55 protein-coding genes and 2 pseudogenes (1 of these 57 cut by a window edge) are annotated in these 57,671 nt (G+C 40.6%); 21 read left to right on the top strand and 36 right to left on the bottom strand.

Annotated elements, in window-relative coordinates; genetic code table 11:
- From RMY63_RS00520 to RMY63_RS00530, 3 genes are all read right to left on the bottom strand, one after another.
- On the bottom strand, positions 1-610 hold a 610-nt coding region (locus RMY63_RS00520), incomplete at its 3' end, for a hypothetical protein (protein WP_322726809.1).
- Positions 611-1,243: 633 nt separating this feature from the next.
- Positions 1,244-1,933: a Uma2 family endonuclease gene (locus tag RMY63_RS00525; RefSeq protein ID WP_322726810.1), complete on the bottom strand. Its 690-nt coding sequence runs from the start codon at positions 1,931-1,933 to the stop codon at positions 1,244-1,246.
- 520 nt (positions 1,934-2,453) lie between these two features.
- On the bottom strand, positions 2,454-3,122 hold the full coding sequence (locus RMY63_RS00530) for a TetR/AcrR family transcriptional regulator (RefSeq protein WP_322726811.1): 669 nt from the start codon (positions 3,120-3,122) through the stop codon (positions 2,454-2,456).
- Positions 3,123-3,452: 330 nt separating this feature from the next.
- Here RMY63_RS00530 and RMY63_RS00535 point away from each other — a divergent pair, with 330 nt between their 5' ends.
- The 3 genes and pseudogenes from RMY63_RS00535 to RMY63_RS00545 form a co-directional block, all read left to right on the top strand.
- Complete coding sequence (locus RMY63_RS00535) at positions 3,453-4,406, top strand: Rieske 2Fe-2S domain-containing protein (RefSeq protein WP_322727035.1); 954 nt, start codon at positions 3,453-3,455, stop codon at positions 4,404-4,406.
- Positions 4,407-4,476: 70 nt separating this feature from the next.
- Positions 4,477-4,713, top strand: coding sequence for a hypothetical protein (locus RMY63_RS00540; RefSeq protein ID WP_322726812.1), 237 nt, complete (start codon positions 4,477-4,479; stop codon positions 4,711-4,713).
- Positions 4,714-4,848: 135 nt separating this feature from the next.
- Positions 4,849-5,223, top strand: a pseudogene (locus tag RMY63_RS00545) (Uma2 family endonuclease); the annotation flags it as partial.
- A 116-nt stretch (positions 5,224-5,339) separates the two neighbouring features.
- Here the strand turns inward: RMY63_RS00545 and RMY63_RS00550 are convergent.
- From RMY63_RS00550 to RMY63_RS00560, 3 genes are all read right to left on the bottom strand, one after another.
- Complete coding sequence (locus tag RMY63_RS00550; RefSeq protein WP_322726813.1) at positions 5,340-6,575, bottom strand: DUF445 domain-containing protein; 1,236 nt, start codon at positions 6,573-6,575, stop codon at positions 5,340-5,342.
- Between the two features lie 213 nt (positions 6,576-6,788).
- Entirely contained in the window at positions 6,789-7,493 is a 705-nt protein-coding gene (ubiE, locus tag RMY63_RS00555) for a bifunctional demethylmenaquinone methyltransferase/2-methoxy-6-polyprenyl-1,4-benzoquinol methylase UbiE (protein WP_322726814.1), read from the bottom strand.
- Positions 7,494-7,577: 84 nt separating this feature from the next.
- Positions 7,578-8,531, bottom strand: coding sequence for a response regulator (locus tag RMY63_RS00560; RefSeq protein WP_322726815.1), 954 nt, complete (start codon positions 8,529-8,531; stop codon positions 7,578-7,580).
- Between the two features lie 307 nt (positions 8,532-8,838).
- Here RMY63_RS00560 and RMY63_RS00565 point away from each other — a divergent pair, with 307 nt between their 5' ends.
- Both RMY63_RS00565 and aqpZ read left to right on the top strand, forming a co-directional pair.
- Complete coding sequence (locus RMY63_RS00565) at positions 8,839-9,927, top strand: RuBisCO accumulation factor 1 (RefSeq protein WP_322726816.1); 1,089 nt, start codon at positions 8,839-8,841, stop codon at positions 9,925-9,927.
- A gap of 477 nt (positions 9,928-10,404) precedes the next feature.
- Positions 10,405-11,178 carry an aquaporin Z gene (gene aqpZ, locus RMY63_RS00570; RefSeq protein WP_322726817.1) on the top strand — a complete coding sequence of 258 codons (774 nt, stop codon included), beginning with the start codon at positions 10,405-10,407 and terminating at the stop codon, positions 11,176-11,178.
- A gap of 406 nt (positions 11,179-11,584) precedes the next feature.
- On the opposite strand, the gene RMY63_RS00575 is transcribed toward aqpZ, so the two are convergent.
- The gene (locus RMY63_RS00575; protein ID WP_322726818.1) at positions 11,585-12,751 is read right to left on the bottom strand and encodes an FAD-dependent monooxygenase; all 1,167 of its coding nucleotides are present in this window, start codon (positions 12,749-12,751) and stop codon (positions 11,585-11,587) included.
- A 109-nt stretch (positions 12,752-12,860) separates the two neighbouring features.
- Between RMY63_RS00575 and RMY63_RS00580 the strand changes: the two genes are divergently transcribed.
- Both RMY63_RS00580 and RMY63_RS00585 read left to right on the top strand, forming a co-directional pair.
- Positions 12,861-15,365: an ATP-dependent helicase gene (locus RMY63_RS00580; RefSeq protein ID WP_322726819.1), complete on the top strand. Its 2,505-nt coding sequence runs from the start codon at positions 12,861-12,863 to the stop codon at positions 15,363-15,365.
- Between the two features lie 243 nt (positions 15,366-15,608).
- Positions 15,609-16,349, top strand: a complete 741-nt coding sequence (locus RMY63_RS00585) for a chromophore lyase CpcT/CpeT (protein ID WP_322726820.1) — start codon at positions 15,609-15,611, stop codon at positions 16,347-16,349.
- 119 nt (positions 16,350-16,468) lie between these two features.
- Here RMY63_RS00585 and RMY63_RS00590 read toward each other — a convergent pair whose 3' ends face one another.
- From RMY63_RS00590 to RMY63_RS00665, 16 genes and pseudogenes are all read right to left on the bottom strand, one after another.
- Complete coding sequence (locus RMY63_RS00590) at positions 16,469-16,594, bottom strand: hypothetical protein (protein ID WP_322726821.1); 126 nt, start codon at positions 16,592-16,594, stop codon at positions 16,469-16,471.
- Between the two features lie 56 nt (positions 16,595-16,650).
- A complete protein-coding gene (locus tag RMY63_RS00595) occupies positions 16,651-18,915 on the bottom strand; it encodes a family 10 glycosylhydrolase (protein ID WP_322726822.1) in 2,265 nt (754 codons plus the stop codon).
- Positions 18,916-19,178: 263 nt separating this feature from the next.
- Complete coding sequence (locus tag RMY63_RS00600) at positions 19,179-19,445, bottom strand: Precorrin-3B methylase (RefSeq protein WP_322726823.1); 267 nt, start codon at positions 19,443-19,445, stop codon at positions 19,179-19,181.
- A 92-nt stretch (positions 19,446-19,537) separates the two neighbouring features.
- Positions 19,538-19,942: a DUF1304 domain-containing protein gene (locus RMY63_RS00605; protein ID WP_322726824.1), complete on the bottom strand. Its 405-nt coding sequence runs from the start codon at positions 19,940-19,942 to the stop codon at positions 19,538-19,540.
- 974 nt (positions 19,943-20,916) lie between these two features.
- Positions 20,917-21,327, bottom strand: a complete 411-nt coding sequence (locus RMY63_RS00610) for a peptidoglycan-binding domain-containing protein (protein WP_322726825.1) — start codon at positions 21,325-21,327, stop codon at positions 20,917-20,919.
- 342 nt (positions 21,328-21,669) lie between these two features.
- Positions 21,670-23,037, bottom strand: coding sequence for an NAD(P)/FAD-dependent oxidoreductase (locus tag RMY63_RS00615; protein WP_322726826.1), 1,368 nt, complete (start codon positions 23,035-23,037; stop codon positions 21,670-21,672).
- Between the two features lie 173 nt (positions 23,038-23,210).
- On the bottom strand, positions 23,211-23,507 hold the full coding sequence (locus RMY63_RS00620; protein WP_322726827.1) for a hypothetical protein: 297 nt from the start codon (positions 23,505-23,507) through the stop codon (positions 23,211-23,213).
- 245 nt (positions 23,508-23,752) lie between these two features.
- Positions 23,753-23,977 carry a hypothetical protein gene (locus tag RMY63_RS00625; protein ID WP_322726828.1) on the bottom strand — a complete coding sequence of 75 codons (225 nt, stop codon included), beginning with the start codon at positions 23,975-23,977 and terminating at the stop codon, positions 23,753-23,755.
- A gap of 110 nt (positions 23,978-24,087) precedes the next feature.
- A complete protein-coding gene (locus tag RMY63_RS00630; RefSeq protein WP_322726829.1) occupies positions 24,088-24,372 on the bottom strand; it encodes a chaplin in 285 nt (94 codons plus the stop codon).
- A gap of 405 nt (positions 24,373-24,777) precedes the next feature.
- Positions 24,778-24,930 (bottom strand): annotated as a pseudogene (locus tag RMY63_RS00635) (IS4 family transposase); the annotation flags it as partial.
- Positions 24,931-25,075: 145 nt separating this feature from the next.
- Complete coding sequence (locus tag RMY63_RS00640) at positions 25,076-25,321, bottom strand: hypothetical protein (protein WP_322726830.1); 246 nt, start codon at positions 25,319-25,321, stop codon at positions 25,076-25,078.
- A gap of 38 nt (positions 25,322-25,359) precedes the next feature.
- Complete coding sequence (locus tag RMY63_RS00645) at positions 25,360-26,025, bottom strand: heme-copper oxidase subunit III (RefSeq protein ID WP_322727036.1); 666 nt, start codon at positions 26,023-26,025, stop codon at positions 25,360-25,362.
- A gap of 68 nt (positions 26,026-26,093) precedes the next feature.
- The gene (gene ctaD / locus RMY63_RS00650) at positions 26,094-27,755 is read right to left on the bottom strand and encodes a cytochrome c oxidase subunit I (protein WP_322726831.1); all 1,662 of its coding nucleotides are present in this window, start codon (positions 27,753-27,755) and stop codon (positions 26,094-26,096) included.
- Complete coding sequence (locus RMY63_RS00655; RefSeq protein WP_322726832.1) at positions 27,745-28,668, bottom strand: cytochrome c oxidase subunit II; 924 nt, start codon at positions 28,666-28,668, stop codon at positions 27,745-27,747. Before RMY63_RS00655 ends, ctaD begins: the two co-directional genes overlap by 11 nt.
- 32 nt (positions 28,669-28,700) lie before the next feature.
- A complete protein-coding gene (locus RMY63_RS00660) occupies positions 28,701-29,306 on the bottom strand; it encodes a DUF2231 domain-containing protein (protein ID WP_322726833.1) in 606 nt (201 codons plus the stop codon).
- Positions 29,303-29,797, bottom strand: a complete 495-nt coding sequence (locus RMY63_RS00665) for a DUF2231 domain-containing protein (protein ID WP_322726834.1) — start codon at positions 29,795-29,797, stop codon at positions 29,303-29,305. Before RMY63_RS00665 ends, RMY63_RS00660 begins: the two co-directional genes overlap by 4 nt.
- A gap of 732 nt (positions 29,798-30,529) precedes the next feature.
- Here RMY63_RS00665 and RMY63_RS00670 point away from each other — a divergent pair.
- The 4 genes from RMY63_RS00670 to RMY63_RS00685 all read left to right on the top strand — a co-directional run bounded on the left by RMY63_RS00670 (position 30,530) and on the right by RMY63_RS00685 (position 34,121).
- On the top strand, positions 30,530-30,670 hold the full coding sequence (locus tag RMY63_RS00670; RefSeq protein ID WP_322726835.1) for a hypothetical protein: 141 nt from the start codon (positions 30,530-30,532) through the stop codon (positions 30,668-30,670).
- Between the two features lie 15 nt (positions 30,671-30,685).
- Positions 30,686-31,273: a cation diffusion facilitator family transporter gene (locus RMY63_RS00675; protein ID WP_322726836.1), complete on the top strand. Its 588-nt coding sequence runs from the start codon at positions 30,686-30,688 to the stop codon at positions 31,271-31,273.
- A gap of 66 nt (positions 31,274-31,339) precedes the next feature.
- On the top strand, positions 31,340-33,748 hold the full coding sequence (locus RMY63_RS00680) for a glycoside hydrolase family 15 protein (RefSeq protein WP_322726837.1): 2,409 nt from the start codon (positions 31,340-31,342) through the stop codon (positions 33,746-33,748).
- 160 nt (positions 33,749-33,908) lie between these two features.
- Positions 33,909-34,121, top strand: coding sequence for a lmo0937 family membrane protein (locus RMY63_RS00685; protein WP_322726838.1), 213 nt, complete (start codon positions 33,909-33,911; stop codon positions 34,119-34,121).
- 104 nt (positions 34,122-34,225) lie between these two features.
- Here the strand turns inward: RMY63_RS00685 and RMY63_RS00690 are convergent, their stop codons facing one another.
- Positions 34,226-34,807 carry a class I SAM-dependent methyltransferase gene (locus RMY63_RS00690; protein WP_322726839.1) on the bottom strand — a complete coding sequence of 194 codons (582 nt, stop codon included), beginning with the start codon at positions 34,805-34,807 and terminating at the stop codon, positions 34,226-34,228.
- Between the two features lie 79 nt (positions 34,808-34,886).
- Entirely contained in the window at positions 34,887-35,312 is a 426-nt protein-coding gene (locus tag RMY63_RS00695; RefSeq protein ID WP_322726840.1) for a hypothetical protein, read from the bottom strand.
- A gap of 400 nt (positions 35,313-35,712) precedes the next feature.
- On the opposite strand from RMY63_RS00695, the gene sppA reads away from it, so the two are divergent.
- Both sppA and aroH read left to right on the top strand, forming a co-directional pair.
- Positions 35,713-36,534 carry a signal peptide peptidase SppA gene (sppA, locus tag RMY63_RS00700; RefSeq protein WP_322726841.1) on the top strand — a complete coding sequence of 274 codons (822 nt, stop codon included), beginning with the start codon at positions 35,713-35,715 and terminating at the stop codon, positions 36,532-36,534.
- 97 nt (positions 36,535-36,631) lie between these two features.
- A complete protein-coding gene (aroH, locus tag RMY63_RS00705) occupies positions 36,632-37,045 on the top strand; it encodes a chorismate mutase (RefSeq protein ID WP_322726842.1) in 414 nt (137 codons plus the stop codon).
- A 16-nt stretch (positions 37,046-37,061) separates the two neighbouring features.
- On the opposite strand, the gene RMY63_RS00710 is transcribed toward aroH, so the two are convergent.
- The 4 genes from RMY63_RS00710 to RMY63_RS00725 all read right to left on the bottom strand — a co-directional run bounded on the left by RMY63_RS00710 (position 37,062) and on the right by RMY63_RS00725 (position 38,380).
- Positions 37,062-37,463 carry a type II toxin-antitoxin system VapC family toxin gene (locus RMY63_RS00710; RefSeq protein WP_322726843.1) on the bottom strand — a complete coding sequence of 134 codons (402 nt, stop codon included), beginning with the start codon at positions 37,461-37,463 and terminating at the stop codon, positions 37,062-37,064.
- A complete protein-coding gene (locus tag RMY63_RS00715) occupies positions 37,460-37,819 on the bottom strand; it encodes a CopG family transcriptional regulator (protein WP_322726844.1) in 360 nt (119 codons plus the stop codon). Before RMY63_RS00715 ends, RMY63_RS00710 begins: the two co-directional genes overlap by 4 nt.
- 198 nt (positions 37,820-38,017) lie before the next feature.
- The gene (locus RMY63_RS00720; protein WP_225892409.1) at positions 38,018-38,161 is read right to left on the bottom strand and encodes a type II toxin-antitoxin system HicA family toxin; all 144 of its coding nucleotides are present in this window, start codon (positions 38,159-38,161) and stop codon (positions 38,018-38,020) included.
- Positions 38,162-38,380 carry a type II toxin-antitoxin system HicB family antitoxin gene (locus RMY63_RS00725; protein ID WP_322726845.1) on the bottom strand — a complete coding sequence of 73 codons (219 nt, stop codon included), beginning with the start codon at positions 38,378-38,380 and terminating at the stop codon, positions 38,162-38,164.
- A 92-nt stretch (positions 38,381-38,472) separates the two neighbouring features.
- On the opposite strand from RMY63_RS00725, the gene RMY63_RS00730 reads away from it, so the two are divergent.
- Both RMY63_RS00730 and treS read left to right on the top strand, forming a co-directional pair.
- Complete coding sequence (locus tag RMY63_RS00730; protein ID WP_322726846.1) at positions 38,473-38,688, top strand: DUF4926 domain-containing protein; 216 nt, start codon at positions 38,473-38,475, stop codon at positions 38,686-38,688.
- Positions 38,689-39,296: 608 nt separating this feature from the next.
- Entirely contained in the window at positions 39,297-42,683 is a 3,387-nt protein-coding gene (gene treS, locus RMY63_RS00735; RefSeq protein WP_322726847.1) for a maltose alpha-D-glucosyltransferase, read from the top strand.
- A gap of 556 nt (positions 42,684-43,239) precedes the next feature.
- On the opposite strand, the gene RMY63_RS00740 is transcribed toward treS, so the two are convergent.
- From RMY63_RS00740 to RMY63_RS00755, 4 genes are all read right to left on the bottom strand, one after another.
- Positions 43,240-43,527 (bottom strand): type II toxin-antitoxin system VapC family toxin, encoded by a 288-nt coding sequence (locus RMY63_RS00740; protein ID WP_322726848.1) that lies wholly within the window; start codon positions 43,525-43,527, stop codon positions 43,240-43,242.
- Positions 43,514-43,774: a DUF2281 domain-containing protein gene (locus RMY63_RS00745; RefSeq protein ID WP_322726849.1), complete on the bottom strand. Its 261-nt coding sequence runs from the start codon at positions 43,772-43,774 to the stop codon at positions 43,514-43,516. Before RMY63_RS00745 ends, RMY63_RS00740 begins: the two co-directional genes overlap by 14 nt.
- Positions 43,775-43,890: 116 nt before the next feature.
- Positions 43,891-44,304, bottom strand: coding sequence for a PIN domain-containing protein (locus tag RMY63_RS00750; RefSeq protein ID WP_322726850.1), 414 nt, complete (start codon positions 44,302-44,304; stop codon positions 43,891-43,893).
- On the bottom strand, positions 44,294-44,530 hold the full coding sequence (locus RMY63_RS00755; RefSeq protein WP_322726851.1) for a hypothetical protein: 237 nt from the start codon (positions 44,528-44,530) through the stop codon (positions 44,294-44,296). Before RMY63_RS00755 ends, RMY63_RS00750 begins: the two co-directional genes overlap by 11 nt.
- Before the next feature lie 234 nt (positions 44,531-44,764).
- Here RMY63_RS00755 and RMY63_RS00760 point away from each other — a divergent pair, with 234 nt between their 5' ends.
- Complete coding sequence (locus RMY63_RS00760; protein WP_322726852.1) at positions 44,765-44,899, top strand: DUF2281 domain-containing protein; 135 nt, start codon at positions 44,765-44,767, stop codon at positions 44,897-44,899.
- 130 nt (positions 44,900-45,029) lie between these two features.
- Here RMY63_RS00760 and RMY63_RS00765 read toward each other — a convergent pair whose 3' ends face one another.
- Both RMY63_RS00765 and RMY63_RS00770 read right to left on the bottom strand, forming a co-directional pair.
- Positions 45,030-46,037, bottom strand: a complete 1,008-nt coding sequence (locus RMY63_RS00765) for a hypothetical protein (protein WP_322726853.1) — start codon at positions 46,035-46,037, stop codon at positions 45,030-45,032.
- A 638-nt stretch (positions 46,038-46,675) separates the two neighbouring features.
- A complete protein-coding gene (locus RMY63_RS00770) occupies positions 46,676-48,889 on the bottom strand; it encodes a phosphoketolase (protein ID WP_322726854.1) in 2,214 nt (737 codons plus the stop codon).
- 186 nt (positions 48,890-49,075) lie between these two features.
- On the opposite strand from RMY63_RS00770, the gene RMY63_RS00775 reads away from it, so the two are divergent.
- The 3 genes from RMY63_RS00775 to crtO all read left to right on the top strand — a co-directional run bounded on the left by RMY63_RS00775 (position 49,076) and on the right by crtO (position 53,546).
- A complete protein-coding gene (locus RMY63_RS00775) occupies positions 49,076-50,458 on the top strand; it encodes a cytochrome P450 (RefSeq protein WP_322726855.1) in 1,383 nt (460 codons plus the stop codon).
- 530 nt (positions 50,459-50,988) lie between these two features.
- Positions 50,989-51,747: a DUF2993 domain-containing protein gene (locus RMY63_RS00780; protein ID WP_322726856.1), complete on the top strand. Its 759-nt coding sequence runs from the start codon at positions 50,989-50,991 to the stop codon at positions 51,745-51,747.
- 104 nt (positions 51,748-51,851) lie between these two features.
- Positions 51,852-53,546, top strand: a complete 1,695-nt coding sequence (gene crtO / locus RMY63_RS00785; protein ID WP_322726857.1) for a beta-carotene ketolase CrtO — start codon at positions 51,852-51,854, stop codon at positions 53,544-53,546.
- Positions 53,547-53,975: 429 nt separating this feature from the next.
- On the opposite strand, the gene RMY63_RS00790 is transcribed toward crtO, so the two are convergent.
- Complete coding sequence (locus tag RMY63_RS00790) at positions 53,976-55,796, bottom strand: trypsin-like serine protease (RefSeq protein ID WP_322726858.1); 1,821 nt, start codon at positions 55,794-55,796, stop codon at positions 53,976-53,978.
- Between the two features lie 878 nt (positions 55,797-56,674).
- On the opposite strand from RMY63_RS00790, the gene RMY63_RS00795 reads away from it, so the two are divergent.
- Positions 56,675-57,418 (top strand): tetratricopeptide repeat protein, encoded by a 744-nt coding sequence (locus tag RMY63_RS00795; protein WP_322726859.1) that lies wholly within the window; start codon positions 56,675-56,677, stop codon positions 57,416-57,418.
- Positions 57,419-57,618: 200 nt separating this feature from the next.
- Positions 57,619-57,671, top strand: the 5' end (the start) of a protein-coding gene (locus RMY63_RS00800) for an NAD(P)-dependent oxidoreductase (protein ID WP_322726860.1). It continues 826 nt past the right edge of the window; the window shows 53 of its 879 coding nt (coding positions 1-53); its start codon is at positions 57,619-57,621; the stop codon falls past the right edge of the window.

Genomic DNA, 57,671 nt, shown 5'->3' on the forward strand with positions numbered 1-57,671 from the left:
CAGGACGATATAAAGCAAGGTGGTCGAGTTTACCGCTGTGATCGTAGTCGAAAGCGAAGGCAAGATCGGCTGGTGAACGGAGGTCGTAGCCGCCAATCCCGAACCCAGGATCACCCTGTTGATAGACAGGTGTGAAATTTCCACCGTTATTGCGTAAAATCCAGATTGTTCCAGTCCCAGGACGATATAAAGCAAGGTGGTCGAGTTTACCGCTGTGATCGTAGTCGAAAGCAAAGGCACGATCTGCACTAGACTTTAGGTCGTAGCCACCGATTCCACTCCCCGGATCTCCCTGTGCATAAACCGATGAAAAACTTCCTGCTGTGTTTTTAAGAATCCAGATTGTTCCAGTCCCAGGACGATATAAAGCAAGATGGTCGAGTTTACCGCTGTGATCGTAGTCGAAAGCAAAGGCACGATCTGCACTAGACTTTAGGTCGTAGCCACCGATTCCACTCCCTGGATCTCCTTGTGCATAAACTGCAAAGAACTTAAGCGTCTGCAATGTTAGAGATTGGGCAATCAAAGGTGCGCTTCCTACTGCTGTTACTCCAGTTACAAAACCGCCTGTGATTTTCACAAATTGGCGTCGAGAAAGTTTATCTAACATAGTAAGCTTCCTGTAAAATTAGCAAATTTCAAATTTCTATTGCTAAATTACGTCTAATGTGAATTAAAAACGCCTCTTCTGCCACAAGGGTTTCTAGATTCGCCCAAAATCATTGTTTTGGAACTACCTAGAAAATTACAAGGGTTTCAAGATTTAATTCACATTAAACGTAAATTCATAAATAACGTGAATCTATCAATTCATTTAACTTCTTGATAGATTCACTTCGGGGCTACCATGCTCCCGCGTGAACGCGTGAATTAGCGTGTAATATACAACACTAAAAATGTACAGAACAACATTTAAATGGATATTAGCAGTATGTATAAATTTACAATAGGAGTTAATGCTTAAGAAAATGTAAAGTTTTTAACCCATTAGTGACAAGTTAAAAGCGAGTAAATTTTGTCAATATGTCTAAGTATAGAAACAAATCTGTATAAGAATGTTAAACCAATTCGCAATTCGCAAGCCGGGGATTTAAACCCCTACAACTTTGTTAACAATCAAAAATTCACGCATTAAAGAGAGTTTCAGTCACGGCATTTCCAACCGGAGGCTGGAAACAAGGTTTTAAAGGAGTTTGGCTTAAGTTGACACTAATGAGCAATCCGCTTTACCCCTACTGCGCGGTCATTTACCTGAAAACTGCTGTAACTTTTGCACAAATTCTTGATGTTCAGTGGCAGCTAAACCTGCTTGTAACACAGATAACACCGTTGCCGTTTCTCCTGACAACAAGGCAGATACCGCTAACCACAACCCCGGAAACACCTGACTGCGAATAATTCCCTGCTCATCGTTTGGTAGCGAAACATACTCGTCCGCTTGCAGCCTAAACCAATCTAATTGATTATCTAATGTTCGCCAGACAATATACTCCTGTACTCCATTCCGTCGATAGGTGCGTTTTTTGTCATGTAAATCGATGGCTGCACTGCTTGCTGCCACTTCGATCACCAGTTCGGGTGCGCCTTGGATATAATCATCCTGACTAATTAATGCCTGTTTACCTGGAATGAATAGTACCGCGTCAGGCTGTGGTTCATTATCCGCATCTAAACGCACTGTCGGTTCAATTCCCAAAACAACGCCAGGGGTTGCAGTTTTATAGTTCCACAACCACCCGATCAGGTCTCCATGTGGTTCGCCATGACTTTTAATTCTCAGTGGCGATGCCATGATATACACAACTCCTTCAACCAATTCAGCTTTTCTTAAATGCGGCATTGCCTGATAGCGACGCTCAAATTCGTAGCGAGATAAGCGATCGCCATTTTCCAAAGGTAAAACTGAAATCACTTTTTTAGGAGTTGCAACCATCCTTTTGTCCTCTTTACCCAAATTGTCCAAACTGAATCAAAGTATTCTAATTTAGCAGTGCTGCATCCATTTTACTACCGCACATGAAAAAGCTCTTGTGCAGCGATTAGGGGTGCTTTCCACCACAAGGGACGTTAGTGTTGGCGTAATAACTAAAAGCAATTTTGACACCGTAAGCCTTTCTTAATTTTTGCCAAACGCTGCTATTGGCGTTGCTCTCCTTTGATATATAGCAAGGGACTGGGGACTGGGTGAAAAGTCTTTTGGTGTCTAAGTTTTATCGAAAAAGTAAAGGTTCAAAACCTCGCCCTTAGTGGGCGAAAAAATCCTTGTATCGCAAGGTAGGTTGAAACCCCACCCCTAGTGGGTGGCTTAGTTTAATTGCGAATTGCTCTCTTCGTAGCGGTAGCGTTCGCGCAGCATTTCGTAGAGAGGAACGAGCGTCATTGCGAATTGCGAATTGATTTCATCATCTCTTGATGTCCTAACCACCAAGGCTTGTGCTATAACTCCTAACTCCTCACTCCTCACTTTTAACTTTGATTGCTTGCACACCAGCCAAAATAAAATTAACTGCTGCTTGAGTATGCTGCTCAATCATTTCTGGACTCAGTAGTTGCAAGTCGGGTCTAGTATGCTTGATGTTTTCGTAAGCGTTGAAGTATAAATTACAAACCCCAATAATATGCAGGGTAGTGAAAAATGGATCGATCTGACGAAAACAACCTTCCGCCATCCCCCGCTCTAAAATCTTAATGAGATAGCTAAAATTTTCTTGCCAATTCCCCTGTTTGAAATACTTTCCCTGATTTTGGTTTGCTTCTTGGAACCAAAGCATCCCTCTGTGCGGGTGAGCAGCTTCATAGGCGATCGCTTCTTTGACTAGCAGTTTCAAAGCTTCCTCTGGTGGAAACTGATCCAGATTTAGCTGTCCAAACCCTTCATGCATCTCCACCACCGGACGTTGTAGAACCGCTTGATACAGTCCTTCCTTGCTCTGGAAGTAGTAGTAAATCATCGCTGTGGTGACACCTGCACCTCTAGCAATCGCCTCTATCCGCGCCCCTTGAAGTCCATTTCTGCCAAACTCCGCTTCCGCTGCATCGAGAATCTGCTTTTTCGTCGCCTCTGCATCGCGCACCTGACGCGGCTTTTTAGATGAAAATTTTGACTGCGTTGAACGACCCACATTGCTCCATCATCATAACGAAAATATATTAACTAAAAACTTGGTTAGTAGTTGACACAGAAGATGAAATTTATTAAATTAATAACTAACTAAAAAATTAGTTAACTGTATAGCTTGTCTATGCAGTAGCCGAAGTTAGCCGCTTAAATGCCCGATAGTATTAGTTCGTCTATTGCAGACAAGACTTTAGTTATCCCAATTTACATTAAAAAGAGTGATGTAGAACAGGCGACACCAGTTTGTCTACAACTTTTAAGTTTCAAGATTACGTTACCTTTTGCTAACGCATCTAGCGACTTTTCAAAAAATTATCAAGATTTTGGAGAAAAAATGGAACCAATTTTACCTGGTGCGCCTTGGTTAATTGCGCACAAATCTATATTGGGAGTGAATAAACCCAATAAAATCACATTAAATGGACAAGATTATGTTATCTGGCAAAACCAAAAAGGCGAAGTGTTTGCCCTTGATAACATCTGTCCGCACATGCAAGCGCCATTATCAGACGGCTGGGTTTGTCAAGAGAGAGATACTATTACTTGCCCTTTTCATGCACTAGAATTTGATGGACAAGGCAGGCTACAGCAAGGAGAAAAAAAAGACACTCAGCCAATTACTAAACCATTAGAGCTAATTATTAGCAATGATTGCATTTGGACGTATGCCGGATTTAAGCCAAGATTACCCATCCCAGATTTGCATCAGAAAATTGTCGATAAATACGAGTTTATCGGAGTAACTGGAGACAAAAGTATTCAGGGTGATTTTTTGACTAATCTGATGGTTAACTATGACTATAATCATCAGAATGGTACTCATAAAGAACTATTTAAAATTACATATTGTAATGTAAGTCATTTTGAAGAAAAAGGATACTCTGCGACAGTCAAACAAGAACTGACAAGAGCCAACAACACATTAGGAGAAATTCTCAAAAATCCTATTTTGGGAATCTTCCCTAAAACATTGACTAACACACTCGAATACGCTTTTCCTTCAACTACAGCTTTTTTTGCTAAAACCCCTATTGGTGATATTGCTCAAATCCATATTCTCTACCCGGAAACAGAAAAAATCACCAAGACGTTTATTTTGATGTATGCTAAAGTCGTCAATCCTTTGATGAAATTTCTGTTTAAAAATTCAGTTTTACAAGCAGCAGCTACAGTTATTGAACAGGATACAGGTGCAGTTGAAAGTTTGTATACTCGACAAAAACCAAAAATTAGATTGCCAAATGAAGAGATTATGTTTTACGCAGAAAAACTCTACCACAATTGGTAATTTAGATTTGCAAAGTATAACTGCGCTATACAATTAAATTGTAGCTAATTACTGCTGGAGGTAGTCAAATATGCGGCAGCTAAAATCCGCCGAGTCAATGCCTGGTAGCTATGGCTTGCCCGTCTTGGGGGAGACTTTAGAAATATTTCGGGATTTAGAACTGTATATATGGCGACGATTCCAGCAGTATGGTTCAGTTTTTAAGACGAGGGTCATGGGACGTAAACGTGCTTATTTAATTGGCCCTGATGCTAATCGGCTAGTGCTGGTGGAACAAGCAGAAAATATGTCATCGCGGATAGGCTAGTATTTCCTAGAATCAACATTTGGCAACAATATTTTATTACAAGATGGGGAAGAACATCGGTTAACTCGTCGGTTGATGTATCCAGCATTTCACGGAAAAGCGATCGCTCCAGTTCGTCAGCCTTCTAAAGTTAAGGGCACAGGTTTGGCTTTTGATTCTTCAACGGGTTTCAAACTTCCTAATGGTGCAAATCGCTCTCCAGATGCATCTTGGGTCAGCCGAGAGCGATTACAAGCACTGAATCCAGACCCCGACAAATTTCTTGCGATCGCTCCAGATTTGGCGGTAGAATTACGCTCTGCTTCAGACAGCTTAAAGACTGTGCAACAAAAAATGCAGGAGTACATTAACAACGGTGTGCGTTTAGGATGGCTGATTGATCCGCAAAACCAACAGGTGGAAATTTACCGTCCAGGACAGGATGTTGAGGTTTTGCAATCGCCTACTAGCTTATCAGGAGAGGATATATTACCTGGATTTGTGCTGGATTTAGCACAGATTTTGAGTTAGGCGATCGCTTTTTACTCACATTTCTTCTCAAAAGGCGATCGCTCAATTCTCCTCATTCATAGTTTGACGAAATTGCAACTATAATTTGATCAAATTTTACAAATAAAAACAAAAAATTAATATTGACTTAATATTAAAAATACTGTCTGGAATAACCCGACAATCAAACCTAAAACACCACCTAAAGTCACAATCGCCTGTAATTCATTTTTCACAATTCCTTCAATTGCAGCTTCTAAATCAGCTGGTGAAGTTGATTTCACCCGGTCAACTATCACTTCATCGATTGACAAAATTGGAATAGCCTGTGCCACAATTGCTTCTAAATCTTTTTCCAAATACTTCTCTAAAATTAGAGCCAATTCTTGACTCATAACTTCTAAAGAAGTACTGACAACTGGTGAAGTACTAAGACGATTCAGTAGCACTACAGCAATATTTTGCCAATCAACAGAATCAGTTAATCCTTGTAAAAAATCACTACCACTATTTTGCAGGTAATGGCGGACACTTTCGCGGGTGGTTTTTCGGAGTTGGCGAACCGTACCCATTGGCAAGTTTTGTAATGATAAATTTTGCAGTAATTTCCGAATGCGATCGCGCATCTGCAAATCTTGAGTCAATTCCTGCAAGCGAGTATTAGCAACCTCTTTTTCATCTAAACAAAAAGTTCGTAGCCGTGTCAGAGTATTACGTAAGCCAAACAAATTTGCTACTACCCAATAAGTTCCACTGGTTTTTTCGCGGAAGCCTTCATCGATAATTTGAATCGTGCGATCGGTTAAAAAATCAACTATCGTTTGGCGCAGCAGATCCGGCGGTAAAACTACTTGCAATAACCAATCAGCAAGTCGCGTAGCTTGTTCTTCACTTAGTTGAAATTCCAGCAATATCTGGTCAAAAATTTGATTGATCTGCGCTTCTAAAAAATCTTCACGCCGCGCTAAAACCTTAAGCAATCGTGGCAAAGACTCCCCTAGTAAATCCCGCAAAATTCCCGCTACAATTTTGGCACTTTTCTCGTTTTTATCTCCTTTTATTTGTTCAATTGCCAACCGCAACAACCAGAGAATTGCTGATTGTACGCGTTCTGTTTGCAGCAAACGCCGCGCCAGATTTTGCAATTCTTGTGGTGTCAATAGTGACCCCATGATTGTATTAGAAATGTTCTTAGCCAGACGTTCTTGATTGCGGGGGATCAATCCAGGGGTGAAGGGTACTCTTCGTCCAGCGATATAAATTGCTCGGTAAGGACGGAACAACATTTTGATGGCTATATCATTCGTGAAATAGCCAATAATTCCACCCAGTACCGGGGGAGACACATAAAGCCAAAGATGAGACCAGTCCAAGGGAAGAATTAAGAAAGTTAGGAGTTATGAGAGACGCGATTAATCGCGTCTGTACAAGAGTTAGGAGTTAAGAGTAGAGACGGAATTAATCGCGTCTGTACAAGAGTTAGGAGTTAAGAGTAGAGACGGAATTAATCGCGTCTGTACAAGAGTTAGGAGTTAGGAATGATAAATTTTAAATGAGAATTTATCACTACTGATAATTCATAACTTTTAACTAATAACTCCTAACTTACTAAGCACTAGCACTCCCATCATACCGTTCGCAATGGGGTAGTGTGTGGCAACTGCAAAACCAACTTGATGAGCTAACTCTATTTGCTCTTTACCGATGGGAAACCGATCTAAGCTGGGACTGATGTAAGCATATTCTTCTTTTAAGCCTAAATAATTGGCAACTGGTACCACGAAACCGTCCAGATACCACTGTTGAAAGGCACGTAGCTGAGGATTACTCGGTCGATGAAAGTCTAAAATTGCGACTTTAGCTCCGGGCTTCAAAACACGGTATAACTCTTGGAGACTCCGAGGAATATCTTTAACATTTCTTAAACCATAGCCCATTGTTGCGGCATCAAATTGGTTGTCGTCAAAGGGTAAATTGAGGACATCAGCTTCTACCCAGCTGATAGTAGGTTGGGGGTACTGCCAATGTGAGCGTTCTTTAGCTTTTTCTAGCAGGTTTGGAGAAAAATCTACACCATATACCTGTCCTGTTGCTCCGATACGCCGTGCCAAACGTAAAGCTAAATCACCACTACCGCAACACAAATCTAATGCAGTATCTCCTGGTTTAGCTGCACTCCATTTTACTGCCATTTCCTTCCAGATTCGATGCTGTCCCAGACTCAACCAATCGTTCAACTGGTCATAAACTGGAGCAATACGGTTAAAAATGGACTGAATTTCGTTAGTCATTGGTCAATAAGTCATTAGTGCTTGGTCATTAGTCATTAGTCATTTGTCAAGGATAAAGGACAAATGACAAAGGACAAATGACAACTACACAGTGGTTTGATGGCGACTACTAGTAAGAGCGATCGCCACTAGTTGTGCTGATAAATTAATTAGCACTAATTCATCTTCTCGCAAAGTGCAAGGTTGTTTCCACTGGAGCGACAATACACCCAAAAGTTGATGGCGGTAGCTAATTGGGATCACTAAATGTGCTTGCACACCCGTATTTTGGTAGTGAATCGCATCAACTAATTTAGTGTCTTTCAGTACATTTAAGGAAACTTGCATTTGTCCCGTGGCGATCGCTTCCCTAGTTAGTGGGTCTTGAGATAGCCAATTTTCTATTGTACCTGTATCGCTGTAAGTTCCTTGAGTTGCAACCAGAGTATTTCCATCTGTAAGTTGTAAAATACAGCCGTCTGCCCCAAAAGTTTCACTCACAGCCCTAGCAATGGGAGCAAGAGTTTCTTCTAAGCTAGAAGCGGCTTGAGTTAGCTGTACCAAAACACTCAGCAGCGCCATTTGAGCATGAGCACGGCGTAATTCTTCTGTCCGTTGCTTGAGCAAGTCGTAGGTTTCTGCTGCTCTTTGCACCACAGCCTTCAGTTCCCCTGGGTCCCAAGGCTTGGTAATATATTTGTAGACTTGTCCGGCATTAATCGCTTCTACCAAGTCTTCAATATCAGTAAATCCGGTAAGAATTATTCTCACTGTATCGGGAAACTGAGGTACAGTCTTGCTGAGAAACTCAGTTCCTTTCATTTCTGGCATCCGTTGATCGGAGATAATCACTGCTACCTCGCCTTCTGCTGCCAAAACTTGTAGGGCGTTTACCCCACTATCAGCTTTCAGAACATTAAAGTCGCGTCGAAATGTGCGATAAAGTAGATCGAGATTATCTGGCTCATCGTCAACTACCAGGATTTTCAGCTTTTTTGGTCGTTCGAGAGTCATAACTTGAGATTGGACTTTATCAATTTCGAGATTAGGTTTATCCATAAGATATTTCCTTTAAATATTTACTCTCTTGTTATATTCCATACCAAGTTTAGTTGAGAATAGCCGAAAGTTGCCAAGGGTTTATACGGAGTTATTCTGCATATTTGAGAACGCTAATAGCGATCGCTACAGAGGAAATTTGTCTAAATATCTGAATTAAAAAATGTTGCGCTATAAAAATCAGCTAAATTAGCGAAACTATGGCAGTTTTGATCGTGAATGAAGGTGTAGGTCTGGGTATAGATTAGAATAATACTTGCTCATGAGGTGTTAATTAGCCTCTCAAGTTGAAGCTCACACTCCGATTATGACTGATTTACCACCCAACACTCAGAATCCCGAAGATAATACTACTAACGATGTAGCACAAGAGTTACTGCGAAGGCTGAGGCAAAAACAAGGCAACTGGGTGGAATGGGGAACCGCGATCGCCTCGTTGTTAAAAATCGGTTACAACCCTCAAGAAATTTTTGAGGCGACTGGATTTGAGCCGATTCAACAAAATCAGGTGGTTGTTGGTTCTCAAGTTTACAATTCTTTAGAAAAGTTTGGAGTATCGCCAGAAACGCGATCACACTATGCCACACGCGGCAGCGATGTTTTATATGAACTGCGTTTACTGACTCAAGAAGAACGCGCCGCCGCCGCCGAACTAATCTTCGTTCACAATGTTGATGCTGATGAGGCACGGGATATAGCAAAAGCAATTAAAGAGTTCTCCTATTTCCGCACTTTACCAGAAGGGTTTTCTGCCCATCCTGGGGATGCTGTCGCTCACCAAGTTTGGAAACTGGCACGCCAAAATGCAGATTTACAACAGCGATCGCGCCTAATCGCCAAAGGTTTGCGTTTTGCTCACACACCAGCAGCAAGGCAAAAAATCGAACAGTTACTGACTGATTTTACTACCGTTCCCCAGCGTCCAGCGCCGATTTTACCGTTTTACCGCCTGGAATTTGAAGAACAGTTACCCCGAATCTTGCCTGTAGTAGGCGAGTTGCCATTATCACGGCAAGACTTGCAAGCTGTGCCCATACTGACAGAAATTGAACCATTTCGGATGGTCAAGTTTTCTGGAGAGCAAGCTTGGGTGCCGTTACCAGGTTGGCAAGTGTTGTTGGCGGCAGAAGATCCAGTAGTGATTTTAGCAAATAGCGATCGCTTCTCCATGCAAACCCAAAGCCAAACGGAGCCAGTCTTAGTTGTGGTAGATCGTGCCCAACGAGAATGGGATGCCTCTAGCTACTTTGTGGTTGAAAATGGTGGTGAATTAGATTTTCAATGGTTTGAAACTGAGCCAGAAATTCCTCTACTAGGACAAATTATGATCATTGTACGTCCGAAAAAAATTCTGGATGAAGAATTAACTAAGGATTCCTGGCAGATTGACGAATAAATTCAATTTTAGAGGAGCTAACTGCGTAACACTCCCACAACTTCTGGTTTGGGAGTGTTGAAGATTAAACTAACTGGAGCAGAAATCTCAACCCGATTGAGTTAATGAAAATCGTCGGTTGATTTGAAGAACTAAGCCCAACATTTTTGATGATTTGTTGGGTTTGCCTTGATACCATTACTAAATAAGCAAGCTACGCAGTTTAAGGTTTTTGAAGCTAAGACCAACCGGATTGCAACAAATTTATTATGAGAGCAAAATTATTAAGAAATTAAGTATTTTCTTTGTTATTTTAGCTTTTGCTGTATTTTCATATTTTATCATCCACAATTAACTATTGAGAAAAAAATTCCTATTTTTTTCGATTTAGTTTCATAACGCAACAAAGGCAATAGATTTGCTGTTGACAGGAATGACTTAAACATTGTGTAACGTAACTATCACTCATTATGTAGCGGAACAAGGAATTTCCCAAAAATGTCTCTTACAAAACGTTGCTTGGCAGAATTTATCGGCACATTTTGGCTTGTTTTAGGTGGCTGTGGTAGTGCTGTTCTAGCCGCAGCCTACACAGCAGATGCTGCGAAAATCAGCGAGAATACTTCTTTTCCATTGGGTATTGGATTAGTAGGTGTATCTTTGGCATTCGGGCTTACTGTCCTCACAGGAGCTTATGCTCTTGGTCATATTTCTGGTGGTCATTTCAATCCAGCTGTTTCCTTTGGACTGTGGGCAGGTAAGCGCTTTCCGGGATCTGACTTACTACCTTATATCGTCTCTCAAGTAATCGGTGCAGTTGTTGCTGCGGGCATTATCTACCTGATTGCTAGCGGCAAAACTGGATTTACCCTGACTGGCTCTAACCCATTGGCTACCAACGGTTACGGTACTCATTCTCCAGGTGGTTACACGCTGTTTGCTTGCTTAATTAGTGAAGTTGTGATGACTTTCATGTTTCTATTGATTATTTTGGGTGTAACTGATAGGCGTGCCCCTAAAGGATTTGCACCACTGGCTATTGGTTTTGGACTCACCTTGATTCACCTAATTAGCATTCCTGTAACCAATACCTCGGTTAATCCCGCCCGTAGTACTGGAGTTGCTCTATTTGCAGGTGTAGAACTCTTTTCGCAAGTCTGGCTGTTCTGGATAGCTCCGATTTTGGGGGCTATTTTAGCAGGATGGTTGTATGTAGCTGTTTTTAGTGAATCAACTGTGGACGAACGGCAAAACATCAAAGAGCTAGTCTAAAAATCATTTTCAACTGTAGGAGTTGACCCGTATTTCTGGTTTTTATAGCAGTTCATTAAAACGGGCAATAGTTGGATCTGCATTGTTCCTATAATCAATCTTAAGATGAAGCTGCGTACGCGCACCCCAACATAAGCATCGCTTGAGATTTCGTTTTTGGACTTCTTAACAATCCCCTGAGTAAACAAATAATGCTTGGCTAATTTGTTCAGTCAGGGGATTGACATAATGTTTAATTGATTGCCCAGAGATTGCTACTCAATGCCAGGATATTCTTGTGGCTTTCCCACTGACGAAGACACTAATTAGTTTTGTGTATCGCATGAACCGGAAGAATGACCGTAGTCCGGCGCGATCGCTAGCCAATTACTCTTGCTCACAACCAACTTTAAGAACTAACATAAAATCAGTATTTATCGAGTTTCAAGCTAACTCTGTAAGCATGAATAGCTCTATAGTCATTGTCAAACTGTTGTGACAACAACTTCATTAATGTATTTCTTACTGCCACAACAATAGGATTCTCTAATTGAGCAACTTTTCCTATTAGTAAAGATTGTTCAACAATCTTTCTGGTGCGAACTAGCCGCAGCGATTCGTATTGGCGCAAAGCTTCTGCGGGGTCTGAATGTTCTAGCAAACACTGGGTAACGACCAGCGCATCTTCAATTGCCATGCACGCCCCTTGTCCCATCGTTGGTAGAGTTGGGTGTGCGGCATCACCAAGCAACGTGATGTTTGAAAAGCTCCATTTGGGAATCGGTACACGGTCATAAAGATCAGTCTTCAGAATACTGGTTTCATCAGTTGCAGCAATGAGTTCAGGAATGGGGGTAGGCCAATCTTGAAAAATTTCCTGAAGTTCTTGCTTGCGACCTACAGGTGCGTCGGATTGTCCTTCTGCGGCTTTGGATGCTACATACCAATACATTCGCCCTTTACCAATCGTCACAAATCCGAAGGCTTTGCCGGAACCCAGAAATTCACAGATGTATCCACGTTTATAAGTGTTAGGTATGTAATTCGTCAGCCCTCGGTACGATGTCATCCCACGATAAATCGGTTTTACTTGACCAAACAGTTGCGATCGCACTTTTGATCTGAGTCCATCGGCTCCAATCAATACATCGCCGATCTCTGCTAAACCGCCAGTAAAATAGGCACGAACTTTGTTTTCAACTGGCTCGAAACGCTCAAATGTCTGACCCAAAATAAAATGCTCACTCGACAGTTTCCGGCAGAGCAGCGAGAGCAAATCAGCACGATGGATGGCTACAGCTGGCACTTCAAAATGATTGATGCAGAGGTTCATTAATTCTTTGCCCATCTGGGAGAAGAACTGATAATTGGTAATTGGATCGCTCTGGCGTAACACATCGTCCAACACGCCTAACTCCTTTAGGACATGGGTAGCGTTCGCCCAAAGCGCAACTCCTGCCCCAACTTCGCGTAATGTTGCCGTGCGCTCGTAAACAATGGGTTCAAATCCAGCCCCGTAAAGAGCAAGCGCGGTTGCAGTGCCACCGATGCCACCGCCAACCAAAATAATTTTCTTTGTTGTTAGTATCTTCATATAGCTATTAGCTAATTCGTTTGTAATTAAATATTTGTCACCACAGATAAACACCAATGATTTTTCATATCTGCGGTTTTGGATTAAATCCCAAATTTAAAATTTTATAATGTCAGACACTAATTTTACTGCTGCTTTACCTCCAGAATCACTCCACCCAGAATTATCTGGGCTTCTGCCTGTGTCATTCCTACGGGCAGAAGCCATAGCACGCATCCGCAACGGTCTACGCCCTGGACAACAACAAATGGCTGACTGGCAATCTGGCCCACTAGCTATTTCAGCCGTTCCTGGTGCAGGCAAATCTACGGGGATGGCGGCGGCGGCAGCGATCGCGATCGCCCGTCAATATGAGCGTTCATCCTCGCGCCGTCAATTGGTAGTTGTCACCTTTACTCGTTCAGCTGCTGCCAATATTAAAGCGAAGATTCGCAAATTCTTACGAGATGATTTATCTTTACCTCAGACGGGCTTTTTTGTCTATACCCTACATGGTCTAGCGTTGAACATTGCCAACCGCCATTCTGATTTGTCGGGTTTGCAGTTAGAAAATGTCATATTAATTACACCAACTCAAAGTCACCGTTTTATCCGAACAGCTGTAGAACAATGGATTGCAAATAATCCAGGAGTATATTTGCGGTTATTAGAAGGTCATCAATTTGACGGAGAAGAGACAGAAAGATTGCGTCGCCAATCAGTGCTACGAACAGAAGTATTGCCGGAATTGGCTAATACGGTAATTCATGAAGCAAAAAGTTCTGGGATATCGCCAGAAAAGTTACGGGAGTGGAGCAAACAAACCACAGACGAATATGCAATTTTGAGTGTAGCAACGGGATTGTATGAGCAATATCAAAACTTAATGCGATCGCGTGATTTCATTGACTACGATGATATGATTTTAGCTGCACTGCACGTTTTAGAAAACGACAGTGCCCGTCGCATCGAGCAAAACCAAGTTTTCGCCGTCTTTGAAGACGAAGCTCAAGATTCTAGCCCCCTACAGACGCAGTTGTTAGAAATTTTGGCAAGCGATGGGGGATATGGCAAAGCGAGGGGAGATGAGGGAGATGAGGGAGATAACTCTTCACTCCTAACTCCTAACTCCTCACTCCTAACTCCTCACTCCCCACTCCCCACTCCCCACTCCCCACTCCCCACTCCCCACTCCCCACTAAACTTAGTCCGAGTTGGCGACCCCAACCAGGCAATTAACTCTACCTTTACTCCCGCCGATCCGATTTATTTCCGGCAATTTTGCGAAGAGTGCGATCGCATCGAACGATTGGCAACGATGGATCGAGCTGGTCGCAGTACTAGAATTATCATTGAAGCCGCTAACTTTGCCCTCAAATGGATCAATAATCAGTGGTTAGCAACAACTAAAACCAACAACAAACAACAGACTCCTGACAACCGACAAGTACCATTTCGTTTGCAGACAATTCGCCCTGTAGAAATTGGCGATCCGCAAGCTAACGCCAACCCCGCACCCGTAGGACGAGGATTGGAACTTTACACCCCGCGTGACATTCATCACACAGTTGAATTGTTATCTCAAAGAGTAATTGAGTTATTTGGTGAAGACCCAACAAAAAATAGTGCCGCGATTTTAGTCCGAGAAAATCGTCAAGGACGCTGGTTAGCAGAGGCTCTGACAGATGTATGCAAAGAGCATAAAATTACACTTTACGATGTCGGAGAACGCGATCGCCGTTCCCATGTCCCCCAAGAAATTTTAGCATTATTGCAATTTTGCGATCGCCCCCACTCCCCCGATTACCTCAAAGCCGCCCTAGAAGCATTAGTACAGCGCCAATTAATTCCTACCCAAGACCTCAACGCCCTTGCTAGTCTGCCAGAAGAGTTTTTGTATCCTGGCCCCCTAACAGAATCCCAGCCAGAAACAGTACAAAAAGCTGCCCGCTTATGTCGCAGCTTACTCCGCGCTCGTTTAGAATTGCCTCTTTACCAGCTAATTTCCTTTCTCGCCTTGACCTTAAATTACGACCAAGCAGAATTGGCAACTGCTGATAAACTCGCAGAACGGGTAAACCAGCAGATAGCTGGTAATAATTCGATGGGGGGAATGCTTTCAGCTTTAAGTGAAATCGTTAGTTCCGAACGGTTTGAACCAGTGGAAACCGAGGATTCGGAAGAACGTTATACCCGTCGTGGTCAACTGACGATTATCACTATGCACAAAGCTAAAGGGCTAGATTGGGACTATGTGTTTCTTCCCTTTCTGCACGAAAACTTGATTCCTGGCAGATTTTGGGTTCCTCCCCAAAGCCAATTTTTAGGCGATTTTACCTTATCAGAAGTAGCCCGCGCCCAAATTCGCGCTACTCTCCACGAAGAATCTATCATACCAGATGTAAGTCAGGCATGGGAGGTGGCAAAGAATTTGAAAATATCTGAAGAGTATCGTTTACTCTATGTTGCCATGACACGAGCAAAGCTTCTGTTGTGGATGTCTGCAGCGCAGAAAGCCCCCTTTACTTGGAGTAAACCAGACAATTTACAAGAACAAGCGCCTTGTCCAGTGTTTCCAGCATTAAAACGCCAATTTCCTGAATGTGTGGTGAATTTAGCGGCAATCAGCAAATAAGTATAATTGGCTTAATCTGGAAAGTGACACAAGAGGGTTATTAGCCAACAGCCAAGAAATTTATTTCATGGCGGAAGATGGGGCTTGATGGTGTAAATTATACCAATTCTCTAAAATTCGGTAACAGATTCAAACCTTGAAACCCAGACACCATCAGAATTTATTAATTGCGAATTGCGAATTGCGAATTGGTATTATTTGTCCATAAGTCTGTAATCTGCTCTTGTTGGAGTCCAAACCTCTATGCATTTACTCAAAGTATCAATTTTGACATTTTTAGTAACAACATTTTCATTTCTTCAACAAAGCCGTGCTGATACCAGTGCGCCACCAATTAAGATACAGGTTCGGGAAGTAGCACAGTGGTTTACTGGTTTTTTTGATAATGCCCAACAGATTGCTAATAGACCCTCTGTGCCATTAATCACTATGTCAAATTGTAGTGTGCAACTGGATGATACTAATCCTTTGGCTGACACACAAAATGTTTATCTAGAGCAAGAAAGCCCAGGTTTTGAGCGGCTACGCCTTTATTCTTTTAATGAAGGAAATTCTGCTGTGAATCTAAGTATTAGCAGCTTTTTAAATGAAAATACTGTACGCGGGTTGTGCAATCATTCTCAGTCTAGGCGACAGCTTAGTATTAACAATGTCGAGAAGAACACCTGTAATCTGCAATTATTTTGGGAACCGAACAGCTACATTGGGAATAACGCTCCCAATGGCTGTATAACAAGTAATGGCTTCAAAGTGGTTTCCGATGTAACTATTGAACAGAGTAGCATCGACTCCTTAGACAAAATTTTTGACAACAAAGGCAATTTACTTGTGGCCACACCCATCGAATTCCGTCGAGTTAATTCTGTTCCAGAACCCTCTGTCACATTCGGGTTGCTGGCTTTGGGAATTTGGAGTACAAAAAATGCAATTTCAGATCGGCGAAAACAGAAATCAAAAAAGAATAAAACCTCTGTTTCAAGTTAGCGATAGCAGCGTGGTTTCATCCGAAAAAATAAAAATACATACAGCAGATTGCAAGTAAATGAGGTACAAAATTTAGGACTGATTCATCAGATATAAAGAGTTTCTACCTCCTGCCTCCCTTAAAAGTGCTGAGTGCTGAGTGCTGAGTCAAGAGTTTTTAATTCTCCCCCTGCTCCCCCTGCTCCCCCTGCTCCCCCTGCCCTCTTCTTGCCTCCTGCCTCAAAACCCGTAACTTTGTACTTCATGCAAATGAAAACTGCTGTAAGTCTTGATTTCTCGTTTTGTGTCTTTACTTTTCTTCTTACCGCCGACTGCGAAAACCCTGTTTACCATTAACTTGGTCAAAGAGTACATCGTATTTATCAAACAAGGCAATTCCAGGATTTACAAATATAGTCTGTTCTGCTTGTGGCAAGATACTCAAATTCCAGCGATTAAATCCGTCACGGGTTCCTGGTCTCAAACTGTAATCAAAAATGCCATTAATCCCTACTTTCACAGTATTTGCTGACCCTAATACTCCTGGTTTTAGTTTACCTGCTGTAGAAGCTGACTTGAATTCAGTCAAGCCATTAATAGTTCCAGTATCAGCGATCGCTTTGCTATTACACGAATTTTTCGCAGAACTCCCAGCAAGAGTTAAACAAACTTTGCTCAGTCGAGAGTCCCATCTTTTACCGGGTACACCATTAATTTCGGGTTGTTGACTCCAAGAAGCCATTTTGAAACCTGCTTGATTCTCAGCAGTTAAACCGAGAATTAGGCTGCCATTGTTGTTACTACCACCATTGCCAACGACAATAAATCCGTTATTCAGATTGCCTGGTAATTTTCTCAACGGGTTATAAGGAAGTGATTTTTCAAAATAGTTAACACCGATAATTCCAGAAAATGGTACACCACTATTTGCTGAACATTTAGGTTTTTGGGCAGTACATTGGCGACTAGTAACAACTTGTACGGGAATAGGTTCGGCGGTGGGAATCAAACCAAAGCGGACATTAGTGTAAACTAATTCTCCTTCCAGGATAGTACCATCACTTAATACTTCCTTGATATTTTGACCTGTTCTTTGGATCGGAGAATTACCTAAAAACTCTTTGGGAACTCTTAGCCCTGCTGACCCTGTATCTAATAAAATACGTTTTGGTTGACCATTTGCGATCGCAACTTCCAAAAAATAGCCGCGAACACGTTGCCCAAGGGAAGGTTTGGGATATAAAGGTAAGCTTATGGTGTTAAAAGTTGGCTTACGGAGTGTATTTTGCGAGATATTGCGCAATACTGAATTTGGGAAAAGAGCCGCAAATGCAGACTGGCGTTGCGCTGCTGGTTCCGGGGCAATATCCCAAAGGCTTTCGTAGTAGAAAAAGCCGATACCTAAACCGCGTTGTTGCACTGCTTCTACCTGGGATTGGATTTGTGCTATAGAAACTGGGCGATTTCGTAACCCTGCCATAATACCGATACCAGTTGGGATGATTTGTTGGGTTTCTAAAATTTCTGGGCGGGTAATTTGAGCGATAAAACTTTCCACATCATTACGGTACACCTGCATAATCAACTCATCGACAATACCCAACCGTACCCAGTTGAGCCAGTCTTGCAGTTGCGTTTTATAGGCGAAATTATAGTAATTAGGAGCAACTGAAAAAATAGCATTCGGTTTTCTGGCTTTCACGGTTTGGTAAAGGTCTACCATGAAGGCAGTAATTTTATCTGCCCGCCATTTTATCCATGCCTGGGCTTGGGCATTGGGTGGAGGAGGATTGCCAGTTTCTTGAGTATATAGATTTATCGTGTACTTATCGTAACCAAAATCCACAGGTAAACTCATGTGGTCGTCAAATTGAATGCCATCAGCATCGTATTTAGTGATAACTTCCACGACAAGTTCCCTGATAAAATTTTGCACTTCCGAGTGAAAGGGATTCAACCACGCTACTTCACCCGCAGCACTAATTGAAGTTTGGGTTCCATCCCCTTTTTGGGTTAGCCAATCTGGATGCTGTGATGCGAGTTCCGAAGTTAGAGGAACCATAAAACCAAATTCAAACCAAGGTATTGCTAGTAACCCTTGTCTGCGGGCTTGAGTAATAATGTCTGCAATTACATCTTGTCCATCTATTCCCTTGAAGAAAAAGGGGATATCCTTTTTCTGCATAATGGCACTGGGGTATTGTGTATAACCATCATTCCAGACTACGGGATAAACAGTATTAAAATTTAACTGCTGTAGTTGGCTCATGGCTGCTTGCACCTGTGAACGATTTCTAAAAACGCTAAAATCGTTACCACTTAGCCATACCCCTCGAATTTCCTGACGAGGTTGAGAAGGTAGTTGGGCAACGGCAGGGGCAAAGCTGTTTAGTAGCAATACTAGAAAGAATGATATCAGACATAATAATGGCAGCAGACGCTTTTTCAAAAGCCACGGCGATGTCTGTTGACTCGCTACGTGTAGCTTGCTTAGACCTAGTAGTATCCGTCTGTGTATAGGCTTAAATAGTAAGTTAGTTAGAGTTGGATTAATTGCTCTACTTTTTTCCCAAAACTGAGTTGTCATTACTTCTGCTTACTAAATGAGGTTAATTGGTTATATTTAATACCATATAAACGTTAAATTACTACATCAGAAAAACTGATGCAGTAATTTAGCTGCAAGATATTTGACGCAGTTATCAGGTTAGTGGTGCCAAATAGAAATGTTTCAAATGTAAGCTGTAATCGAGATGCTGTAATAAAATTTATTGTTGTGCCATCGTCAAACCCATGAATTTCAAACCTCACCAAAATACTTTTGACGACAAACTAAGCGCAAGTATTGGACTATTTTGATTTTCGTGCTGACTTTGGCGGCGTTCGGTGTGCACCAAAATATTTCTCACTTCGGTAACGCAACCACACCCGCAATACTTGCGGAATCTGGTCTTTTTGTTCCTTAGTCAGAATGTTGTAAAGGGCTAAGGCGCGATCGCGTTCGCCCCGACAAGCAGCATTGTTGTGAGCATCCCAATAGCTACGGGCTACTCGAATCCGCCGACAGACTTCTTTAATCAGTGCGTCTCCCATAAGTGGAGTATCTTGCTTGGTCATACTCAAATGCTAGAAATTTCTTATGCCATCCTAGCGAGTCAGATTTATCTTGACACTTCAAATTTCAAGCTGGCTGATTTCACTGAGTTAATTCATTGCTGTTCCTTATGGTTATCCAACCAGATAAGGGGTAGAGCAATAATGCTAGGCAATGACTGAAGTAGAAAAGCTGTTGGGCGTCCTAAGCTAATGCTGCCGTAGATTCCCGCAACAAATGCACACACCAGAATAAAGACCGCAGGCTTGACTTTTGGTATCTTAGGATTCATCGCTAGTAATCCCCAAAGCGCACCAGCACTGAGAAAGCCATTGTAGAGACCTACATTGTGGGCAAGGATTTCGGCTTTCTGCGCGATTGTGAAACCTCCAAGCAATGTTTCTTGCACGAAAGAGGTTTGCCACAAAAACATCTCAGCTACTAGAAAAAACAGATGAACAACCACAGCCCAAACCAGACAAAAGTTGATCCAATACTTAGGAATACTTAGAAAGTTCATGTAATTTTCCCAGAGGGATTAGTTTTAAAAGTATATAGTTTATCAGGGTTTCAAGCTTTTCATTCTACCGCCTCGTCTGACTCTCAGTTGCTAATTCTAAGTAGTCAAGCTCAAATATGCAGAGCATCTTAGCTTTTATACTGACATACATTAGCAGATTTGTAAGATTTATGACAATGTTTTGTTTTGAGCAAACGAAATCGAGCAGATTGAAAGCCTGTGTGTCTTTACCCAACAAACGTTAATGGATAAACGGCGATCGCAAAGAGGTATTGAGCAGTAGTAAATCTGTTGATAGAGAAAATTTAATCCACAGTGCCTCTCTTACTGTGGGTAAATAGACAACTTTTGATAATTATTATCATAAATATACGAAGTGTTCAAATTGGAATACTTCGTAGGAAGTACTAATATATCTAGGTTACAGATATTGCAGAAAGACAAAATTGCTAATTTCCCTGCTAGCAGTAATTGAGAGAATAAATAGTTGAATTTAGGTAACAACTGAATAATAATTTTTGCTAAAGCTTGCCAAGGAACATCTGAATAGTTTATAAGAGAACGACATTAATTTGTTAAAACGACAAACAATCTGTTAACCGACACTTTTTGATAGTATTTATCTACAGTCTCATTAATTAAAACTAGGCGTAAGCGTCAACTCCAATTCGCAATTCGCAATTCGCAATTCGCAATTAAGACAATTAGTGGGGGCTTGAAACCCGCCACTTTCTTGTTGACCACCAATATCGTTGCATTTGGTGGGGGCTTGTACCCCGTAATTAGCCAATTAATCAATTAATAATTCGCAATTTCCTTTGGTCAATCTCAAGGGTGACGCTTACACCCAACAAATTTGGGCTTTATCTTCTTAAGTTGACACCAATGGGCCTGCCGTGCCCCTACACCTTGCTGCTATATTTCCTAGCCTTTTGTCTTTAAAGCATTTCAGCAGAGGATATTACTAAACCATTTTATTTAAGAGCTGCTAAAGTCCGATGTCCAATTATTCCATCTGCTCTTAATCCTTTAGATTTCTGAAATTTGATCACAGCTGCACGAGTATTGTTATCAAACACACCATTCACACTTGCTGTATAAAATCCTTGCTGTTTTAAAGAATTCTGAGCAGTTTTCACTGTCTCTCCTCTGCTGCCTACTGTCAGTACAGTACCAGTACTACGCTTTGCCAGATGATTAGACTTGTGCTTGGCATTAAGCTTTGTTACAGGATTAGCTTTTTTCATGGTGTTGCCTTGCTGAGTACTTTGGGCAATGTGGGTAGCATTAGTCGGATTTTGGCTTTTATTATTAGTTAAAGAGTAAGCAGGTACAGCAGTAGTTAAAGTCAAAGCAGGGAGCAAAGCAAGTACTTTCCAATTCATCTTCTTGTTCCTTCCAACTGTATGAGATTTTGCAATTTCTATTTGAAGAGTCATCTTCATAAGGGACTGTGCCTTAAGTGATTCTCTTGTGTAGATTTTGGTGTATGGGTTTAGTCTGAGACTATTTCCGAAGCCAGAGCTATAGCATCACACGTCGTATTGACAAAGGTATTGCGAAATTGTGACAAAAGCATGACTAAATGCATTAAAATTTATGTCGCACGAAATTGCGCTAGTAATGAAGAGTTTGTAGTAAGCACTTTAGTGTTTAGAAAATAAGGATTAAAGTGCTTATTACGAACTTATTTACCCATCAATTTCAACTTGACAGATTACTAATCCCTAGTCTCTTTTATCCTCCGAACCCAACATTTTCAAGAGTTTTTTGGCAGCTAAAACGCCCATAACTCCTGCACCAACCACTTCCACAGCTTGGACAACTTTTTTGCCTACATTATCAGGGTCAAGGTGGTGATGAAAAATCTCTTCATCCACCCATTCAGTTGTTGCTTTAAAGTCATGAATTGGTGTTGGCAATAACGTTAAATAAGTCCCTTGCCGAATTAAATGCCCGGATTCTCCTGCAACTTTAAAAACATTGAAAAGGTTAGCAGCAGCATCATTTAACCCTAATTTTAAGAGAGTTCCGCGTATATTTACCCTTGCTGCGTTGAGGTCTTTGCCTAAAGCTAATGCTTTCAAATTGCGGGCAATGTTAGCTCCTTGTTGATAAGCAACTTGGGCTGTTGGCGGTAGTGATTTATCCTCAACTGCTACACAATCTCCGCCTGCAAATACTTCTGGAAAGTCGAGTAGTTGCATTGTAGGAGTTACCAAAAGGCGGTTATGACGATCGCGATGTTCTTGGGAAATTGGTAAATCTTTAATTAGTGGGTGAATAGAAGTACCAGCTGTCCAGATTGCGGTGTATGTTGGCAATGTCTCAATTTGCTCATTGCGTTTATATTCAATGGCGTTGGCATGAATAGTAGTGGCTTCTGCTCCCGTAAGTATTTCAATTGGGATCGTGCGTTTTTGTAATTCTTTCTCAGCAATTGGGCGCAGAGGATTGTTAATATCACCATTGAGAATTTCTTTACCGTGATTGAGCAATACCACCCGGATTTCACTAGAATTTCCTCCCATAGCACTATACCAATGTGGGAGTAAATCAGCTAAGGTAGCTGCCATTTCAACACCACTTGCACCACCACCAACTACAACTACTGTTAGCAGTTGACGACGTTGTTCTGCATCTTCAGTTTTGATTGCTTTTTGCAAACAGTCGCCTAAATGCCGATCGAGAGCGATCGCATCTGCTTCTGTCCAAAAAGGGAAAGCGTATTCTTTAGCACCTTCAAGATGATGATAAGCAGTAACACTACCCAACGCTAATACTAAGTTACTGTAGTTGTAGGAGTTTCCCGAAGCTAATTTGACTTGTTGTTCATGCAAATCTATCGATTCCACCGCATCTTGAACAAAGATGACACCACTACCTTTAAGCAATTCCACAAAACGCGGTACTACTTGAAAACCATCCATCTCGCCACTGAAATATTCATATAGTAACGGCTTAAAGCAAAAGCTTTCATTTTTATCAATCAAAATTACAGAGCGAGGATAATGTTCGTGAGCTAGATGTAAAGCTGTAAATAAGCCGGTGAAGCCACCACCGACAATCACAGTTTGATAAACTGGGCTGCTCATAAAATATCTCTTTTACCAAATTCATAACTCACTTTTATATAATCATTCCTTTTGTTAAGGTAAAACTTAAAAAAGTCTAAACTTTTACCAATAGAAAAAGCGATCGACTATGGCGACCACTTTCTCTATAGATAAAAAAATTATTTCTTATTTAGGTATATTCCATCTACGTTTCAGCTACCGACAGAAGCATTTCCAGACAAAATTGGTATGTTATCTAATACACGTGACAGGGGTTCATCTCCTTTCGGTTCTTGTCTGTTGAGGGTGAAACCTCCTTGAATCAATCCCTGCTGAGGAGATGAGTCGCCGACATTAACTTGATTTGCGTATATTTGAAGAGATCCATTACCGTTCACAGTGTTTATACCATTATCATTACCAATTCCTCCTACTACTAGCATTGATTCTGCATTACTCAATTCTTCAAACAAGCTAGTTTCCAAGTCGGCAATTTTGTTGTTTGTCATAACTTCCTTCGTTCATTAATTGAAATTACATTGATTATCTTTTGGTACTTTTCATATTGCCAGACGAGAGTTGGTGATTCAACTCTGATGCTTCTGCTAATAGGAAACTTGTGTTCAATCACACACCCTATTTTTCATTATTTAGTCTAACCTCCAGATATTAGCTTATCTCTTCTTCTAACTAGGTTTAGGCTCCCTTAAACTAAAGTTTCTAACGATTTCAACAACGCTTTCCCCACTTCTGTTTATGGATTCAATTTTTCTAATTGTGATTCCAAATCCACTAAATGCGCTTCCAATTTCTTTATTCCTTCTGCCAACGCCGTTTTTGCTCCCCCTACTACAGCCATTAGTTCACCATCAGAAAGTTCCTTCAAGTAATCGATATCGTCTAGTTGGAATTTGTCTACTTGCATTTGCTTTGCTTGCTCGAGTTGAGGGTGTTTCCAGACTTTTTTGTTGTTAGTCATAATTCTCCTAAGTGTCTGTGATAGCAGACATCAAATAACTTATCCGAGAAATTGAATACATAATGCTTGCGATCGCCATTTAATCGTAATACTCGAAAGGGTACAAATCGTTAAGCATTTACACAAGTATTCCCAAAAGCTGGGTTAAGTAGACCAATTACACTGATAGTATTACCACAAACATTAACCGGTACTTGAATAACGTTCCCCGAAAAAACTCCGGGACTATCAATAGCAGCACCTGCTGCAATTGAATCTCCGCCAAATACACTCAATAAATCAGCATCATCTAATTCTTCAAACAATTCTAGTTCTTCAAACAATTCCCTATCTTCTTGAGTGAGTGTAAGTACTTGTTTTATTGCTTGTTTCTTGGTTGAAAATATTTTTAACATTTTGTTTTACTCTTTTTGGTTGTTTTCAATCTGTGTGCTTAAGTGTGCTATAGCTCTCTTACATGAATTATCAAATAAGAGATAATTCCTCTTGGATCGGGTATAAACGCAAGAGATGGGGAAGTATTAGAGATGTTTATCACAAGTTCTTTGTTAATTAAGGAACCTTTATCATCTGCCAATATTTGAATTTGACTATCTAATACGCACTAATTTAAAGCTTGTTAACATGATAATCAAGGGTTCCTATAAGACATCCTACTTTTCCTACTTTTCCTACTTTTCCCACTTGGCCAAATAAGTACTGTTGTAGCTAAACATATAATTGCTATAAAGCTTACCCCATATTCGTTTCAGCTTTAGCGTACAATTTAAACAAATGGCACTAAGAACTGACTTTTCCCGTTAAGTTTCTTTTGCAAGCTGCCAGCCCTCACAGAGGTCGTGTAATTTTAACCAGCCTCGCCACAGTACCTGGATACTAATGGGTGTTCTGCTTCGATGTTCGAGGTAGCCACCAAGACGAGCAACAGCTTCAACAGCCCAACTAACAGTTAGGACTTACGCAAAACTACACGCGGTAGGGGCAATTCATGAATTGCCCTTACCTAAAAATCAGGGTTTCGGCTATTCTTGGCGTAAGTCCTGATTTATTTTTACTCATATTTCTATTAGTTATTTGTATTTACAAATGACAAATCTGCTATATGAATATAAATAACGCAATTAAAATGACGCTGAGGAATAAAGCGAAAGCAATAGCGTATTCGACTCTACGACTAAAAAATCCCACAGCAGCAATTAGAGCGATCGCTAGCCCAATAATGCCAATATATTGCTCTTTTTGTAAACCTTGTGCAATCATTGGGTCTTTACCTGGTGCGGGAGTTTCTTGAACTGCTTTTGGGGCGAGTTCTGATGCTGGTAGTTCTTGCAATAATAAATTCATAAAGTTACTCCTGAAAATACTTGGTGAACTGAAAATCTTTATGCCCGCCAAAGGTAGATAAGCGAGAAAAGGAAGACCCAAACTACATCAACAAAGTGCCAAAATAGAGTAGTTGCACTTGTACCGAAGTGAGTTTTATTATAATTGCCTGGAATGAATGAGCGAATCAGCATGATTATCTGAAGCACTACACCAGCTAGAACGTGTAAACCGTGGAAACCTGTCAGCAAATAGAATGTGGAACCAACTAACCCTGTAGTAATCTTGAAATCAAGATTTTTCCACTCAATTAATAGACCAATTAAAAAGTAGATTCCCATTGCGATCGTTATCAGCCATAGCCCACGAAATTTACTAAGTTTATTTCGTTTGAGGGCATTTTCTGCTGGTTGAATCACAAAGCTACTCGAAAGTAAAACTATCGTATTAATAATCACGAGCTTAGACAATTCTGGCCCAGAAATACCGGGTGGTAGCCAGTTAGTAGTATTCAGTCGTAGAGCAACATAAGTAAAGATAAAACTCAAAAAAATGATACTTTCCGACAATAGGAACACAGTAAATCCAAACATTCCTTTGCCATGATGATCTTCATGACTTCCGCCACCACTTGGCAGAAAGCGCTGTAACCAATTCGGTAAGCGTCGCCGCCACTGGTCAAAACGGATTGGACTTTCATCTATATGAATGTTGCCACGTTGCATAATTTTGGGCATTTGTCATTTGTCATTTGTCATTAATTATCCTCCCCTGCTCCCCTGCTCCCCCTTCCCTAGTGAGACTCAGCATTATCAGAATTTTCCACGAATGAATATTTTGGATCGCCATAGTCGTAAGGAGGTCTGTTAACAACAGGAATCTCTTCAAAGTTATTTCGCGGAGGTGGTGAGGAAGTTGTCCATTCCAATCCTGTAGCGTGCCAGGGATTATCGACTGCTCTGGCTCCATATAGCCAAGAACCGACAATGTTAGCAATAAAGGGCAGCGTGGATGCTCCCAGTAAGAACGATCCCAGGCTAGCGATGATGTTCCATCCCTGATATTGGGGATCGTAGGAGGAAATTCGGCGTAGCATTCCTTGCAAACCTAATGGGTGCATGGAGAAAAAGGTGATATTGGCAGGAATAAAGGTTAACCAGAAATGCAGCTTACCCCAACCCTCGGCGTACATCCTGCCAGTTATTTTGGGAAACCAGAAGTAAATTCCGGCAAAAATTGCCATCGTAATGGTATTAAAAACGATGTAGTGGAAGTGACCCACGACAAAGTAAGTATTATTGACGTGGATATCAAATGGCGTGGCGGCAAGCATCACACCAGTGACACCGCCAAAAATAAACATCACTGCACCTCCCATTGCAAATAACATTGGTGTCTCTAGGTGCAACTTGCTCCTCCAGATGGTGGCAGTCCAAGCAAATGCTTTAACACCAGTGGGTATGGCAACTAACATTGAGGTGGCCATGAAGGTCATCCGCATCCAGCTGGGAGTAGCACTGGTAAACATGTGATGCACCCAGACGAATATGCTGACTACAGCGATACCTAAAGAAGCAAGAGCAACTGACCGATAGCCAAATAGAGGATTGCGAGAAAAGGCTGGCAGAACTTCCGCAATAATACCGAAGGCTGGTAGCGCCATGATATACACTGCGGGATGAGAGTAGAACCAAAATAAATGTTGGTAGATAATGGGATCGCCACTTCCTTCAGGTTTAAAAAATTGTGTACCGAAGGAGAGGTCAAATAACAGTAGTATTAATGCACCCGTCAAGGCTGGTAAGTTAATTAGCTGCAACAACTGGGCACTGAGAACTGACCAGACAAACACGGGCATTCTAAAAAATGTCATCCCTGGCGATCGCATCCAAAAGATAGTAGTAACAAAGTTGACAGCCCCCATAATTGAAGAGATGCCGATTAGTACTAGGCTAACTATCCAAATAAATTGACCGTTAATCAACTGATCCCCTGGAACTTGCAGACTAACTGGTGGATAAGACCACCAACCAGCTTGTGCAGTGCCGTTAGGTAGCAAAAAGCTAGACAGTAATAGAAGACCGGCTGGTGGTAAAATCCAAAAAGAGATGGCATTGAGCAGGGGAAAAGCCATGTCCCGCGCTCCAATCATCAATGGCACTAAGTAGTTAGAAAGACCTGCATTGAAGGGAATAACCCACAGGAAAATCATGATTGTCCCGTGCATGGTGAATAAACCGTTGTAGAGGGGGCGGTCAACTAAATTTGCTTCCGGGGTAAGCAACTCAGCCCGGATAATCATCGCCAACAGTCCACCGAGAAGAAAGAAAATGAAGGTCATCACCATGTACTGAACACCGATCACCTTATGGTCGGTGCTGAAGCTGAAATATTCCCGCCAGCCATTTTGAGGTTCTCTATCCCTGGCTATAGCTTCACTCAAATCATGTGTCATTATTTATCTTCCTTTGATTGGCTATAGCAGGTTGAGCAGGTGTGACGGTGTGCCAGCCGCTTTTGAATAATGTCTTTGGTGGTTGGATATTTTCGGCAACTGCCTGATTTGGAGTATTCCCACTTTCGCTAGACACCGTTTGCGTGAGCCACTGGTTATACTTATCAAGAGATTCAACGTATACATCTGCCTCCATCAAGGCAAAGTAAGTCCCACTATATTGAGAATCTTTCAGTCGATATTTGCCTGGGCGAATGGGTGTTAGTACAATGTCAATCTTGCGCCCTGGAACAATATCCTGTTTTAAGCGAAACTCAGGAACATAGAAACCGTGGATTACATCTTGTGCTTGCATATTTAAGCGAGTGCTGCGATTGTTCGGTAAGTGTAATTCCTTACTGGTAATATTATTTGGATAGTGGAAAGACCAATCCCATTGCTTAACGAAAACATCAATTGTTTCAGATGCAGGTTTGGGGACATCGCTAACGATTGCAGCGTAGGCGGGTGCAGATTCTAAGGGCCCGTGCAAATGCACAATTTGGTTTAGACCAAGAATATTTAATTGCTGATAAATATTGAAGCTTTGGAAGGCAATCCATATTACTAACAGAGTTGGGGTAGCTGTCCATAATATTTCCAGCCTCGCATCACCTCTAGAAGGGTGTCCTTCGCTGTAGTCTTCTGGGCGGGCGCGATGGAAGACTATGGCATACACAATAACACCAACCAGCCCCAGCAAGATAAATGCTCCAATTGAGACTAAAAAGCTAAATAAATCATCTACCCGTTGTGCTTCGGCTGTAGCTTGAGGAGGCATCCAAGAAAACGCCTGTTGTCCAATCCATCGACTGACAATTAGCAGCCCTGCGACATAAAACGCTATTAGTACATATTCCCAAAAACTAAACATAATAATTTCATCTAAGAGTATTTCTCGCTTGATTATTTGAGTAGTAAATTTGGGTTTTTACCTTCTTGGAGTAACTTCGCAGCAGTAACATGAATTCCAAACTCTTCTCCCAATTGCGCCCCCAAGGTTCCGTGGACAAACAAGATGCCCAATATTGCAATACCTGCTAACAAGTAACTCCACTGCACCTGTCTAGAAGCATCCTTACGCCAGCGATAGCGTTGTAAACCTCTCCATACTGTCATGGCTGCGATCGCTCCCAACAGCAAAATGCCACCCAAACCATGCAAAAGCATTGTCCAACCAGCAGTTAACCCCCAAACGCTCTTTTGATCGATTGGTGGATTTGCTAGCAATAGCTCGAAAAAACCAGCTGTAACGGTGAAAAAGGTGATAAAAGCTGCTCCTATGAGGTTATACCAGCCGACATCAAAAAAACCAGAACGGAGGGTAGGCAGACCCAAAAATTTGAAGATTGGTTTTTCTAAAGCAAAAAGCACTCCGGCAATATCAAAAATAATCGCAAGAATGAATAAACCCAATGTTAGATGCACCAGTTGCGGATGTATCGGAATCTCATAAGGTAATCCGTTAGCATTCAGCCTCAATCTCAACTGGTCAATGAGTTGCCAGTTCATGGCGAAACTCCCTGCTTCATCGCTTCCACAACTGGCTCAATGTGTAACCCATACACCCAAACTAGCTTGCTCCCTAAATAAACTTGCAAGCAGACTAAACAGACTAAAAAGGTGGCAGCACCAAGGTAAGCAGGTGGTACTTTGCGTGGAGTACGTTTGCGAATCACGAAACGCCAAGCTGTAATGCCAACAACAATAGCCGCCAGCGACCAACCCATCACCGTATGAAAATTCAGTGTTGGTTGAACTGCTGGGTAGATGTTCGCCAGACCTGCTTCAAACTGACCAAGAATCACCGCTAAAAAGATAGCTGCTGAGGCCACAAACATATTCCAAAAACTCACCTCAAATAACCGCACGTTGCGCGTGAAATAGCCCAGCACATCGCACACGAAAGAAAAAAGCACCATCGCAATTACGAAATGGACAATGATCGGGTGTAGAGGGTCAGGATATGGTAAATTTTGGTTATTCAGAGACAGAGCAGGCATCGCGTTCTCCTTCATGAATCTAAATATGTAGATGCGTTGTATGGAATTGCCATCCGTTTAACGTACCATTCATATTTTCAAGAATACTGTGTTAACGTCACAGATCGACCAATTAAAAAACGTTGAAAATTTCCGATGCACTGAAATTTTTCAAGTAGCTTTTGAAATAAAAAATACATAATTACTATTTTTCAGTAATTATTTTCTCCAAATGTCAAAATTCCCTAAAACAACTTATGCTTAATATCATATCTTAATTGACATTTACAAAAACTAAGCAATGTTATTTTTGATTAGATGGGGTTGATAATAGCCAATACAATCAGACGCTTTATAGGCGGCAAAAAAGTTTTTAACGTCTTATATGGTTCTCTTATTTGGGTCATCTTAGATTGATTAACTAAAAAATTTACTTTAACCAATAACCCAACTTGCTTTGAATATACCATAAATCTTGATTGAGATTAATATAAGCTTTAAAATTACATTTTTACAAATCTTAAAAAGAAAAACATACTCTTGTCACAGAAATGACAAATGATTTAAATATTTTTTAGTAAAAAATATGCTGTCTATCCTTCTCTAGATAGATTAGAAAAATACTAGAGACTTTTAAGATAATAAAAATGTAAAACTTTTTTAATAGATAATTTACTGATTTGATAATTAAAATCGTCAAGTGCGGCTTGATAGAAGCCGGGGATTTAAACCCCTACACTTTGTTAATTGACAATGTCGACAAAAGTTACTGGTAATCTTGGATTTGATCGCAATCAACGATTAAATTTGGCTGTAAAGATGTTTTGGCGTGATGGCGAACAAACTAAATGGGAAGTTACTCATCTGGATGTTGAATTAGAAGTTTCTACGTAATTATTATTTACTCTCATGGCATCTAATTCATCTCAGAAAACTATATTTGCAGCAATGGGTGCTAACTTAGCGATCGCGATTACTAAATTTATTGCTGCCTCTATTACTGGTAGTTCTGCCATGATATCTGAAGGGATTCATTCGATAGTAGATACTGGCGATCAACTGGTACTTTTGCTGGGAATCCGTAGAAGCCAAAAGCCAGCAGACGATAGCCATCCCTTTGGTTATGGTCAACAACTTTATTTCTGGACTTTCATCGTTGCTATCCTGATCTTTGCCCTTGGCGGCGGGATGTCAATTTATGAAGGAATCACTCATTTAATTAAACCTAGCCCTTTAGAAAACCCAACGTGGAATTATATTGTGTTAGGTATTGCAATATTATTAGAGGGTTTTTCTTGGAATGTAGCTTTAAAACAATTTTTGCCGACCAAGGGTAGACAAAATTTCTGGCAAGCAATCAAAAACAGTAAAGACCCCACAGTATTTGCAGTATTATTTGAAGATTCTGCTGCGATTTTAGGTTTATTCGTTGCCTTAATCGGAATCTTTTTAGGACATCTATTTAATAATGTCTATTTTGATGGCATTGCCTTTTAATCACATAAATATCAAATACAGAATTTTCACAAAATATTCAAAGCTGATCAACACAAGAAAGAAAATATGGTAAAAATTATTGAGCAAGCAGAAGCTTTTGGCTCACCCGGTATTGAACCTCGATGGACTCAAGCGAATAAAGATGGAGTCGGAACAGCTTACTCTACCTCTAGTCGCGTTTGGTTTACGATCTGGAATGGTGTTGTTACTGAAGTCTACCATCCCACAGTAGACAGACCCCAAATTCGGGATTTGCAGTATCTAATTTCTGATGATAAAAGCTTTTTCCATGAAGAGAAACGCCATCTCGAATCCAAAGTGGAACCGATGTGGACTCATGGTTTAGGATACCGCATCACTAATTCTGATCCCCAAGGACGTTATGCCGTAATCAAAGAAGTGATTGCCGACCCGCATTTCTCCTGTATTTTACAGCATACAAAATTAATCGGAGAGGACGATTTTATCTCCCAACTCCATTTATATGCTTTGTGTGCCCCGCATCTACAAGTTGGAGGTATGGGTAATAATGGTTACGCTGTAGAGGTTGCTGGGCATCGGATTCTGATAGCTGAGAAACAAGGAACATGGCTGGCGCTGGGTGCAACAGTTCCCTTTACCCGCCTTTCCTGTGGTTACGTTGGTAAAAGTGATGGCTGGACAGATTTAGCTGATAATTTCCAGATGGATTGGGAGTTTGACAGTGCAGTGAATGGCAACCTTGCTCTGACTGGAAAACTAAATCTAGATCGCACTAAAGAGTTTACTTTAGGACTGGCGTTTGGTACAAACTTGCATAATGCAATTTCTACATTATTTCAATCGCTGAATATTCCTTTTGAAGAGCAGAAGCAGCAATACAATGAACAGTGGAAGCGATCGCGCCGCAATATCCGACCCCTAGAAAATGTATCATACAATGATGGAAAATTGTATCACAACAGCATTAGTTTGTTGTTAGCACATGAAGACAAAGCCTATCCAGGTGCTTTAATTGCATCCCTTGCGATCCCTTGGGGTGAAGCCAAAAACGACCAAGACGAAGGCGGATATCACCTTGTCTGGACGCGGGATATGGTAAGCAGTGTATCAGGTTTAGTGGCTGCTGGTGAAACAGAAACAGCAGTGCGATCGCTAATTTATCTTGCCACCAGTCAGCAGGAAGATGGCGGTTTTGCCCAAAATTTCTGGGTTGATGGTGAACCTTACTGGAAAGGTATCCAACTAGATGAGGTGGCATTTCCGATTCTGTTAGCATGGCTATTGCACCAACAGAAGACTTGTTTAAAATTCGATATCTATCCGATGGTTCTGCGGGCGGCGGGTTATTTAATTCGTCACGGCCCGATTACCCAACAAGAACGCTGGGAAGAAAACAGTGGTTATTCACCATCAACACTAGCATCCAATATTGCCGCCTTAATCTGTGCTGCTCAATTTGTTCGTCAACGTGGAGATGAAGCAACAGCAAAGTTTATAGAAGAATACGCAGATTTTTTAGAATCTCACATCGAAGCTTGGACAGTAACTACTGAAGGAACTTTAGTTCCTGGGATCAAACGGCATTATATCCGAATTACTCCCTCAGATATTAATAATCCTCAAGCCGACGAAAATCCTAACCAAGGAACTCTTTTCATCACCAGTCAACCAGCTGGTGAACCAGCACAATTTCCGGCCAAGGAAATTGTCGATGGCGGATTTCTCCAATTAGTACGCTATGGAATTCGTAAACCAGATGACCCGATTATTGTTGATTCTGTCAAAGTAATTGATACAGTTTTAAAAGTAGATACACCCGTTGGGCCTTGTTGGCATCGTTACAACCACGACGGTTACGGCCAGCAAAAAGACGGAAGTCCTTATATTGGTTGGGGTAAGGGACGCGCTTGGCCTCTCTTGACAGGAGAACGAGGACATTATGAACTAGCTGCTGGCGGCGATGCCAAAACATATATCAAGGCAATGGAAGGATTTGCTTCAGATACTTGTTTGCTACCAGAACAGATTTGGGATGAGGCAGATATCCCTGATATTTATATGTATTTAGGAAAACCAACAGGTTCAGCGATGCCTTTAATGTGGGCACACGCAGAGTATATCAAGCTACTACGGTCAACTCATGATGGACAGGTGTTTGATTTTATTCCAGAGGTGGCAAATCGCTATCTAGGCGAAAGAAAGCAGTGTAAATCATTGGAAATTTGGAAGTTTAACCGACAAATCTGCCAAGTAAAAAAAGGTCAGACATTGCGAATTTACGCTTTAGTATCTTTTCAATTGCACTGGTCAGATGATGATTGGCAAACCACACAAGATACACTTTCTACTTCCACAAAGTTAGGAGTGGATTTTGTAGATATTTCTGTTTCTGATAACCAGCAACAGCCAATCAGCTTTACCTTTTTCTGGATTGAAAGCAGTAAATGGGAACAACGCAATTATACGGTTGCGGTTGACTCGAAGAGACTCTGACTATAGAGCAATACTGTCGTTTGAGATAATGATGGGGGCTGTTGATTGACAGCCCACAGCCGCTACCTTTATCTAATTAAAGAGTAACGAAATATTAAGCAAGCCAACTCACTTTGAGTAATGGTGCAAAATAATTTTTCTTAGGACAAATAGAATAAAAGTGAAGCTAGGGAGTAAAATATTTAAACAAATTAAAACTGATTTGATTCAGAACAAATATATGTTGAGTATAATTTGGGGTATTGTTGTTATACTGGTTGCTTTTTGGGCATTAGGACTGGCACTTCATATTGCCGGAAATCTAATTCATGCGGTGTTGCTTTTAGCCATTGGTCTTGCTATCTATAATTTTTTCAAAGCACGTGATGTGTGAAGAAATATAGCGTTTCCTAATCATAGTAAGGTACATTATATAGTCCTTTACTTGCTTGCCAGGAAGAAGTTGAGGATGGGTTTCTTGTACCTCACTGATTATCTTTAACCCTTTAGCTCAACTTTATCAGCAATTACAAACAAATAATCTCCCTGATTGTTTTTATACTTTTTGACAATCTCAGTAATGCGTCCTCTATTGATATCTGCTGCTAGCCTTTGACACCCGGCGGCAATTTCATCAGCAGAAGCTAGCAAAGCAAACGTAGAGATTCCAGACCGGACATTTTCATCTAAATATATTTCAAGACGATATTTACCACTATATAAAAACAGGTCTTGCAAGTTTTTAGAAATAGAATAAGTTTCAATATTTACTGAGTTATAACCTGCCTCATTGAGAGCATGTCTAACCTCTTCTAAACTTGGCATCTGTTCAGCTGATTTATGTATAGCTTCTGGAAAATATTCGACTAACCAATATTTACTCATTTGCTCTGATGTGGCAGTAAATAATACAAAACTACCAGCCGCCAAGACACGGTAAATCTCCTTAAAAGCAGGGATTATTGCCGCAAAATGATGTATTGCCAGCGTGCATAATACACCAGAGAAACTTCCATTAGCATAAGGTAACTTCTCAGCTTCTGCAACTTGCCAAGGAGTGTCGATGCATCTGCAATCCATACTGCAGCAAACGATGATGCTACAGATGTCCACATTGGAGCAATTTCAGTTGGATTTTTCTTGGCTGCTAGACGCTCTATTACTTGCAAGGGACAACTTGATAAACAGTTGTGCCTTGCAAGCTCTCAAGGCGATTAGTTGTTGCTTGCCGACTCACTGACATTGCCTCTACCCACATCAGCCCTTGCACTTCCAAGCAACGTAGCACATCTGTTAAATGTTGTATTTGCCGATACACCAGACTCGATACTATTGCTGCCATCACTGGCAGCGTTAGTATACGTAGGCGTAGCCCGCCTTTGGCATCGCGTAAACTACGCTCTTTGTCTTTTACCTCTTTTAAATTGGCAAATATTCCTGGAGTTAATAGTTCTATCAACCGTGATTCGATCTGTTGGTTTGTTGGGGCTGGGCAAGTTACTCGATGTCTTTTGTCTGGATTTCCTTGTTTTTTGCGTGGCTTACTCATGGCTATTCTCAACACAAGGGTGTTGAGTTTAACCATTGAGTTTTACCCTCTTGACAAGGCTCTATTTTTCTTAACTTGACACCTATGGCAGGATGCCCACCCCACAAGAGTTATATTTAATTCGATTATGTAAATTAGATGTTTTTTAGCTTAACAAGGCATTGGGAACTTTTAATTTGGCAAAATAGCTAAAATAGTCTTTCTAAATCATCACGTTAACGCTAAACTAGAGTTTGGCATTTTGTGTTATCTGGAATCTTTAAGGATTTGATTAGCATTAATCGAGAATATCCAATAAAACTCCCTAAAAAATATAAAAATTCCCTTAAAATTATGACGATCGCAATGCCTGATCATGTTTCTTAACAGAGGAAAGCAGGTCATCTGACCGTTGGGGATCTTATATTGAATTTATTACGAGGTATGTTGACAGCTCATGATTTGGCCGTTTAAGCCCAAGTTTAGAAAACAAATTGCGCGGATTGAAATTACTGGTGCGATCGCCAGTGCTACTCGCAAACGCGTCCTAGAAGCCCTGAAAACTGTAGAAGAAAAAAAGTTTCCGGCATTATTGCTACGTATCGATAGTCCTGGCGGTACAGTCGGAGATTCTCAAGAAATCTACAGTGCCCTGAAGCGTTTGCGCGAAAAAATCAAAATCGTCGCTAGCTTTGGCAATATTTCGGCTTCTGGGGGAGTCTACATCGGCATGGGAGCCGAACACATCGTCGCCAACCCAGGTACGATTACGGGTAGCATTGGTGTGATTCTACGTGGGAATAACTTGGAACGCTTGCTAGAAAAAATCGGTGTTTCCTTCCAGGTAATTAAGTCTGGCCCTTACAAAGACATTTTGGCTTTTGACCGACAATTGACTCAACCAGAAGAAAACATCTTGCAAGAGTTGATTGACACAAGTTATCAGCAGTTTGTCCAAACGGTAGCTGATGGCCGTTCTTTAACGGTAGAAGCTGTGAAAAGTTTCGCTGATGGGCGGATTTTTACTGGACAGCAAGCCCTAGCTTTGGGTGTTGTAGACCGCCTGGGTACAGAAGAAGATGCCCGTCGCTGGACAGCAGAACTGGTTGGCCTCGATCCAGAAAAAACTCTCTGCTATACCCTAGAAGAACGTAAACCCTTCTTGAGTCGCTTTATACCAGGAAGTCGTCAGTTTTCATCAGGAATTGGGGCTGGTATTGATTGGCTCGAATTTGAAATGTCTACTAGTGGTTTACCTCTGTGGTTATATCGACCATAAATAGTTGTTTGTCATTGGTCTATTTGTCCTTTGTTCAAAGTCAAATGACCAATGACTAATGACCAGTGACTAATGACTAATTAAGGAGGATTTTGGCGTGGACTGGCAAATGCGGGCTATTCGCGGAGCAACAACCGCTTCAGAAAATACTGTTGAGACAATCAAAGAGGTGGTTACAGAACTACTAGATGAACTGGAAAACCGGAATCAATTCCAGCCAACGGACATCATTAGTGTGACTTTTTCAGTGACACGCGATTTGGATGCAGTTTTTCCAGCTGCGATCGCCAGAGCGCGTCCTGGTTGGGATAATGTAGCTATGTTGGATGTGCAGCAAATGCACGTCGAAGGCAGCTTACAGCACTGCATTCGCTTCTTAATTCACGCTTATCTGCCAGCCTCCGCCTCAATTCATCATATTTATTTACGCAACGCCACTAGCTTGCGTCCCGACTGGAGTTTACCTCAGACTTTACAAGCATCACAGCAAGCAGTTAAGTCAAAAGTGTAAAAATACTTAATATTTTTTAAGGTGAAATCCAGTTTTCCAACTGTAAATTAGAAATGCGGCTGTAGTGACGAGTATTGTTTGTTACTAAAGTGTAATTTTCTGCAACTGCAACACTAGCAATTAGTAAATCAAATTCAGCAATAGTTTGTCCTATTCTACGGAGTTCTGCCTTTAATTCACCATACTTTCTCAGAGCAGGATCGGTTAAAGGTAGAACGGGTAAGTTTTGAATAAATTCTTCTGCATTACCTAAGTTTTCTGAAACTCGATTAGAATTGTACGCACCATAATACAATTCAGCAGCAGTGATGACACAAATGCATACTTCATCCCATCCGACTGCTAATAATTTATCTCTGACTAGCTGGCGACCGTTAAGCCAATAAATACACGTATCAGTGTCGAGTAAATAGTTCACAAGCTATAATTACGCTCGTTTATAGTACGACTTGAATATATTTCATCAACAATTTCTTCTGCGGTACGTGTGTCTTCCCAAGTTCCAAAGGTTTCTAAAAAAGCTTCTGATGCATGGGGTTTTGGCTGCTGTTCAGATGAGAGGATAATTTCATTCACTATCAATTGATTTGCTTCTGTAACTCCTAATTTTTTGCTTTCCTCTTTAGCTATAACCATAATTTGCATTAAGGTTATCGCCTGACTTAGAACATCACTTTTACTTGTGCCTATTTTCTTTGCTAGTTCGTCTAATATCTGATTTAGTTCAGGTGACAAATCTAAGTTTAAACGAACCATCTTTTGAGTGTTAGTCATGGTTCCATCCTTGTGTAAAATGTTAAATATATTATAGTTGACTGAAGCTATAAGATTGACATCGATGATGTTCAAGAACTTAATAGGTTATTCTGACTAATATAGGGATACTTGTCTCTAAATTCATTTGTTTTCGAGGAATTCATCAACTGTAATTCCTGCCTGTCGAATCAAACTTCTAAGTAACCCAGGTGCTAATTATCGGTGATTGGGAATTGATAAAGTTGGTTTTGATTCACACCAAAGTATAATATGGCTTCCCGTTTGATGATCTAATACATAACCAAACTTTTCAAAAATCTTGACTGCTTCCTTACCAGAGATATTTGATAAACGTCCCATTTATACTACAACTTCTCCAATAAAGACTTGCGATTCCTTAACAATATAAGGTTTGCCATGTTTAGCTTGGACATGAAGATATCCCGTAATGGCATCTTTAATATTTTCAATTGCCTCATCTAGTGTTTTGCCTTGACTCACACATCCTGGAAGTTCAAGAACCTCAGCAACATAGCCTTTATATTCTGAATCAAAGGTAAAAATTACTTGAAATTTCATAATAAATTAATCTTGTATAGTTGAGGTCTAGAATAAATATAACGCTCAAATCCTAAGTTTGTTACTTCATACCCACTCAAACGGAGAGAAGAATGATTCAAGAATTTGATAGGGTTATTCTGACTAGTGATATCTCAGAATATAGTTTAGAAGAGGGTGATATAGGTACTGTTGTTTTAGTACATCAAGGTGACAAAGGATATGAGGTTGAATTTGTCACATTAGATGGTGAGACTGTGGCAATTGTTTCACTCCACAGCATACAAGTATGTCCATTGGTAGAAGAGAAATTGCGCGATCGCAGGTGATGAATTAATCCTATCGTCGCATATTATATTTACTCGTAAGGATTCAGATGGTGGGGTATTGACAAAGAGGACACAAAGGTTAGAGTATCGCAATCATGAACAAAGACCTGCCACCAGAACTAGAGCCAGAACAACTAAACCAGCAGCCAAAGGAGGAACTGGTAGAAATGATTGTCAAGCAGGCGATCGGGATCGACTAGCTGCAAGTAACAATAAAAGAACGAAAAATCTAAAAAGGACTGGGGATAAGGGGTAATGGGGATTGGGTAATCAGCTCAAAAATAATGTTCGGGGCTATTACCCACAGCAAATTTGGGAATATTTTACCAGTAAAGAGTCCCCACAAAAAGGAGCAACTGCTGTCCCACTGCTAACATAAAGCTGCCTCAAAACCCGTAACTTTGTACTTCATGCAAATGAAAACTGCTATATGTATATACGCAGTTGGGATGATTATTTAGGACTTAATATAGCTCGTTTGGTAGTTTCATTACTTAAGTAAGAAAGTGTAAACATTACTCGTGTAAGATAAATAAGCTGATAATCTCAGCAATTGTATCGAGTAAAAATATAGTTCTATTAGATATGCGATCGCATATCTTTTTAAAATGCCAAACTCCAGCTTGAAAGATGACTCATTATGGTTCAAAAATGCAATTATCTACGAATTAGGTGTTCGCACATTCGCCGACAGTAATGGTGATGGTATTGGTGATTTTCCAGGACTGACAGAAAAACTAGACTATTTACAAGATTTAGGTATTACTGCTATTTGGTTGTTACCTTTTTTTCCTTCACCACTCAGGGATGATGGTTACGATATTGCCGATTACACTAGTGTCAATCCTATCTATGGCACGTTGGAAGACTTTAAAGCGTTTTTGAGCGCTGCTCATCAACGGGGTATTCGTGTAATTATAGAGTTAATTATTAACCATACCTCTGACCAACATCCTTGGTTTCAAAGAGCACGTCGCGCCCCGAAAGGAAGTCAGGAGCGAGATTTTTATGTTTGGAGTGATACTCCTGAAAAATACCAAGAAGCGCGAATTATCTTCCAAGATTTTGAGACATCTAACTGGACTTGGGATTCAGTTGCCAAAGCTTATTGCTGGCATCGTTTCTATTCCCATCAGCCGGATTTGAATTATGACAATCCCTTGGTACGTCAGGCAGTATTTGATGTTCTAGATTTTTGGTTGGAAATGGGTGTAGATGGACTACGTATGGATGCTGTACCTTATCTATACGAACGGCAAGGAACGAACTGCGAAAACTTACCCGAAACCCATGCGTATTTGAAGGAGTTGCGATCGCACATCGACGCGAAATTTCCTAACCGGATGTTACTAGCTGAGGCGAACCAATGGCCTGAAGATGCAGCGCAATATTACGGTGCGGGGGATGAATGTCACATGAACTTTCATTTTCCCCTAATGCCGCGCTTGTTTATGGCATTGCGGATGGAAGATAATTTCCCGATTGTAGATATTCTCCAGCAAACTCCATCCATTCCTGATAACTGTCAGTGGGCATTGTTCCTCCGCAACCATGACGAACTGACTCTAGAAATGGTCACAGATGAAGACCGGGATTTTATGTATGGGGCCTATGCACAAGACCCAATGATGCGGGTAAATTTAGGCATCCGCCGGAGATTAGCGCCGCTTTTGGGCAACGATCGCCGCCAAATTGAGTTACTCAATAGTTTACTGTTATCTCTGCCAGGAACCCCCGTACTTTACTACGGTGATGAAATTGGCATGGGAGATAATGTTTATCTAGGCGATCGCAATGGTGTTCGCACACCTATGCAGTGGAGTTCTGACCGCAACGCCGGTTTTAGTCGCGCTAACCCGCAACGCTTGTATCTACCCGTCATCGTTGACTCAGAATATCACTACGAAGCACTCAACGTCGAGGCACAACGGACTAATACCAATTCTCTCTGGTATTGGATGAAACGTTTACTTGCAACTCGCAAACGGTTTCCGGCATTGGGTGAAGGGCATTTTGAATTAGTACAGTCTAATAATCGCAAAGTTTTTGCCTTCAGCCGGATCACCTCTGAAGAACATGTCTTGGTAGTAGCAAATTTATCTCGTTATGTGCAAACGGTGGCGTTAGATTTATCAAGCTTCAATGGACTACTACCAGTAGAAATTTTTGGTTCCACTGAGTTCCCACCAATTACAGAATCGCCCTATTTCCTCAGCTTAAGTCCTTACGGGTTTTACTGGTTCACCTTACAAGGTAAACTTAGCTCAACTCAACCCCTTAAACCCCAAGCAGACTTGAGCTATCTGCTGGTAAATGGTTCATGGGAAAATGTGATTGGGCAACGAGAGTCAAAAAGCATTCTAGAATCAACACTGCGGGATTATCTCTATACCTGTAGCTGGTTTGGCGGCAAAACTCAGACTGTACAATCAGTACAAATCATTGAAGCGATTTCTTTACCCTATAACCAGCAGATAGCTCAAATTATTTGGTTGCAGGTAGATTATATCGAGGGAAACCACGAAACTTATCTGTTGTTTCTCGCCTACGCAGAAGGTGAGCAAGCAACACATCTTTTGGCAGAAATGCCGCAAGCTGTGATTGCACGTCTTAGGGTACAAGGCAAAGTAGACACTCCTCCACCCAATACTCAAGAAATTGGAATTTTATTTGATGCTTTAGCAGACAAGAACTTTCTCACCTCACTACTAGATGATGCGATCGCTAATCATCACTCTTATAAAGGGATAAATGGAGAATTATTTGGCACTACTACTGATTCATTCTCCGAATTGCGCCGACAGTTAACCAATCATGAGCCGACTGTCCTGAATAAAGAAGAACGAACCTATACTTGTATAGTTTATGGCGATCACTTGTTGTTGAAACTCTTCCGCAAAGTCGAGGAGGGTTTGCACCCAGATTTAGAAATCCGGCGTTTCCTATATCAGAAAAAAGGCTTGCAACACTCACTTTTCCTAGCTGGTGCTTTAGAGTACCGCCGTGCAAATAAAATAGGCAATAAAACTGCCCTACCCACGACTATAGGCATATTACAAGAGTTTATTTCAGATATCCGCCGTGGCTGGGACTACACCCTTGATAGTTTGCAAAAGTACTTTGATTTAGTGACTACAGAACACGCCACTATTACCGAAGTGCCTCTGCCATCAGGTTCCTTGTTGGATTTACAGAGAATTGAGATTCCAGAATTGGTAATTGCAACTATCACTTCTTACCTGCAAAGTATTCAACTGTTGGCTAAATCCACAGCAGAATTACATATAGCGCTGGCTACAAATATAGATAGCTCAGACTTTGCTCCAGAATCTTTTTCATCACTTTATCAACGTTCGATATATCAAAATGGACGTAACTTAACTGGACAAGTATTTCGGTTGTTAAAAGAACGAGTAAACTACTTGCCAATCAATACTCAACCATTAGCATTAGAAGTTCTCAATAGTGAACAGAAAATCTTAGAACGCTTTCAGTTAGTTGTCGGGCAAAAAATTACTGCATTGCGTACTCGTAATCATGGAAACTACCATTTATCGCAAGTATTTTACACAGGAAAAGACTTTATTATTCCTGATTTTGAAGGCAAAGCAGATCGCAGTTTCAGCGAACGACGCATAAAGCGATCGCCTCTACAAGATGTAGCAGGAATGTTGCTATCTTTCAACTATGCAGTTAACGAAGCTCTGGGCTATCAAAAAGAATCTGGGATGATCCTCCCGGAAAATTTACCCCTTTTAGAACAATGGGGACAGTTTTGGCATACCTGGGTCAGTACTAGCTTTGTGAATTCTTATTTAGAAACTGCTAGTCAAGAATCTTTCCTGCCAAAGACAACAGAAGAACTACATCTGCTGCTTTTTGCCTATCTTTTAGAGCAAGCGATTGATGCACTAGGCTATGAACTAAATAATCGCTCTGATTTGGTAGAAATTCCACTCCAATTTATTCTGCGATTACTGAGTGAAACTGCTTAAACAGTTTTTCATAGTACAAACAAACGGCAATAAAAAACTCCACCCCACAAGTGGCGTGGAGTTTTTGGACATGGGGCATGGGGAAGATTGTACCGCCACTTCGGTTAAGGTTTTCATATTTTGAAGATCCCCCCAACTCCCCTTAAAAAGCTATCCATTAGTCAATACGGTTCAGTTAAGGCTAAAACTCTTTGTCAAAGTCAGTTTTTTTTAACGAACCGCAGAGGCACAGAGGACACAGAGAGAAGAAAAAATGCTTAATTGAACTGTATTACTGCACCAGCACGATTCGGAGGTTCTACTTCCGCCTCAAAATTACCCCCATTTTGAAACATATCCACCCTAGTACCATTAATATACGTATCATTCTGAAACTTGAGATACGTATATACCCCCCCCCTTATTTTTGATGAGTCCTTCTCGGATAATTCCTCTATAAAGGAGTAGAATTCTTCTTTAGTATCCATTTCTTTGTCACCTTCGCGTTATGCATATATTACAGGTGAGATTATATAACATTTTTCCTGAATGACATTAAAACTGTTCACATTAAAACTCAATACGGTTCAGAAACCCAACAAACCCACGAAAATGTTGGGTTTCGTTCCTCAACCCAACCTACACAGTTTAGGTTTTTGACGCTAACTGAACCGTATTGATTTATAAAAGTAATTTCACTGTCAATTCCCTTGCGAGTTAGCAAAAGATAACAGGTTTCTGTGAAAACACACCATGTTGTAATTAAAGGTTCATTATATTGTTTTAAAGCCTGTTTTGCTTTTTCGTGGTAGGTGTCTTTTTTATCAATAAGAGCTAACCAAAATCCTGTATCAACTATGATCATATTTAGTTGTCAATGTATTAGATAAAACTTCTTTATAGGTTGTTGATAAACTTTCGTCAACAGAACAATAACCAATTAATCCAATTTCATCAAACTTTTCATAGAGACTTTTTTCTTGACTATAATTTTCTGATTCTGCTTGAGGATAACGCTTTTTGAGTAACTGAATAAAATCAAGTAGTAAGATTTGAGCTTCTTCTGGTAAAGTATCAATATCTCTATATATTTCTTCAAATTTTATCAGCATAATTAACTTCTAAATTGAGAAAAATTTTTGGTATTGACTATATTATAGACTACTTTTAAACCTGAGTGAGGTGACGCGATCGCGCGTGATCAATTAATGTGAGCAGTGCTGTGGATTCAAACAAATGGATTGAGGATTCTTACTTTGTTATGTATTAACTGATTGTGTTGCATATCTTCTGAGTAAATTATAGAACATTTACCCAGTAAAGCTGTAGCTATAATTAGACTGTCCCAATAAGAGTAGTTATATTGTGCATTAATTTGCAATGCTTGTATAACTTGTGTTGTACTAATAGCTTGAACAGGAAACGTGTTGACTATATCTGATATAATTGCGATCGCATCTATTTTTGATGTAAAAATTTTTCGAGGTAAAACATGAAATAACTCACCCAAAACTTGAGTGCTAATTAAAAGCAATAATGAATTACTTTTGATAATTTCTGCAACTTGCTGGTATTTTGTAGGTGGGTTTTTGGCGTAGAGATAAATCCAGAGATTGGTATCGAGAAAAATATTATTGCTCATATATTTCTTCTCGATTAAATTTATAATTTGGAGCAAGTAGGAAAGAGTAGTTATTGACTTGGGCTAAAAAATGCTCAACTTTTAAACTTTTTTCTCGACCATGATTTTCTGATTCTGCTTGAAGATAACGCTTTTTGAGTAACTGAATAAAATCAAGTAGTAAGATTTGAGCTTCTTCTGGTAAAGTATCAATATCTCTATATATTTCTTCAAATTTTATCAGCATAATTAACTTCTAAATTGAGGAAAATTTTCGGTATGACCCTATTATAGACTACTTTTAAACCTGGATGAAGTGACGCGATCGCGCATGATAAATTAATGTGAACAGTGCGATGTCTAGGCACTTCCTAAATTTATTATCTTGAGTACCTAACGATTTAAGTCGCGGCGAAAGGCATACAGCCAAATAATACTTTAAAGTTTAAAATATATTAGTTGATACAAGACGCTAAAGAAAATGAGCATTGAAAAAATTATTATAGACAAGGTAAGAATATTACCTCCTGATAAGCAACAAGAAGGGTTAGATTTTGTAGAATTTTTACTTGCGAAAATGCAAAAGCAAGGCTTATCATCTCAAGAAAAAATTTGAGGGGTTTCGGCTTGGACTCTAGCTCAAGAATACATTGGTTGTGTAGAAGCAGAAAGTGATTTGTCTACTAATAAAAATTATATGGATGGTTACGGTTCGTGAGCAGCCGATATTTTATATGAGATAGCTGTTACCTTGAAGAGAGCGATCGCACTTCCTTAACTTGTTTTTTACACAGGAGAATGACGTGCAAAAATAGCATGGGGGTCACGTTGGTCTTCATCAAGAAGACCTTCTTCTTTGAGAATTTTTGCCATTGTAGGTCGAACTGCAAAGCCCGATCTGGCTCTACTGAATACATAAAAGCAATCAGTCCATTTATTCTTTTTATTTCATAATGCATATTTTTATGGTTACAGCTATTAACTTTAGATTTATGGTTATCCCAACCATACTTAGATGCATAGTACAAAATCTGCCGTAACTGTTTTTTTATGAACTTTGGTATACGAGGTTTTGTATTATCAAAAACTGTTAAACCAGTTACGTATTGTGACCGACCTCTGCATTGATGTTTCCATTTTGCTGGATTTAACTCAAATTCATACTCCTTTAAACATTTAACTATATCTTTTTTACGAGGTGTTTGATCGCCAGAGAAGGTAATATCATCAGCATATCTAGAGTAGGAGCAATTATATTCCTGTGCTAGTCTTGCAAAATCTTGATCTAGCTCTTTGCACACCAGGTTAGCTAATACGGGATTTTCAATCCGATTATCATGCTGTTCAAAACAGATGTGAATAGGTACATCCCGATTTGCTCGCAGTCGCTCAAACATAACACGACCAAAAAGTTTATCGTACCAGTCATATCCCTGACTGGGATTAAAGTCACTCTCTTTTTCTTGATAACAAATGTAAGCTTTAAATGGTAGTAGACTAATTAGATTAATAACATGAGCTTTTACGTCAGTAGTATCATCTTCACAATAATGAAACCCTTTTTTTGATAGAGATTTTTGTACACTTGGTATTCTACTTCGGATTGGATCGCTTAGAATCTCATTTTTTAGAGTCTCCAATTTGGATCTTAGATAATCAGGATCATGTGTTGTAATGCAGGCTATTGCTAGAAGATTTGATTCTTTGTCAGTACCAGTTTCATCTAGGAACATAAAAATGTCTTTTGATACCATACTTAGATATAGACCTTCTGTAGTTGATAACTCGACTAAAAAAAACTATAATCTTGTACCTTAATAAAATATATCGAATAATCAAACCGCAAATACACTCATCAAAACGCCTCTTTATCTATGTATATATGCGTGTATTTGCGGCAATAATAACCTAAATTTAATCTACTAACCCGATCGCACCTTTCGTCAAGCCTCCACAGTTAATCCATTAAATGCCATGTTTTCCATAAAAGTATCGCGCTTTGTCTTGGCTTGTAAATCAACTTTTGAACTCGTAAACTAACTTTTGAACTCGTAAACTAACTTTTATGACTCGTAAACTAACTTTTGCGACTCGTAAACTAGCTTTTGCGACTTGCAAACTAGCTTTTGCGACTTGCAAACTAGCTTTTGTGACTCGTAAACTAACTTTTGAACTCGTAAACTAGCTTTTGCGACTCGTAAACTAAGTTTTGTGACTCGTAAACCTGTTATTCTCAACAAAATTCAGTAAATCTACCTGTATTTATTTTGTGAGTTAATCATAACGCTCTCAAAGTTCTCAGAAATAAAAAAACGCAAATATACGCGTGTAAACGCAATTTTTCCGCGTTTGTATACGTATATTTGCGATAAAAGGAGAAACTATTCTAACTTTAATGCACTAACGCGATCGCACGCTTCGTCAACGCTTCAGCAGTCAATCCATTAAACGCCATTAACTCGCCAGCACTGGCTGTAGTTTCGCCACGCTTCCACGCAAAAGTGTCGCGCTTCACCGTACTGCGTAACAGAATTGGTTCTAGCATCGCCGCCGCACCACCAGTAACAGCAATTAGTGCATCGCCATCAAATAATTCGGCAAATTTCGCATCATCCAAGAAACCGCCTTCAGGTTCAGAACAGGTATCCCACGCGGTATCATGGCTACGGTACAATTGCCGAGGATTGATCACAGAAACTATCTTCGCACCAATACCTTCAGTTTCCAAGAAAGCAGCAGCTTCAAATACTGGCATTAATGTCATATCGCCAATTACAGCAAATACAACTTGTTTATCACCAGCTATTTCATGTAATAGCACTGCACCATCGCGCAACCCTTGACGAGTTTGTTCTAAAGTTGTGCGAATTTGCAACGGCGATTTACTTGCTGTAATCACAATTCCTTTATTCTTAGTTTTCAATGCCCAGTCGTAACAGGCTTGAATACTGTTAGCATCAGGCGGAAATAATGGAAAAACATTTCCATTTCGCATCAAAGAAGCAAAGTAAGCTTCAATTTCTGGACGTTGGTGAGTCCAACCGTTGCGCCCTTGCTCTAATGCGCCAGCTGTGAATAAAGTAATAGTCGAGGGTGTGGGACGGCGTAATTCTGCCATTGCTTGAGTCACAGTTTGCCAAATTGGTACTCCGTTAATGGCAAAAGATTCGTAGGAACACCATAAAGTTCTCGCACCCATTAACGCCAAACCCGCAGCTAAACCAGCACAAGCATCTTCACTCAATGGTTCATAAACTTGTCCGTTTGGCGCTTGGTTATATAAATCGTCGGTTGTGGGGTGGATAATCTTTAATGCTTGGTTGATGTTAGCAATTCCAGATGCTTCATTACCATCGGCGTTGGTGACAAGGAAATTCCGATCTTTATTTCCAACTATTCCCACCAATCGTCCCATCGCAGTTGTGGAAACTTTTGGTTCGCCACCAACTGCATATTCTTCTAAAGGTAATTCGCCTAATTCTGGTAATGGTAATTCAAATTCTGTCACCACAGTTTTTGCTGCTGGGCCACCACCGGCGCGTTCTGCATTTGTTCTGACTAATTGCCAAGCTTGGGCAGACAAAGCACGGGTTTGTAATGCACTAATAATATGCGGCGCATCCAACGTATCTTTAGGATAGAGATTGTGAGATTTTGCACCTCGCGCGTGGACTCCTGCACCTTTGAGTTGTTTTATAATGAAGACGGTAAGTGTACCACCAAGGGCCGATCGCGCGGCTTTATCTACACCCGAAAGTACTGCTTGAGTAAATTCTAGGCGCTTCTCAAAGGAAAAGGCGGTACTATCAACGTAATCCCCTGGCTGATTTTTATCATCGAAATCTTTGGCATCAACTAACACGACTTCATCAAAACCGTTACCTTGCCAATATGCTTGCATCTCTGGGTTGGTTTTTAAAGAAACCATGCTGTGATGTTCTTGGCTGTAACCGTTCCACACTAATATCGGTAAAAAGTTGGTGACAGTAGGATAAGCAGTATGAAAGTGGGCGATCGCACTTACAATATAAGGCTCACCCAATCCACCATCCCCTACTGTAAAGGGAAATAACTTATCTTTGTGCAATAGTGCAGCCGCCATTGCAAAGTGTTGCCCTTGTCCCAAAGGCCCCGCAGGTGCAAGAATACCGGGAATAAAACCAGAAAGATGTCCTAATAATCCGTGCTTTTCTCGAAAGCGATCGCGCAATTGTTGGACTGTAAAAATTCCCATGTCCTCTAGCGAACGATCCAAGAACATGGCACTATAAAATCCGGGGGCGTGGTGTCCGACTTCGGTAATAATATTCTTGTATCCCAGCATGACAAGAGAGGCGTAAGCTTCTGCTTGGCTGGCGAATCCGCCGGGATGGCCAGAAGCCTTACTAGCGGTAACTTGCAAAGTCAGGTAGCGTAAGGCATCGGCAGCCAGTAAAGTTTGATATACTGCATTCGGTTCTGTGGGTGATGCGATCGCGATTTTGCCCGACTCAATAGCAGGAGTTGCACCATAATTTTCAAAATCTGGTAAGACTTCACCAAAATATTGAATTCCTTCAGAAAAATTGGGAAGCGCTGAAGATGGCTTTGGGGAGATTGCAGTCATGCTGAGTACCTTTTGACGATGAGGTGAAACTGTAGATGCTCGTTGAATTTAACAAAAATTTTACATCTTTGAGGTTGTAACAGTTTATTGCTTTTTTACAACGTTAGAATAAGTACTTTAAATAGTTACGCAACCAAAATTTCAGTTGATTGAAGTTGCAAAAAAATATTAAGCAGCAAAAAATTTATGAAATTCCCAAACGGGCCGCAAACTCCAGCAGTTTTACAGATGATGCGCTGGATTGTTAATCCGATGTCATTTATGGAGGCTTGTAGCAAAAGCTATGGCGAGATTTTTACTCTCAGATTAGACAAAAATCTTCCTCCTTTAGTGTTTGTCAGCAACCCTCAAGCGCAACAGCAAATTTTGACAACTGATACCAAGGAATTAGAAGCCCCTGGCGATCTAAATCAGGTGTTTGAACCTTTGCTGGGAAAGCATTCTGTGATTAGCATTAGCGGCGCACAACACCAGCGTCAACGCCAGTTGTTAATGCCTCCGTTTCACGGCGAAAGAATGCGAAACTATAGTCAGGTGATTACCGATGTCACCAAGCAAGTTATCAACCAATACCAGATAGGTAAACCCTTTAATATTCGGTCTGCTGCTCAAGCTATTACCCTGCGGGTGATTATGCAAGCTGTATTTGGGCTACATGAAGGGCCTCGCGCCGAAAAACTAGAGAAATTTTTGAGCGAGCTTTTAGAAAAGGCCAGTTCTCGGTTAAGTGTGGCTTTGCTTTATTTTCCAGCTTTGCAAAGAGATTTTGGCCCGATTAACTTCTGGGGAAACCAGATGCGCCTTCAGCAAGAAGCTGACGAACTTTTGTATGAGGAAATTCGGGAACGTCGAGAACAACCAGATTCATCACGCACGGATATTCTTAGCTTACTCATGGCTGCTAGAGATGAAGCCGGTCAACCCATGACCGATGAAGAATTGCGCGATGAATTGATGACTCTGTTAATCGCTGGTCACGAAACTACAGCCACAGCCTTAGCATGGGCATTCTACTGGATTCATAAAATACCATCAGTGTGCCAAAAGCTGCTGCAAGAATTAGATAGCTTGGGCAATAATCCAGACCCCAGCACCGTTTTTAAATTACCTTATCTCAACGCTGTTTGTTCCGAGACATTGCGGATTTACCCAGTAGGGATGCTAACTTTTCCCAGAAGAGTAAGAACACCAATATCGCTGGGCGGTTACGAACTAGAACCCGGTACAGTCCTACTTGGTTCTATTTATCTAACCCATCAACGGGAAGATATTTATCCAGAACCTAAGCAGTTTAAGCCAGAACGCTTTTTAGAACGGCAATTTTCTGCTTATGAATATTTGCCCTTTGGCGGTGGTGCTAGGCGCTGTATTGGGCTAGCATTTGCCCAGTTGGAAATGAAGCTAGCACTTGCTGAAATTCTTTCTAGTAAGGAATTAGAACTAGTTAATAAAGGTGAAGTGCGACCTAAACGCCGTGGTTTGGTAACAGGCCCAGATCGTCCCATTGAGATGGTTGTCACGAGTCAACGTCAGGTGAAGTCTCCAATTCTACAGACAACCACTGTTTGATGCTGGGAAGGGAACTAGATTTCCGGCTTCCCACCAATGCATCGGGGGAATTGAGGGGGTAATTTGACTTGTGTATACGCCGTAGCCTTTTAGGAGTGAGGTCAAAACCTATTGCATATAGCGGTTCTCACTTCGTTACAATACAGTCCCAAGCCCACCCCCGCCAAAGCTGCGCTTTTGCTCCCCTCCCGAAGAGCGGGGAGGGGTTGGGGGTGGGGTTGAAACGTATTTCATCCAAACGAGAACCGCTATATCTATTTAGATAGATTTTAAACTTAATGAATTAGGACTTACGCAAAACATAACGAAAGTAGCGGTAATTCATGAATTACCTCTATGCAATAATCAGGTTTTCAGGCACATCTTGCGTAAGTCCTGTGAATAATTAATTAAAAAGCTTTGCGATCGCTGCATAACGATCGCAGTCTTATTTATAAATCACAAATTACCTATACCCCAATATAGATTTCCTCTTGAGAATTAGCCTTTACAGTTACTAATAAGAGGACATTTAGGAGAATTAGTAATTCATGCCTGATGAGCATCGGTTAGAAGAAAAATTTCTATCCCAAGAAGCTGAAAAACAAATATCCAATCAGCTAGATGAAGTAGAACAAATAGAAATAGATGTAAAAACCGATCTGTTAAAAATACTTCAGGGACAAGCAGATGGAGTTGCAGTTGCAGGTCAAGGATTAGTCATTAAAGAAGACATTCGCGTACAGGAAATCAAACTGCAAACAGATAGTATTGCCATCAATCCCTTTAGTGCTCTTTTTGGTCAAATACAACTCAATGAGCCAGTAAATACCATTGCTAGGGTTATACTCACAGAAGTAGATATTAACCACGCCCTGGCATCAGACTTTGTTCGTAGCCAGATGCAAAGCTTTGAGTTGAATGTAGATGGTGAAATTGTAAGTTTAAAGCCAGAAGAAATTCAAATATTTTTACCTGGTGATGGCCAACTAGAATTTAAGGGAAAGGTGCTGTTAAAAGAAAAGGGAAATACTCGCCTTTTAGCTTACACTGCGATCGCTCGCCCACGGACTCATTCACAACCCGCTATGCTAGAGGGTTTTAACTGCACTGAGGGAGAAGGGTTTTCAATAGAATTAGTTACAGCATTGATGCAGAAAGCTAAAGAACTGATGAATATACCATCTTATACATGGGAGGATATAGCCTTTTCTATCAAAGATATAGAAGTACAAAAAGGTACTTTAATACTTCTGTTAGAAGCTCAAGTAAAGCAAATACCCTCATTGTCAAGTTTAATATCTCCTTAGTAGGATTGACAGTAGTTAAAGATAATTTTTGTTACCGAGGGATGATGTAAATGTCATAAAATTTTTCTAATATTTAGAAAGCTACTTATTTCTAAATTCCAACTATGCAAGAGTATGATGTTGTCCTGATTGGTGCTGGACATAATGGACTAGTTTGTGCAGCTTATTTGCTAAAAGCTGGTTATAGCGTTCTGTTACTAGAAAAGCGTTCTGTACCAGGTGGCGCAGCAACAACTGAAGAATGTTTACCGCAAGAAGCTCCTGGGTTTAAATTCAATTTGTGTGCTATTGACCATGAATTTATTCACTTAGGGCCAGTTGTTGAAGAATTAGAATTAGAAAAATACGGCTTGCATTATTTAAAGTGCGATCCAGTTGTTTTCTGTCCTCATCCTGATGGCAAGTATTTCTTAGGACATAAGTCGGTGGAAAAGACTTGTGCAGAAATTGCCCGTTACAATGAACGTGATGCCAAAAAATACGCAGAATTTGTAGACTTGTGGCAGCGATCGCTAGGTGCAATGATTCCCATGTTTAATGCACCACCAAAATCAGTTTTAGACATCCTTGGTAACTACGACATCACCAAACTGAAAGATTTATTTTCTGTTATTGGTTCTCCAAACAAAACGCTGGACTTTATTCGCACGATGTTGACCAGCGCTGAAGATTTACTTAACGAGTGGTTTGATGAAGAATTTCTGAAAGCGCCACTAGCCAGACTAGCATCAGAACTTGGTGCGCCGCCATCACAAAAAACCCTTGCCATTGGTGCAATTATGATGGCAATGCGTCATAATCCGGGGATGGCCAGACCTCGCGGCGGAACTGGCGCACTTGTGCAAGCTTTGGTGAATTTAGTCACAAGTAAAGGTGGCGTTATTCTCACAGACCAGCATGTTGAAAAAGTTTTAGTTGATGATGGAAAAGCTGTAGGCGTGCGGGTTGCTGGTGGTAAAGAATATCGCGCTAAACACGGGGTTATTTCTAATATTGATGCCAAACGGTTGTTCTTACAAATGACTGATAAAAGCGATGTTAATGCAGCCGACCCAAATTTATGGGAAAGATTAGAACGCCGCATCGTTAACAACAACGAAACTATCCTCAAGATAGATTTAGCTTTAGACGAACCACTCCACTTTCCCCACCACGCTCACAAAGATGAATATCTCGTCGGTTCTATCTTGATTGCAGATTCCGTCGCTCATGTAGAACAGGCTCATAGTAAATGTACCTTGGGAGAGATTCCTGATGCTGACCCATCAATGTATGTGGTGATGCCTAGTTATTTAGACCCCACATTAGCACCACCGGGCAAGCACACCCTATGGATTGAGTATTTTGCTCCTTATCAAATTGCTGGTGCAGAAGGCACTGGTTTAAAAGGTACTGGTTGGACAGATGAATTGAAAAACAAAGTTGCAGATAGGGTAATTGATAAATTGGCAGACTATGCACCCAATGTCAAGAATGCAACTATTGCCCGTCGGGTAGAAAGTCCAGCCGAACTAGGAGAAAGATTAGGTGCGTACAAAGGAAATTATTATCATGTTGACATGACCCTAGATCAGATGATATTTTTCCGTCCCTTGCCAGAAATAGCCAACTACAAAACGCCAATTGACAATCTATTTTTGACTGGTGCAGGGACTCATCCAGGTGGTTCGATTTCGGGAATGCCGGGACGCAATTGTGCGCGGGTATTTTTGCAGGCAAAACATCCCATTAGCCAAACTTTGAAAGATGCGCGGGATTCGATTAAGTCAACTGTTGAGTCAGTGTTTGGCATTAATTAAGTGTTGCACAGATAGAGTTAGGACTTACGCATAAGTATCATCCAAACCCCCTTAAAAACATAGCTTTTAAGGGGTTACAGAAAATCTATTTTTCAGGTTTTAAATGCGTAATATCATGTCCACATAATTAGTTATGATTTCCACAGTCATTGCACCCCACACGCCAGATGCTCCACTTGGGGAAACCCCAAGACCGCACTGGCTCCCCTTAATCCCCTCCCCGCAAGCTCTTAGGGGAGACAAAGCGTAGCTTTGGCGGGGTGGGGTTCTTCGGGTTTAATAAATAATCAAGCAGACATGATATAATACCAATTCTGCATAAAGATACATAGAAAGAACCCCTTGCCACCTCCCCAAACTCGCAAGGAGGTGGCGAAGGATCAAAATAATGTGCAGTTTCACAGAGAATTGCTATAAGTCCTCGATTTTTTAGGCAATTACGAAAATATCTGTATTAGTCATGGCTAGACCTATTGCTAGTTGGGCAACTTGGATTTGAGCGGATGAGCCTGTACCATCAGCATCAAAGAAGAAACCCCCTGTATTATTGTTGTAGATAAAGCGATCGCTGCTATCTTGTGCTACTGAACCGATAAAAAATTTCGTGGCTTGAAGTATACCCTCATTAAGTCCACCTCCAAACCCTATTTTAGAAACATAAATTGTGTCATCTAAGGACGAAAAATCTGTAATGTTATCAATACCCTCAGAAAGGGTATTAATAGTAAAAACATCAGATCCAGTTCCTCCCGTTAGGGTATCGTTACCTAAACCTCCAACAAAAGTATCATTACCACTTCCCCCTATAAGGATGTCATTGCCATTTCCACCATTTAGATTGTTATTACTAGTATTACCAGTTCCATTAATATTGCCTGTACCTGTTAAAGTGAGATTTTCTTCATTGGCTGATAAAGGCAAGCTAACGGTTGATGAAACGGTCAGAGGTGTCGAAATGGGCGTACTATTTAAAGTGAGATTTTCTTCATTGGCTGATAAAGGCGAGCTAACGGTTGATGAAACGGTCAGAGGTGTGGAAGTGGGCGTACTATTGGTAACAGTGAGTAAAGTTCTAAATACCTTTTGGTTGCTGGTTAGACTCTCATCAAACTCTTGGATTGAATTAGTTGGATCTAGAAATGAAATAACGTAGTAATTTCCAGTTGGGATATTGGGAAATGCACCGTTCCAAGTCGCTGTTCCCGAATTGAATGGGTTAATCGAAGAAATACTTATATTACCAATTAAATAATGAGAACCAATAGTATTAGTGACATTGGCATCAGTGGAAGCGTAAAAAGAAACGGAGAAAGTGCCTGTCGCCGCTGTACCATTGTTGCGAGGATAGACTGTGATGCTGAAATTTTCCCCATCTTTGATAGTGTTATTACTAAAACTTCCAACAGTTGTGTTAAACCACGCGTCAGAATCTACTAAATCAGCTTTGTCAGTGGGTTTGCGTGTAGTACTGTCTTGGTCGATCCAGTTTTGAATCTCGTTATATCGAGTACTTGTAATTCGGGCGAATTCGTTGTAAAGCGGAGTGTTGTTAGTGTTTGTCTCATTTGAAGCTACTCCATAAATAGTTGGTTTATCTGTGTTGGACTTATTAAGCCAAAGAGGGCCTCCACTATTTCCAGGTATAATATCTAGCTCATTACTACGCAAGACCGAGTCAGTTGTACTTGTGATTTTTCCACTCTGAGTCCACATATCATAGTTGTCCCATTGTCCATCGCTGTTGGAATCAAACTTATCAGAAGGGTATCCAGTGACATTCATTAAAGTTCCACTGCTGAGATTATCGTCATATCCATAGTTAAACCAGCCAGTGAAGTTTCCAATATTGCGGTCAAGAGTAACCAATCCTATATCGTATTGAAAAGTTTCGCTTTTAGTTTGATCTCCTTGAGTCCATCCTTCAAAAGAACGTGTATAAACAGATTTGGCTTCACTATAGTATTGATAGTCAGCCCGGTTTGTACCAGCAATAATATTTCCTTTAGAACCAAGCATCACCTCAATTTTATCTGCCCAACCCCCATATCTCGTGTCATATACACAGTGTCCTGCTGTTAAAAAGTGATAGGGACCAATCATGGCACCAGAACCGTTGACGATAATATCATCAGCAGTATCAATAACCCCATCTGGGCCTTTCCAACGTATTCTCATCTTTCCCATAGCACTAAACGGAAAAGTTGTCGTGTTGCTAACTTTTGTCCGACCATCAGGGGAGAAAATAGACATAGTTTTAGATCCTTAATAGAAAATAATGAATACAAAATATCCAAATTTAATGCCAAAACTTATCTCATGGCATTAGCAATCCACTAGCCATTTCTATGAAAAATATTTTTGATTACTAAGTTTTTAAGTAATATTAATACTAGAAATTTCCATATATTTAATATAAATTATCTATAAAGAATTCAGGAGTCAGGAGTCAGGAGTCAGAATGGGCTAAACGCCCCGCTACCGCTAACAGAATTGAATTGGAGTCCGACTGGTGAATGAATAAGCGGCGTTTTTGCACCCCCGCTAAATCCAAGATTTAGCGGTCAACTTTCGTAGTGGCGGGTCTGAATCCCCCACTAAATTGATTCTGACCAAAGCAACGGAAACGTCTCCGGCTCCGCTGCTGAATTCTTCTTCAATTCTACGATTTATCAACAATATAGAGTTGACTTTCAGTTTTATTTTGAAGAAAAAACAAAACTAATTAATAGAGATAAAGGTTAGAAAAACTAGCGATTTTGAGATTACTTCTGTCCTCACACCTCTGATCCTGGGTGATTTATACCGTCGGCATTGGCGGATTGAAGAAGCTTTTCATCAGAGTAAATTACTACACAAGTGCAATATTTACAACGGGTAACAGCTACGCAATGTATATAGCAACACAAATAATTGTTTTTTGAGTAAAGTAGGTTTTAAGCGATTGCTTTATGTGTATTTAATATGATAGTATGATACACTCTTGATTTTCATAAAGTTTTATGCATCGTCAACAAAACTCTTTCTGAAAAGAAATATAAGTAAATTAATGGGTAAAAACTAGTGTATTTTGATAATACTCAAAAAACTAACAAATTTTAACATCACCTAATAATTTTTGTAGGTACAGCATGGTTTTTCGGCACTGCTTCGTTGCATCTGGCTTGATAGCTTTCTTGGCATTTGGCTGTAGTGGTGGGGCAAACTCATCGGCAGAAAATACTACACAGGTTGTCCAAGAAAGCAATGTAACCCAACTTTTCATAGAAGCGAAGGCTACGCAAAAAGCAGAAGATTTCTTTCATCAAGGTAATAATTTATTAGATAGACAAAATTATGAAGATGCCATAAAAGCTTATGATAAAGCGATCGCCATCAAAGTTGAGAGTCCTGAAGCTTGGATTAACCGTGGCATCGCCTTAACATCGTTGGAACGCTACCAAGACGCTCTTGCATCCTATAATAGAGCGATCGCGATCAAACCCGACAAATATGAAGCTTGGTATAATCGTGGCATCGCCTTAACATCGTTGCAACGCTACCAAGATGCTCTTACATCTTATAATAGAGCGATCGCGATCAAACCCGACAAATATGAAGCCTTAATTAACCGAGGCATTGCTCTGACAAAGCTGCACCGCTACCAAGATGGTATTGTATCTTATAATAGAGCGATCGCCATCAAGCAAGATTTGCACCAAGCATATTACAACAAAGCTTGTTCTTATGCTTTACAAAACAATCTGGAATTAGCAATTGAGAACCTAGACAAAGCAATCAAGCTTGTTCCTGATAAATACAAGAAATTAGCAAAAACTGACCCAGACTTTAGCAAAGTGCGTAGTGAAAAGCAGTTTCAAGAATTACTGCAATAGTTTGTTATCACCGACATCGGTGTAATATTAAAATTTACCAAAAAGGGGTAAAGGGGAAGGGGAAGGGGAACCCCATATTTAAAAATAGGGGTTTCAAGCATCGACGCTGCTAAGTTATCGCACTACGTGTCTCAAAAATCTTCTTTTAATATTCTCCATATTTAAAAATAGGGGTTTCAAGCATCGATGCTGCTAAGTTTATGAAAAGATTATTAATAACCGGAGCAAGTGGTTTTTTAGGATGGCATATTTG

Origin of the sequence: Nostoc sp. ChiQUE01b (assembly GCF_034531255.1) — a bacterium.
Lineage (GTDB): Bacteria > Cyanobacteriota > Cyanobacteriia > Cyanobacteriales > Nostocaceae > Nostoc.

What these genes read in the sequence shown, in the direction of transcription:
- RMY63_RS00640 (WP_322726830.1), bottom strand. Translation starts at nt 25,321, where the DNA reads ATGAATTTATTATTGCAAGAACTACCAGCATCAGAACTCGCCCCAAAA.
- treS (WP_322726847.1), top strand. Translation starts at nt 39,297, where the DNA reads ATGCCAAACTCCAGCTTGAAAGATGACTCATTATGGTTCAAAAATGCA.
- RMY63_RS00665 (WP_322726834.1), bottom strand. Translation starts at nt 29,797, where the DNA reads ATGCCTGCTCTGTCTCTGAATAACCAAAATTTACCATATCCTGACCCT.
- aqpZ (WP_322726817.1), top strand. Translation starts at nt 10,405, where the DNA reads ATGTCTCTTACAAAACGTTGCTTGGCAGAATTTATCGGCACATTTTGG.
- RMY63_RS00590 (WP_322726821.1), bottom strand. Translation starts at nt 16,594, where the DNA reads ATGAAGTACAAAGTTACGGGTTTTGAGGCAGGAGGCAAGAAGAGGGCA.
- crtO (WP_322726857.1), top strand. Translation starts at nt 51,852, where the DNA reads ATGCAAGAGTATGATGTTGTCCTGATTGGTGCTGGACATAATGGACTA.
- RMY63_RS00675 (WP_322726836.1), top strand. Translation starts at nt 30,686, where the DNA reads ATGGCATCTAATTCATCTCAGAAAACTATATTTGCAGCAATGGGTGCT.
- ubiE (WP_322726814.1), bottom strand. Translation starts at nt 7,493, where the DNA reads ATGACTAACGAAATTCAGTCCATTTTTAACCGTATTGCTCCAGTTTAT.
- RMY63_RS00575 (WP_322726818.1), bottom strand. Translation starts at nt 12,751, where the DNA reads ATGAAGATACTAACAACAAAGAAAATTATTTTGGTTGGCGGTGGCATC.
- RMY63_RS00560 (WP_322726815.1), bottom strand. Translation starts at nt 8,531, where the DNA reads ATGGATAAACCTAATCTCGAAATTGATAAAGTCCAATCTCAAGTTATG.
- RMY63_RS00655 (WP_322726832.1), bottom strand. Translation starts at nt 28,668, where the DNA reads ATGTTTAGTTTTTGGGAATATGTACTAATAGCGTTTTATGTCGCAGGG.
- RMY63_RS00660 (WP_322726833.1), bottom strand. Translation starts at nt 29,306, where the DNA reads ATGAACTGGCAACTCATTGACCAGTTGAGATTGAGGCTGAATGCTAAC.
- RMY63_RS00750 (WP_322726850.1), bottom strand. Translation starts at nt 44,304, where the DNA reads ATGAGCAATAATATTTTTCTCGATACCAATCTCTGGATTTATCTCTAC.
- RMY63_RS00540 (WP_322726812.1), top strand. Translation starts at nt 4,477, where the DNA reads ATGCGGCAGCTAAAATCCGCCGAGTCAATGCCTGGTAGCTATGGCTTG.
- RMY63_RS00580 (WP_322726819.1), top strand. Translation starts at nt 12,861, where the DNA reads ATGTCAGACACTAATTTTACTGCTGCTTTACCTCCAGAATCACTCCAC.
- RMY63_RS00585 (WP_322726820.1), top strand. Translation starts at nt 15,609, where the DNA reads ATGCATTTACTCAAAGTATCAATTTTGACATTTTTAGTAACAACATTT.
- RMY63_RS00600 (WP_322726823.1), bottom strand. Translation starts at nt 19,445, where the DNA reads ATGACCAAGCAAGATACTCCACTTATGGGAGACGCACTGATTAAAGAA.
- ctaD (WP_322726831.1), bottom strand. Translation starts at nt 27,755, where the DNA reads ATGACACATGATTTGAGTGAAGCTATAGCCAGGGATAGAGAACCTCAA.
- RMY63_RS00765 (WP_322726853.1), bottom strand. Translation starts at nt 46,037, where the DNA reads ATGGTATCAAAAGACATTTTTATGTTCCTAGATGAAACTGGTACTGAC.
- RMY63_RS00595 (WP_322726822.1), bottom strand. Translation starts at nt 18,915, where the DNA reads ATGACAACTCAGTTTTGGGAAAAAAGTAGAGCAATTAATCCAACTCTA.
- RMY63_RS00760 (WP_322726852.1), top strand. Translation starts at nt 44,765, where the DNA reads ATGAGCATTGAAAAAATTATTATAGACAAGGTAAGAATATTACCTCCT.
- RMY63_RS00670 (WP_322726835.1), top strand. Translation starts at nt 30,530, where the DNA reads ATGTCGACAAAAGTTACTGGTAATCTTGGATTTGATCGCAATCAACGA.
- RMY63_RS00535 (WP_322727035.1), top strand. Translation starts at nt 3,453, where the DNA reads ATGGAACCAATTTTACCTGGTGCGCCTTGGTTAATTGCGCACAAATCT.
- RMY63_RS00730 (WP_322726846.1), top strand. Translation starts at nt 38,473, where the DNA reads ATGATTCAAGAATTTGATAGGGTTATTCTGACTAGTGATATCTCAGAA.
- RMY63_RS00645 (WP_322727036.1), bottom strand. Translation starts at nt 26,025, where the DNA reads ATGCAACGTGGCAACATTCATATAGATGAAAGTCCAATCCGTTTTGAC.
- RMY63_RS00620 (WP_322726827.1), bottom strand. Translation starts at nt 23,507, where the DNA reads ATGACAAACAACAAAATTGCCGACTTGGAAACTAGCTTGTTTGAAGAA.
- RMY63_RS00525 (WP_322726810.1), bottom strand. Translation starts at nt 1,933, where the DNA reads ATGGTTGCAACTCCTAAAAAAGTGATTTCAGTTTTACCTTTGGAAAAT.
- RMY63_RS00605 (WP_322726824.1), bottom strand. Translation starts at nt 19,942, where the DNA reads ATGAACTTTCTAAGTATTCCTAAGTATTGGATCAACTTTTGTCTGGTT.
- RMY63_RS00695 (WP_322726840.1), bottom strand. Translation starts at nt 35,312, where the DNA reads ATGGTTAAACTCAACACCCTTGTGTTGAGAATAGCCATGAGTAAGCCA.
- RMY63_RS00745 (WP_322726849.1), bottom strand. Translation starts at nt 43,774, where the DNA reads ATGCTGATAAAATTTGAAGAAATATATAGAGATATTGATACTTTACCA.
- RMY63_RS00715 (WP_322726844.1), bottom strand. Translation starts at nt 37,819, where the DNA reads ATGACTAACACTCAAAAGATGGTTCGTTTAAACTTAGATTTGTCACCT.
- RMY63_RS00775 (WP_322726855.1), top strand. Translation starts at nt 49,076, where the DNA reads ATGAAATTCCCAAACGGGCCGCAAACTCCAGCAGTTTTACAGATGATG.
- sppA (WP_322726841.1), top strand. Translation starts at nt 35,713, where the DNA reads ATGATTTGGCCGTTTAAGCCCAAGTTTAGAAAACAAATTGCGCGGATT.
- RMY63_RS00630 (WP_322726829.1), bottom strand. Translation starts at nt 24,372, where the DNA reads ATGTTAAAAATATTTTCAACCAAGAAACAAGCAATAAAACAAGTACTT.
- RMY63_RS00780 (WP_322726856.1), top strand. Translation starts at nt 50,989, where the DNA reads ATGCCTGATGAGCATCGGTTAGAAGAAAAATTTCTATCCCAAGAAGCT.
- RMY63_RS00615 (WP_322726826.1), bottom strand. Translation starts at nt 23,037, where the DNA reads ATGAGCAGCCCAGTTTATCAAACTGTGATTGTCGGTGGTGGCTTCACC.
- RMY63_RS00720 (WP_225892409.1), bottom strand. Translation starts at nt 38,161, where the DNA reads ATGGGACGTTTATCAAATATCTCTGGTAAGGAAGCAGTCAAGATTTTT.
- RMY63_RS00790 (WP_322726858.1), bottom strand. Translation starts at nt 55,796, where the DNA reads ATGTCTATTTTCTCCCCTGATGGTCGGACAAAAGTTAGCAACACGACA.
- RMY63_RS00740 (WP_322726848.1), bottom strand. Translation starts at nt 43,527, where the DNA reads ATGATCATAGTTGATACAGGATTTTGGTTAGCTCTTATTGATAAAAAA.
- RMY63_RS00755 (WP_322726851.1), bottom strand. Translation starts at nt 44,530, where the DNA reads ATGCTGATAAAATTTGAAGAAATATATAGAGATATTGATACTTTACCA.
- RMY63_RS00565 (WP_322726816.1), top strand. Translation starts at nt 8,839, where the DNA reads ATGACTGATTTACCACCCAACACTCAGAATCCCGAAGATAATACTACT.
- RMY63_RS00610 (WP_322726825.1), bottom strand. Translation starts at nt 21,327, where the DNA reads ATGAATTGGAAAGTACTTGCTTTGCTCCCTGCTTTGACTTTAACTACT.
- RMY63_RS00770 (WP_322726854.1), bottom strand. Translation starts at nt 48,889, where the DNA reads ATGACTGCAATCTCCCCAAAGCCATCTTCAGCGCTTCCCAATTTTTCT.
- RMY63_RS00625 (WP_322726828.1), bottom strand. Translation starts at nt 23,977, where the DNA reads ATGACTAACAACAAAAAAGTCTGGAAACACCCTCAACTCGAGCAAGCA.
- RMY63_RS00690 (WP_322726839.1), bottom strand. Translation starts at nt 34,807, where the DNA reads ATGGATTGCAGATGCATCGACACTCCTTGGCAAGTTGCAGAAGCTGAG.
- RMY63_RS00795 (WP_322726859.1), top strand. Translation starts at nt 56,675, where the DNA reads ATGGTTTTTCGGCACTGCTTCGTTGCATCTGGCTTGATAGCTTTCTTG.
- RMY63_RS00725 (WP_322726845.1), bottom strand. Translation starts at nt 38,380, where the DNA reads ATGAAATTTCAAGTAATTTTTACCTTTGATTCAGAATATAAAGGCTAT.
- RMY63_RS00680 (WP_322726837.1), top strand. Translation starts at nt 31,340, where the DNA reads ATGGTAAAAATTATTGAGCAAGCAGAAGCTTTTGGCTCACCCGGTATT.